The 56,447-nt window shown below is 73.0% G+C and carries 49 protein-coding genes and 2 pseudogenes (2 of these 51 only partly in view); 16 read left to right on the top strand and 35 right to left on the bottom strand.

Translation table 11 applies throughout. The features are described from left to right. The 5 genes and pseudogenes from ACE1OA_RS03485 to ACE1OA_RS03505 form a co-directional block, all read left to right on the top strand. Positions 1-209 carry the 3' portion of a sugar-binding domain-containing protein gene (locus tag ACE1OA_RS03485; protein ID WP_432752243.1) on the top strand. It extends 175 nt beyond the left edge of the window, so only the last 209 of its 384 coding nucleotides appear in the window; the start codon falls outside the window, past its left edge; it ends in the stop codon at positions 207-209. Further along, positions 191-718, top strand: a pseudogene (locus ACE1OA_RS03490) (AbfB domain-containing protein); the annotation flags it as partial. The gene ACE1OA_RS03485 and the pseudogene ACE1OA_RS03490, both read left to right, overlap by 19 nt. Before the next feature lie 130 nt (positions 719-848). Then, positions 849-1,142 (top strand): WhiB family transcriptional regulator, encoded by a 294-nt coding sequence (locus tag ACE1OA_RS03495; protein WP_356602000.1) that lies wholly within the window; start codon positions 849-851, stop codon positions 1,140-1,142. A gap of 85 nt (positions 1,143-1,227) precedes the next feature. Next, on the top strand, positions 1,228-2,100 hold the full coding sequence (locus ACE1OA_RS03500; RefSeq protein ID WP_384868066.1) for a leishmanolysin-related zinc metalloendopeptidase: 873 nt from the start codon (positions 1,228-1,230) through the stop codon (positions 2,098-2,100). Positions 2,101-2,550: 450 nt separating this feature from the next. Next, positions 2,551-5,091, top strand: a complete 2,541-nt coding sequence (locus tag ACE1OA_RS03505) for a discoidin domain-containing protein (protein WP_432752244.1) — start codon at positions 2,551-2,553, stop codon at positions 5,089-5,091. 66 nt (positions 5,092-5,157) lie between these two features. On the opposite strand, the gene ACE1OA_RS03510 is transcribed toward ACE1OA_RS03505, so the two are convergent. Both ACE1OA_RS03510 and ACE1OA_RS03515 read right to left on the bottom strand, forming a co-directional pair. After that, on the bottom strand, positions 5,158-5,838 hold the full coding sequence (locus tag ACE1OA_RS03510; RefSeq protein WP_361314776.1) for a DUF4230 domain-containing protein: 681 nt from the start codon (positions 5,836-5,838) through the stop codon (positions 5,158-5,160). A 136-nt stretch (positions 5,839-5,974) separates the two neighbouring features. Next, complete coding sequence (locus ACE1OA_RS03515) at positions 5,975-6,328, bottom strand: PRC-barrel domain containing protein (protein ID WP_356601992.1); 354 nt, start codon at positions 6,326-6,328, stop codon at positions 5,975-5,977. 224 nt (positions 6,329-6,552) lie between these two features. Between ACE1OA_RS03515 and ACE1OA_RS03520 the strand changes: the two genes are divergently transcribed. The 4 genes from ACE1OA_RS03520 (at position 6,553) to ACE1OA_RS03535 (ending at position 11,714) form a co-directional block, all read left to right on the top strand. Then, positions 6,553-7,242: a response regulator transcription factor gene (locus ACE1OA_RS03520; RefSeq protein WP_384868069.1), complete on the top strand. Its 690-nt coding sequence runs from the start codon at positions 6,553-6,555 to the stop codon at positions 7,240-7,242. Continuing rightward, on the top strand, positions 7,239-8,624 hold the full coding sequence (locus tag ACE1OA_RS03525; protein WP_384868071.1) for a HAMP domain-containing sensor histidine kinase: 1,386 nt from the start codon (positions 7,239-7,241) through the stop codon (positions 8,622-8,624). Before ACE1OA_RS03520 ends, ACE1OA_RS03525 begins: the two co-directional genes overlap by 4 nt. 130 nt (positions 8,625-8,754) lie before the next feature. Then, a complete protein-coding gene (locus tag ACE1OA_RS03530) occupies positions 8,755-10,986 on the top strand; it encodes an MMPL family transporter (RefSeq protein ID WP_432752245.1) in 2,232 nt (743 codons plus the stop codon). After that, positions 10,983-11,714, top strand: a complete 732-nt coding sequence (locus ACE1OA_RS03535) for an LmeA family phospholipid-binding protein (RefSeq protein ID WP_432752246.1) — start codon at positions 10,983-10,985, stop codon at positions 11,712-11,714. Before ACE1OA_RS03530 ends, ACE1OA_RS03535 begins: the two co-directional genes overlap by 4 nt. Positions 11,715-11,767: 53 nt before the next feature. Here the strand turns inward: ACE1OA_RS03535 and ACE1OA_RS03540 are convergent, their stop codons facing one another. After that, positions 11,768-12,622, bottom strand: coding sequence for an RNA polymerase sigma factor SigF (locus ACE1OA_RS03540; RefSeq protein ID WP_386545534.1), 855 nt, complete (start codon positions 12,620-12,622; stop codon positions 11,768-11,770). Between the two features lie 169 nt (positions 12,623-12,791). Beyond that, complete coding sequence (locus tag ACE1OA_RS03545; RefSeq protein WP_432752247.1) at positions 12,792-13,223, bottom strand: ATP-binding protein; 432 nt, start codon at positions 13,221-13,223, stop codon at positions 12,792-12,794. A gap of 207 nt (positions 13,224-13,430) precedes the next feature. Between ACE1OA_RS03545 and ACE1OA_RS03550 the strand changes: the two genes are divergently transcribed. Beyond that, entirely contained in the window at positions 13,431-13,937 is a 507-nt protein-coding gene (locus ACE1OA_RS03550) for a MarR family winged helix-turn-helix transcriptional regulator (RefSeq protein ID WP_356601980.1), read from the top strand. On the opposite strand, the gene ACE1OA_RS03555 is transcribed toward ACE1OA_RS03550, so the two are convergent. From ACE1OA_RS03555 to ACE1OA_RS03570, 4 genes are all read right to left on the bottom strand, one after another. Then, on the bottom strand, positions 13,915-15,108 hold the full coding sequence (locus ACE1OA_RS03555) for a PP2C family protein-serine/threonine phosphatase (RefSeq protein ID WP_386545539.1): 1,194 nt from the start codon (positions 15,106-15,108) through the stop codon (positions 13,915-13,917). The genes ACE1OA_RS03550 and ACE1OA_RS03555 overlap by 23 nt on opposite strands. Positions 15,109-15,187: 79 nt before the next feature. Next, positions 15,188-15,556, bottom strand: coding sequence for an STAS domain-containing protein (locus ACE1OA_RS03560; protein WP_147975885.1), 369 nt, complete (start codon positions 15,554-15,556; stop codon positions 15,188-15,190). Between the two features lie 44 nt (positions 15,557-15,600). Next, a complete protein-coding gene (locus ACE1OA_RS03565; protein WP_432752248.1) occupies positions 15,601-18,150 on the bottom strand; it encodes a SpoIIE family protein phosphatase in 2,550 nt (849 codons plus the stop codon). A gap of 79 nt (positions 18,151-18,229) precedes the next feature. Further along, complete coding sequence (locus tag ACE1OA_RS03570) at positions 18,230-22,246, bottom strand: HAMP domain-containing protein (RefSeq protein WP_386545545.1); 4,017 nt, start codon at positions 22,244-22,246, stop codon at positions 18,230-18,232. Positions 22,247-22,576: 330 nt separating this feature from the next. Between ACE1OA_RS03570 and ACE1OA_RS03575 the strand changes: the two genes are divergently transcribed. Next, complete coding sequence (locus tag ACE1OA_RS03575) at positions 22,577-22,804, top strand: DUF5133 domain-containing protein (RefSeq protein WP_356601971.1); 228 nt, start codon at positions 22,577-22,579, stop codon at positions 22,802-22,804. 105 nt (positions 22,805-22,909) lie between these two features. On the opposite strand, the gene ACE1OA_RS03580 is transcribed toward ACE1OA_RS03575, so the two are convergent. From ACE1OA_RS03580 to ACE1OA_RS03600, 5 genes are all read right to left on the bottom strand, one after another. Next, positions 22,910-24,343, bottom strand: coding sequence for a cellulose binding domain-containing protein (locus ACE1OA_RS03580; protein WP_432752249.1), 1,434 nt, complete (start codon positions 24,341-24,343; stop codon positions 22,910-22,912). A 117-nt stretch (positions 24,344-24,460) separates the two neighbouring features. Beyond that, positions 24,461-26,023 carry a beta-N-acetylhexosaminidase gene (locus ACE1OA_RS03585; RefSeq protein ID WP_356774343.1) on the bottom strand — a complete coding sequence of 521 codons (1,563 nt, stop codon included), beginning with the start codon at positions 26,021-26,023 and terminating at the stop codon, positions 24,461-24,463. 52 nt (positions 26,024-26,075) lie between these two features. Beyond that, the gene (locus tag ACE1OA_RS03590; RefSeq protein ID WP_432754030.1) at positions 26,076-26,960 is read right to left on the bottom strand and encodes a carbohydrate ABC transporter permease; all 885 of its coding nucleotides are present in this window, start codon (positions 26,958-26,960) and stop codon (positions 26,076-26,078) included. A gap of 26 nt (positions 26,961-26,986) precedes the next feature. Continuing rightward, complete coding sequence (locus ACE1OA_RS03595) at positions 26,987-27,967, bottom strand: carbohydrate ABC transporter permease (protein WP_432752250.1); 981 nt, start codon at positions 27,965-27,967, stop codon at positions 26,987-26,989. A gap of 44 nt (positions 27,968-28,011) precedes the next feature. Then, positions 28,012-29,280 carry an extracellular solute-binding protein gene (locus ACE1OA_RS03600; protein ID WP_432752251.1) on the bottom strand — a complete coding sequence of 423 codons (1,269 nt, stop codon included), beginning with the start codon at positions 29,278-29,280 and terminating at the stop codon, positions 28,012-28,014. A gap of 272 nt (positions 29,281-29,552) precedes the next feature. Between ACE1OA_RS03600 and ACE1OA_RS03605 the strand changes: the two genes are divergently transcribed. Next, positions 29,553-30,398, top strand: a complete 846-nt coding sequence (locus ACE1OA_RS03605) for a GntR family transcriptional regulator (protein ID WP_356601961.1) — start codon at positions 29,553-29,555, stop codon at positions 30,396-30,398. Between the two features lie 139 nt (positions 30,399-30,537). Here ACE1OA_RS03605 and ACE1OA_RS03610 read toward each other — a convergent pair whose 3' ends face one another. Together ACE1OA_RS03610 and ACE1OA_RS03615 are read right to left on the bottom strand one after the other, a co-directional pair. Continuing rightward, the gene (locus ACE1OA_RS03610; RefSeq protein ID WP_432752252.1) at positions 30,538-32,256 is read right to left on the bottom strand and encodes an acyl-CoA dehydrogenase family protein; all 1,719 of its coding nucleotides are present in this window, start codon (positions 32,254-32,256) and stop codon (positions 30,538-30,540) included. A gap of 63 nt (positions 32,257-32,319) precedes the next feature. After that, positions 32,320-32,934 (bottom strand): PadR family transcriptional regulator, encoded by a 615-nt coding sequence (locus tag ACE1OA_RS03615; RefSeq protein WP_356601957.1) that lies wholly within the window; start codon positions 32,932-32,934, stop codon positions 32,320-32,322. 395 nt (positions 32,935-33,329) lie between these two features. On the opposite strand from ACE1OA_RS03615, the gene ACE1OA_RS03620 reads away from it, so the two are divergent. Together ACE1OA_RS03620 and ACE1OA_RS03625 are read left to right on the top strand one after the other, a co-directional pair. Further along, complete coding sequence (locus tag ACE1OA_RS03620) at positions 33,330-34,904, top strand: pectate lyase family protein (protein WP_432752253.1); 1,575 nt, start codon at positions 33,330-33,332, stop codon at positions 34,902-34,904. Between the two features lie 171 nt (positions 34,905-35,075). Then, positions 35,076-35,915: a dienelactone hydrolase family protein gene (locus tag ACE1OA_RS03625; protein WP_386545832.1), complete on the top strand. Its 840-nt coding sequence runs from the start codon at positions 35,076-35,078 to the stop codon at positions 35,913-35,915. 89 nt (positions 35,916-36,004) lie between these two features. Here the strand turns inward: ACE1OA_RS03625 and ACE1OA_RS03630 are convergent, their stop codons facing one another. The 3 genes from ACE1OA_RS03630 to ACE1OA_RS03640 form a co-directional block, all read right to left on the bottom strand. Next, a complete protein-coding gene (locus ACE1OA_RS03630) occupies positions 36,005-38,026 on the bottom strand; it encodes a prolyl oligopeptidase family serine peptidase (protein ID WP_384868100.1) in 2,022 nt (673 codons plus the stop codon). Between the two features lie 91 nt (positions 38,027-38,117). Continuing rightward, positions 38,118-38,945 carry a DUF1206 domain-containing protein gene (locus tag ACE1OA_RS03635; protein WP_384868102.1) on the bottom strand — a complete coding sequence of 276 codons (828 nt, stop codon included), beginning with the start codon at positions 38,943-38,945 and terminating at the stop codon, positions 38,118-38,120. A 30-nt stretch (positions 38,946-38,975) separates the two neighbouring features. Further along, positions 38,976-39,137: a DUF5670 family protein gene (locus ACE1OA_RS03640; RefSeq protein WP_147981387.1), complete on the bottom strand. Its 162-nt coding sequence runs from the start codon at positions 39,135-39,137 to the stop codon at positions 38,976-38,978. A 195-nt stretch (positions 39,138-39,332) separates the two neighbouring features. Between ACE1OA_RS03640 and ACE1OA_RS03645 the strand changes: the two genes are divergently transcribed. Continuing rightward, positions 39,333-39,506 carry a CsbD family protein gene (locus ACE1OA_RS03645; protein WP_356601949.1) on the top strand — a complete coding sequence of 58 codons (174 nt, stop codon included), beginning with the start codon at positions 39,333-39,335 and terminating at the stop codon, positions 39,504-39,506. Between the two features lie 140 nt (positions 39,507-39,646). Here the strand turns inward: ACE1OA_RS03645 and hypE are convergent, their stop codons facing one another. From hypE to ACE1OA_RS03720, 15 genes are all read right to left on the bottom strand, one after another. Then, positions 39,647-40,708, bottom strand: coding sequence for a hydrogenase expression/formation protein HypE (gene hypE / locus ACE1OA_RS03650; protein WP_432752254.1), 1,062 nt, complete (start codon positions 40,706-40,708; stop codon positions 39,647-39,649). Next, positions 40,701-41,846, bottom strand: coding sequence for a hydrogenase formation protein HypD (hypD, locus tag ACE1OA_RS03655; RefSeq protein ID WP_386542797.1), 1,146 nt, complete (start codon positions 41,844-41,846; stop codon positions 40,701-40,703). Before hypD ends, hypE begins: the two co-directional genes overlap by 8 nt. Then, positions 41,843-42,118 carry a HypC/HybG/HupF family hydrogenase formation chaperone gene (locus ACE1OA_RS03660; RefSeq protein WP_356774327.1) on the bottom strand — a complete coding sequence of 92 codons (276 nt, stop codon included), beginning with the start codon at positions 42,116-42,118 and terminating at the stop codon, positions 41,843-41,845. The genes hypD and ACE1OA_RS03660 overlap by 4 nt, the downstream gene beginning before the upstream one ends. Further along, entirely contained in the window at positions 42,087-44,483 is a 2,397-nt protein-coding gene (gene hypF / locus ACE1OA_RS03665) for a carbamoyltransferase HypF (RefSeq protein ID WP_432752255.1), read from the bottom strand. Before hypF ends, ACE1OA_RS03660 begins: the two co-directional genes overlap by 32 nt. After that, complete coding sequence (gene hypB, locus ACE1OA_RS03670) at positions 44,483-45,316, bottom strand: hydrogenase nickel incorporation protein HypB (protein WP_356601941.1); 834 nt, start codon at positions 45,314-45,316, stop codon at positions 44,483-44,485. Before hypB ends, hypF begins: the two co-directional genes overlap by 1 nt. A 2-nt stretch (positions 45,317-45,318) precedes the next feature. Then, positions 45,319-45,723, bottom strand: a complete 405-nt coding sequence (locus ACE1OA_RS03675; protein WP_356774321.1) for a hydrogenase maturation nickel metallochaperone HypA — start codon at positions 45,721-45,723, stop codon at positions 45,319-45,321. A 116-nt stretch (positions 45,724-45,839) separates the two neighbouring features. Continuing rightward, positions 45,840-45,947, bottom strand: a complete 108-nt coding sequence (locus ACE1OA_RS03680) for a DUF6893 family small protein (protein WP_384868111.1) — start codon at positions 45,945-45,947, stop codon at positions 45,840-45,842. Further along, positions 45,944-46,459, bottom strand: coding sequence for a hydrogenase maturation protease (locus ACE1OA_RS03685; protein ID WP_384868188.1), 516 nt, complete (start codon positions 46,457-46,459; stop codon positions 45,944-45,946). The genes ACE1OA_RS03680 and ACE1OA_RS03685 overlap by 4 nt, the downstream gene beginning before the upstream one ends. 32 nt (positions 46,460-46,491) lie before the next feature. Continuing rightward, a complete protein-coding gene (locus ACE1OA_RS03690) occupies positions 46,492-47,934 on the bottom strand; it encodes a hypothetical protein (RefSeq protein ID WP_432752256.1) in 1,443 nt (480 codons plus the stop codon). Further along, entirely contained in the window at positions 47,931-48,626 is a 696-nt protein-coding gene (locus tag ACE1OA_RS03695; protein WP_356601933.1) for a DUF6084 family protein, read from the bottom strand. The genes ACE1OA_RS03690 and ACE1OA_RS03695 overlap by 4 nt, the downstream gene beginning before the upstream one ends. After that, positions 48,623-49,276 carry a DUF5947 family protein gene (locus ACE1OA_RS03700; RefSeq protein ID WP_361314729.1) on the bottom strand — a complete coding sequence of 218 codons (654 nt, stop codon included), beginning with the start codon at positions 49,274-49,276 and terminating at the stop codon, positions 48,623-48,625. Before ACE1OA_RS03700 ends, ACE1OA_RS03695 begins: the two co-directional genes overlap by 4 nt. Further along, the gene (locus ACE1OA_RS03705) at positions 49,273-49,797 is read right to left on the bottom strand and encodes a hypothetical protein (RefSeq protein ID WP_432752257.1); all 525 of its coding nucleotides are present in this window, start codon (positions 49,795-49,797) and stop codon (positions 49,273-49,275) included. Before ACE1OA_RS03705 ends, ACE1OA_RS03700 begins: the two co-directional genes overlap by 4 nt. Beyond that, entirely contained in the window at positions 49,794-51,578 is a 1,785-nt protein-coding gene (locus ACE1OA_RS03710; RefSeq protein WP_356601927.1) for a nickel-dependent hydrogenase large subunit, read from the bottom strand. The genes ACE1OA_RS03705 and ACE1OA_RS03710 overlap by 4 nt, the downstream gene beginning before the upstream one ends. 76 nt (positions 51,579-51,654) lie before the next feature. Beyond that, the gene (locus ACE1OA_RS03715; protein WP_356601925.1) at positions 51,655-52,713 is read right to left on the bottom strand and encodes a hydrogenase expression protein HypE; all 1,059 of its coding nucleotides are present in this window, start codon (positions 52,711-52,713) and stop codon (positions 51,655-51,657) included. A gap of 74 nt (positions 52,714-52,787) precedes the next feature. After that, a complete protein-coding gene (locus tag ACE1OA_RS03720) occupies positions 52,788-54,665 on the bottom strand; it encodes a hydrogenase maturation protein (RefSeq protein ID WP_432752258.1) in 1,878 nt (625 codons plus the stop codon). Positions 54,666-54,890: 225 nt separating this feature from the next. Between ACE1OA_RS03720 and ACE1OA_RS03725 the strand changes: the two are divergent. Then, a pseudogene (locus ACE1OA_RS03725) lies at positions 54,891-55,175 on the top strand (GNAT family N-acetyltransferase); the annotation flags it as partial. Positions 55,176-55,340: 165 nt separating this feature from the next. On the opposite strand, the gene ACE1OA_RS03730 reads toward ACE1OA_RS03725, so the two are convergent. Further along, a complete protein-coding gene (locus tag ACE1OA_RS03730) occupies positions 55,341-55,808 on the bottom strand; it encodes a hypothetical protein (RefSeq protein WP_261992528.1) in 468 nt (155 codons plus the stop codon). Between the two features lie 124 nt (positions 55,809-55,932). Next, a protein-coding gene (locus ACE1OA_RS03735) for an IclR family transcriptional regulator (RefSeq protein ID WP_432752259.1) crosses the window boundary here: on the bottom strand, positions 55,933-56,447 show its 3' portion. The gene runs 358 nt beyond the window's last position; 515 of the gene's 873 nt are visible here — the last part of the coding sequence; its start codon lies off the right edge, out of view — the gene reads right to left on this strand; its stop codon occupies positions 55,933-55,935.

Raw genomic sequence — 56,447 nt, forward strand, 5'->3', positions numbered from 1 at the left:
GGAAGATCACCCAGAACGACAGGCTCTGGTACAAGCGGACCTTCACCGTCCCCGCCGGGTGGAACGGACGACGCGTCCAGCTCAACTTCGGCGCCAGCGACTGGCGCACGACGGTGTGGGTCAACGGACAGCAGGCCGGCGCGGTGCACAGCGGCGGCTTCGACGCCTTCCGGTTCGACATCACGCCGCTGCTCAACGGCGGGCGCTGATCCAGGCGTCGCGGAACCCCGCCGGGCCGGTCACGCTGCCCGCCGGCCAGTACCGGTCCCTGCGGGTGACCACGCCCGGCTACACCGACCGGTACATGCGCCACCAGAACGGCGCCGTCGTGACCGAGTTCGTCGACGCGGGCGGCAGCGGTCTGCTCAAGAACGACGCGACGTGGAAGGTCGTCTCCGGCCTGGCCGACTCCCGGTGCTACTCCTTCGAGTCTCGCAACTACCCGGGCCAGTACCTGCGGCACCGCGACTTCCGGGTCTACAAGGAGGCGGGGGACGGATCGGCGCTCTTCCGGGCCGACGCCACCTTCTGCCCCGTCCCCGGCGCCGGCGGGGTCCGGCTCTCGGCCTACGACTTCCCCGGGCAGTACCTGCGGCACTACGAGGCGCAGTTGTGGCTCGCCACCCCCGGCGGCGCGCACACCTGGGACAACCCGGCCCTCTTCACCGAGGACACCACCTGGGCCGTCGACGCGCCCTGGGCGCCCTGGGCGCCCTGACACGATCGCACCCCGGCACGGCCGCGCCGCGAAAAAGGGCGGTGCGGACGTGCCGCGGGGAGTTTCAAGTGCCGGTGTGCGGTCAGCCGAAGAGGAGCGAACCCGTCCGCACACACACCAGGAGGCACTGATGGAAGGCTGGCGCGCATCCGCCGCATGCCGGAACGTCGATCCCGACCTCTTCTTCCCGGTGGGCAACGGAGCGCCCGCCCTGATCCAGGCCGAGGAGGCGAAGGAGATCTGCCGCCGCTGCCCGGTGCGGGAGGCGTGTCTGGACTGGGCCATGGACGACTCCCGCCAGGTGACCGGGGTCTGGGGCGGCCTGCGGGAGGACGAACGGCGCGCGCTCAAGCGGCGGTTGCGGCGCCGGGCGGTCGGCTCCGACCGGCCGGGCGGCGCGGCGGCGGGCGACCGTTCCCCCTGATTTTGGTTGCATGGTCTACCGCTGCGAACGTGTCTAGAGTGGTGGACAGGGGATGTCCCGGCTCCACGTGATGGGAGCAGTAGCCATGGGCAGGCTCACCCACCATGCCTACCAGACGTACAAGACGGTCGCCGACGGTGCCCGCGCCGCGGAACTCGCCGCGACCACCTCTCCTTTCCAGATCGAAGTGCGCTTCATCGGCGGACTGACGAGCAGCCAGAGAGACGTGTTCGCCGAGGCCGCGGACCGCTGGGCACGCGTGATCGTGGGAGACCTGGAGACCGCCGTCGTCCAGGACTTCAGCGGGACGGTCGTGGTCGACGACCTGCTGATCGACGCGGAGGGCGTGCCGATCGACGGTGTCGACAACGTCCCGAACATCCTCGGCCAGGCCGGCCCGACGCGGTTCCGCCGGAGTGACGCGGCCGCCGGGGCGGGGCTCCCCGCCACCGGCCGCATGCGCTTCGACAGCGCCGACCTGGCACAGATGGAGGAGGAGGGCACGCTCCTCGATGTGATCACCCACGAGATGGGGCACGTGCTGGGCATCGGCACCGTCTGGGCCGCCTTCGGCGTCCTGAAGGACTTCCCCGGCCCCGACCCGACCTTCGTCGGCCCCGGCGCGATGAGGGAGTTCGGCAGGCTCCGGGACACCGGCCCCCTGCCGGTTCCGGTCGCCAACGTCGGCGGTGTCGGCAGCGCGGGCGGCCACTGGCGGGAGTCCGTCTTCGACAACGAGCTGATGTCACCGAACATCGACGGCGCGCACAACCCGCTGAGCAGACTGACGGTGGCGAGCCTGGCGGACCTCGGCTACCAGGTCGATCTCGACGCCGCTCAGGACTACGCGCTGCCGGACCTCTTCGAGATCGCCCGCTCGGGCCGCGTACCGCCGCCGGCCCCGCAGTACGTCGTCCTCCCGACGATCCCGACCCGCGTCCCCGCCGACCGGCCCTGACGCGGAGCGCGGTGGCCCCGGCGGGCGGTGCGACCACCCACGCCGCGGCCGGCACGGCCGACTCCGCCACCACCGCACCCGCCGCCTCCACTTCCGACGACGACCGACGGCCGAGGACCGACGACGACCGAGGACCGACGACGACCGAGGAGACACCCCCTGCGGGGTGTCTCCTCGGTCGTCGTGACGTCCCGCCCGGGCGGACGGCGTGACGGCCCCCGAGCCACGCGACCCGTTCTCGCGCCACGGCGTCTCCGTCCGGCGCACCCCCTCAGCATGCGTCCCTATGACATGACTTGAGGGCAATCGCCCCTTTCGCGCTCCTCCCGCGCCGCCGACCCGAGACGTACCGGCGGCGCGCATTCGCGCCAATATGACCGTCGGACAAGTGATTTAATCGCTCGCCGTCTAAGTTCATGGGCGCGCCGGTTGATCCCAGGAGGTCGGATTTTGAAGTTCGGACGTACCCATGCCCGTCGCCGTGGACTTCGCCGTTCGCACCTGCTGGTCGCCGCCGGCCTCGCCGCGGTCGGAGCCGGCCTGACCCCCTGGCTCGGGATCGCGGGGCAGGCGCCCGCCGCTTCCGCGCCGAGGCCGACCCCCTTCCTCCAGCAGGCCGGGACGACGCCGCCGCACCACGGCGTCGCGCCCGCCAACGCCATGCGCCGCGCGGCTCCCGTCCTCGACCGGACCGGCTGGACCGTCACCGCGAGCGATCAGGAGACCGCCGGCCAGGACGGCCGCGCGGCCAACGTGCTGGACGGCGACGAGACCACCCTCTGGCACAGCAAGTGGAGCGGGACCGCCACCCCGTTCCCGCACAGCGTCACCATCGACATGCACCGCACGGCGGTCGTGTCCGCGATCCTCTACCGTCCCCGGTCCGACAGCGCCAACGGGCGGATCGGCGAGTACAGCATCAGCCTCAGCGCGGACGGCCAGAACTGGGGCACTCCGGTCGCCGGCGGCACCCTCGCCGACGACGGCGGCGCCAAGTCGCTCGGGTTCGCCCCGCAGGGAACCCGGTTCGTCCGCCTGACGGCGCTGTCCGAGGCCGGCGGGCGCGGCCCCTGGACGGCCGCCGCGGAGCTCAACCTGATGGGCGACCCCGGCACACCGGCCGCCACCGTCAGCCTGTCCCGGTCCGGCTGGACCGCGACCGCGAGCGACGAGGAGACGGCCGCCGAGGACGGCCGCGCCGCCAACGTGCTGGACGGCGACGACGCCACCATCTGGCACAGCAGATGGAGCGGCACCCCCGCCCCGCTGCCGCACAGCATCACCATCGACATGCACCGCACGCAGGCCGTCTCGGCCCTCACCTTCCAGCCGCGCCAGGGGAAGGCGAACGGCCGGCCGGGCGCGTTCTCCATCACCACCAGCACCGACGGTGCGAACTTCGGCACCCCGGTGTCCATGGGCACCTGGCGGGACGACGACACCGTCAAGACCGCCACCTTCACCCGGACCCGGAGCGCCCGCTACATACGTCTGACGGTGACCACCGAGGCCGGCGGACGCGGCCCCTGGACCTCGGCCTCCGAGATAGGCCTGAGCGGACCCGCCACCGCCGGCGTCCACGGTTCCTGGGGCCGGATCACCGGCTTCCCGCTGGTGCCGGTCGCCACCGCGGTGCTCCCCGGGGACAAGCTGCTGGCCTGGTCCGCGTACGCGACCGACCGCTTCGGCGGGAGCAACGGCTACACCCAGACCGCGATCCTGGACCTGAAGACCAACAGGGTCACCCAGCGCCGTATCGACCACACCGGCCACGACATGTTCTGTCCCGGCATAGCGATGCTCGCCGACGGCCGGGTGCTGGTCACCGGCGGCAGCAACGCCGAGAAGGCCAGCATCTACGACCCGGTCCTGGACGACTGGATCACCACGACCGACATGAACATCCCCCGCGGCTACCAGTCGATGACGCTGCTCTCCACCGGCGAGGCGTTCGTCCTGGGCGGCTCGTGGAGCGGAGGGGCCGGCGACAAGGCGGGCGAGGTCTGGTCGCCGGAGACCCGCACCTGGCGCAGGCTCACCGGTGTACCGGCCTCCTCCGCGCAGACGGCCGACCCGGCGGGTCCCTACCGCTCCGACAACCACATGTGGCTGCACGCCACCTCCGGCGGCAAGGTGCTGCAGCTCGGCCCGAGCAAGCAGATGAACTGGATCACGACCACCGGCGCCGGCAGCATCACCTCCGCCGGCACCCGGGCCGACAGCGGCGACGCGATGACGGGCAACGCCGTCGCGTACGACATCGGCAAGCTGCTCACGCTGGGCGGTTCCCCGGCCTACGAGAAGACCCCCGCCACCCGCCGCGCGTACACCGTGGACCTCTCGGGCGACCAGGTCCGGGCCGCGCGTACCGGCGACATGGCGCACGCCCGCGCCTTCAGCAACAGCGTCGTGCTGCCCGACGGCAAGGTGGCCGTCTTCGGCGGTCAGGGGTACCCGGTGCCGTTCAGCGACGCCACCTCGGTCCTGGCCCCCGAACTGTGGGACCCGGCGACCGGATCCTTCACCCCGCTCGCCACGATGGCCGTGCCGCGCAACTACCACAGCGTCGCGAACCTCCTGCCGGACGGACGGATCTTCTCCGGCGGCGGAGGGCTGTGCGGCGACTGCGCGACCAACCACGCCGACGGCGCGGTGTTCACCCCGCCGTACCTGCTCAACTCCGACGGCTCCCCCAAACCGCGCCCCGTCATCGCCGGCGGCGTCCCCTCCCGTGCCGCCCCCGGCGCCTCGCTGACGGTGGACACCGAGGGTTCGGTGGCGTCGTTCGTCCTGATGCGGGCCGCCGCGGCGACCCACTCGACGGACAACGACCAGCGGCGGGTCCCGCTGGTGTCGACCGCCACGGGCAGCGGCAAGCACACGGTGCGGATCCCGGCCGACACCGGTGTGGTCCTGCCGGGGAACTACCTGCTCTTCGCGCTCGACGCGCAGGGGGTGCCGAGCATCGCGAAGTTCCTGACGATCTCCTGACGCCCGCACGACGACGGACGACGGTGCCCGGCCTCCGCGAGGCCGGGCACCGTCGTCCGTGCGGGGTCAGACGTAGGTCACGGTGACCCGTTCGAAGCCCAGGGCGCGCAGCAGGCCCTGGAGCATGGACGTGGTGTTCTTCTCGGCCCGCAGCGGCAGGTCGCTCTCCTTGGCGGCGTCGCCGATGCGCTGGGCCGCGAGCACGTGCACGGCCCGCTCGTCGTTCGGGTTGTCGGAGAAGAGGTCGCCCAGCCGGTCCAGGAGTCCCCGCTGCTTGGAGACCGCGTACGACCTCTCCGGGTCGAGGGCGGGGTCGGCCAGTCGCGCGTGCGGCAGGCGCAGGGTGGCCGTGGTGCGCTCGGCGTCGACGGTGACGCTGTCCTGACCGATGCCGCCGAGGTCCACGTACGCGCCCACGGTGCCGCTCGCCACGTAGAGCGTGCGGGTGCCGCGGATCGAGTCCGGCAGGAAACGGGCGTCCTTCTCCAGGTCGACCACGACCTGGAAGTTGCCCGCGGCTCCTTCGTAGCGGTGCATGTCCTGGATCGACTTGAGCAGCGCGGGGCCGGAGCGGTCCTTCGTGTCCACGCCGAACACGTCGCCGAGGCCGGGCAGCAGGCTGAACCGCCCGAGAAGGACCACCGCCAGGGCCAGCGCGAGGAGAGCGACGGCGACGGCGGGCCAGCGGGCCGCCCGACCACGGGCCGAAGCCTTGCGCGGTGATGTCTCATCATCTTCTGCTCGCATGTACTCCGGGTGCCCGCCTTGTGAAAGTCCATGCCTCAACCAAGCCTGATCACAAGGGAGTTGACACACGAGGGGCGGAGGAGGCCGCAGTGACCTCCCCCGCCCCGTGCCCCTCGCCGGGGGCCGCGGTCCGCCGTCAGGCCTGCGGGCCGCCGTAGTGTCCGCTCAGCATCCGCCGGTACTCCAGGTCCTCCAGGTGCCGCTCGCGCACGAACTCGGGAGCGTTGCGGATCTCCTCCTTCGTGCGGTTCAGGCGCACCACCCGCTCGTCGGGGTCGATCCGGGTCACGGTCCCGGCCGGCAGCAGAACCTCCTTGCCGAAGATCCACATGCCCGTGTCGACGACGATCCAGGCGGAGCCGAGCTCGTCGGAGTGCTCGTCGACCTTGCCGATGGAGCCGTCCAGCGCCTCGACCTTGTATCCGCTCAGCATCGCGCCGGCGGCGTGGCCGGAGGTGTCGCCGTAGGCCCACAGACTCTTGTCGGTCATCCGTTCGCTTCCTTCCACGTCATGGTGCGGTCGATTCGCCCGCCGCCTTCTCCTCGGCGGCGGAGGCGCCACGGACGTTCGCGTTCCCCCGCTCCGCGATCCCATGCCCGCGGAGCCGCGCCGTCGCCGGATGTTCGGGGAACGTACGGGAGGGGCGGCAGCCCGTCGGAGGCCGGATCCGTGCGGTTAGCATCGACGAGGCTTACCGCACCTGAGAGGCAGAGATGACGGAGTCCAGGGGCCTCGTACTGATCGTCGAGGACGAGCGCCACATCTCCGATGTGCAGCGGCTCTATCTGGTCCGCGAGGGCTTCGGCGTCCACGTGGAGGCGGACGGGACGGCCGGGCTCGCGGCCGCGCGGCGGATGCGTCCGGTGGCGATCGTGCTGGACATCGGCCTGCCCGGCATCGACGGCATCACCTTCTGCCGGGCGCTGCGGGAGGCCGGCGACTGGACGCCCGTCCTCCTGGTCACCGCGCGGGACGAGGAGGCCGACCGGATCCTCGGCCTGGAACTGGGCGCGGACGACTACCTGACGAAGCCGTTCTCGCCGCGCGAGCTGGTCGCCCGTGTCAAGACCGTCCTGCGCCGGGCCGCGGGGCCGCCGGGCGGGGCGGCGCCGCAGCGCGTCGGCCGCCTCAGCCTGGATCCGGCCGCCCGCACCGTCCACCGCGACGGCGAGCCGGTCGACCTCACCGCCACCGAGTTCAACCTGCTCGCGCACCTGCTCCGGCACCTGGGCCAGGTCCTCACCCGCGACCGGCTCCTGGCGGAGGTGTGGGGGTACGCGGGCTACCGCGACACCCGGATGGTCGACGTCTTCGTCTCGCAGCTGCGTGCCAAGCTCGGTGACGCCAGCCCCATCCGTACGGTCCGCGGGGTCGGGTACCGCGCGACGGCGCCCGGCGGGTGAAGGGGTCCGGCACCGGCGCCCGCCGGGCCTCGCTCGCCCGCCGGCTCGTGCTGCTCACCACCGTGGTGGCCGCGCTCGCGGTGACACTGACCGGGATCGTCGCCTGGCAGACGGCCGCGCGGGGCGCCGAGGAGCGGGAGCGGGAGCGGCTGGCGCGTCAGGCGACGGTCCTGAGCCGGCTGCCCGCCCTGTCGGAGGCGCTGTTCCACGGCGCCCAGGTACTGGGAGGCCCGGACGGGGTGCAGCTGGCGGTCATCGCCCCCGACGGCACGGTGAGCGGCACCGCCACACCGGCCGTCGACACCGCGTCGAAGGCGTCCCTGCTGGCCGGCGAGCCGGTCGCCGGCCACGGGATCCTCGGCGGCCAGGACGTGCTGCTGGTGGGACGGCCCGGCGTCCGCGGAGGAGCGGTCGTGCTGACCGAGCCGTACGCGATCGTCACCGAGAACACGAACCGGGTCCGCCGCAACGTGCTCGTGCCCCTGGTCGTCGGCATGCTCGGGGCCGGGCTGGCCGGGGCGCTGCTGGCGCGCCGGATCGGCCGGCCGCTCGTCCGGGCCGCGGGGATCGCGCACCGGCTCGCCGCCGGCGAACGCGGCGTGCCGGCGCCGGTCGACGGCCCCCGCGAGACCGCGGAGATCGGGCGGGCCCTGAACGTCCTGGACGAGGCGCTCGCGCACAGCGAGAACCGGCAGCGGGAGTTCCTCCTCTCCGTCTCCCACGACCTGCGCACCCCGCTGACCGCGTTGCAGGGGTACGCGGAGGCGCTCGCGGACGGGCTGATCGAGCCGGAGCGGGTGCCCGAGGTCGGGGCCGTCCTCGCGGACGAGACACGGCGGCTGGACCGCTTCCTGGCGGACCTGCTGGACCTGGCCCGGCTGGAGGCGGACGACTTCCGCCTCGACATGGCGCCGTCCGACCTGGGCGCGGTCGTCGGCGAGGCCGCCGTGTTCTGGACCGGGCCCTGCGCCCGCCGGGACGTGGACCTGCGATGCGAGCGGCCGGAGCCGCCCGTCGTCGTCGAGACGGACGCCTTCCGGGTCCGGCAGCTGATCGACGGGCTGCTGCAGAACGCGCTGCGGGTGACGCCCGAGGGGGCGCCCGTGGTGCTCGCCGTCCGGGCGGCGGCGGACGGCGGGGCCCTGATCCAGGTCCGTGACGGCGGCCCCGGACTCACCGGGGACGACGTGCGCGTCGCCTTCGAGCCGGGCGTCCTGCACGCCCGCTACCGCGACACCCGGCCGGTCGGCAGCGGCCTGGGGCTGGCCGTCGCCCGCCGCCTGACCGGCCGCCTCGGCGGCTCCCTCCGGGTCGAGGGCCACGGGCCGGAGGGCGGTGCCTGCTTCACCGTCACCCTGCCGCCGACGCCCGGCGCGTCCTGAGCGCCCGGCACGGAGCGGGGCGGCCCGGCACGCCCCGGCCGCCCGCCGCACCGACCGACCTCACCGCCCGTACCTTCCCCGAACAAGGTGCCGACGGACGCCTTACCCGCGCCGGGCACCGTGAGGCGCCATGAACAGTTCATCGACCGAGACGCCCGGACTCCTGTACCGGAGCGGGCGCTGGTGCGCGCGCCGTGCCTGGCACGTGGTGACCCTCTGGGTCCTCCTCCTGCTCGCCCTCGGGGCGGCCGACCGCGCCTGGGGCGGGGCCTTCGCGGACAGCTTCTCCCTGCCGGGCACCCGTACCCAGACCGGCGCCGACCTGCTCCAGGCCCACACCGGTACGGCCGGCGGCACGGCCTCGTCCGTCGTACTGCGCTCCGAGCGGGGTGCCGTCACCGGACACCGGGCGGCGATCGAGGCGGCCGTCCGGGACCTCGAACGCCTGCCGGGCGTCCTGTCGGTGGCCGACCCGCTCACCACCCCGGGAGCGGTCTCCGCCGACGGAGCCGTCGCCGAGATCACGGTCCGCTTCCGCGACAACCCGGCGGGCTTCGACCCCTCCTACCTCGCCGGGGTCGACGGCGCCGTCCGGCCGCTGCGCGCCGACCACGTCACCGTCGAGTACGGCGCCCCGCTCGGGCAGCTCGCGACACCGCGCTCCGCCGACCGGGCGTCGGAGGCGATCGGTCTGGGCGTCGCCGTGCTCGTGCTGCTGATCGGTTTCGGCAGCGTCCTGGCCACCGCCCTGCCGCTCCTCACGGCCGTGCTCGGTCTCGCCGTCGCCCTGGCCGGACTCGGGCTGCTGGCCGGACCCGTCGACTTCGCCCAGGCGGCCCCCACCCTGGCGGCGATGATGGGCCTGGGAGTCGGCATCGACTACGCGCTCTTCCTCGCCACCCGGTACCGGGCCATGCTCCAGGCGGGCACGGAACCCGACGAGGCCGTCGGACGCGCGGTCGCCACCAGCGGCCGGGCCGTGCTCGTCGCCGCCGCCACCGTCGCCCTGGCCCTGGGCGGGCTCGGGGTGTCCGGGGTGGGGTTCATCGGCACCCTCGGCCTGGCGGCCGGGCTCGGCGTCGTGGTCGCCGCGGCCGCTTCCGTGACCCTGACCCCCGCGCTGCTGGGCCTGATCGGCCACCGCATCGACCGCCTCCACGTGCGGCGGCCGGTCGCCGAGCCCACCGGCGCGTCGGACGTGTGGCACCGCTGGGCGCTCCGGGTGAGCCGGCGCCCCTGGCTCTGGCTGAGCGCCGGCGCGCTGCTGCTCGGCCTCCTGTCGGTGCCGGTCGCCTCCCTGCGCCTGGGCCACGTCGACGCCGGGGCGCAGCCCACCGACCGGACCGACCGCCGTGCCTACGACCTGATCACGGAGGGCTTCGGCCCCGGCGCCAACGGCCCGCTCACCGTCGTCGTCCAGCTCGACAGCCGGCTGATCGCCGACGGTGCCGGACGCCGCGCGCTCGGGGCCTCGGTCCAGCGGGAGCTGAGCGACGTGCCCGGCGTCGCCTCCGTCACGCCGCCGGTGCCCAGCGGCGACGGGGTGCTGCTCGTCACCGAGGTGACCCCCGCCACCGGACCGCAGGAGGCGGCCACCACCGAACTCGTCCACACCCTGCAGGACACGACGGTTCCCCGGATGCTGGCGGGCACCGGCGCGACGGGCTACGTCACCGGAGCGACCGCCTCGGCGCAGACCTTCACCGACACGCTCGTCACGCAACTGCCCCTGATCATCGGCGTGGTGGTCGCCGGCGCGTTCCTGCTCCTGCTCGTGGTGTTCCGCAGTCCGCTGATCGCCCTGAAGGCCGCCCTGCTCAACCTGCTGTCCCTGTGCGCCGCCTACGGAGTTGTCGTCGCCGTGTTCTCCTGGGGCTGGGGCGGGGCGCTGTTCGGCGTCACCGAGAAGGTGCCCGTCGAGTCCTACGTGCCGATGATGATGTTCGCGATCGTCTTCGGGCTCTCCATGGACTACGAGGTCTTCCTGCTCTCCCGCATCCGCGAGTCGTGGCTGCGGGAGCGGGACGACCACCTGGCCGTCGTCACCGGACTCGCCGCCACGGCCCGGGTCATCAGCTGCGCCGCGCTGATCATGACGAGCGTGTTCCTGGCGTTCCTGCTCTCGTCGAACGTCGCCGTGAAGATGCTGGCGCTCGGCCTCGGCGTCAGCGTCGTCCTCGACGCCACGGTGGTCCGCCTGCTTCTGGTGCCGGCGTCCATGTACCTGCTGGGCCGCGCCAACTGGTGGATCCCGGGGCCGCTCGACCGCATCCTGCCGCGGCTCGAACCCGAGGGGCCCGCCGCGGGGCACCCGCCGGCGGCCGCCCCGGTCCTCACGACCGCCCCGGGCGGTGAGCGGTGAGGCTCCTCCCGGCGCGGCTCCGCGCGCTCCCGCGCCGCCGCCTGGTCCCGGTGCTCACGGCCGTCGTGGCGGTGCTCGCCGTCGTGGCCGCGGGCGCGGCCGAGTACACGGCCCGCGCCGTGATCCGGGACCGGATCGCGCGCGCCGCGCCCGCGCTCGGCGACGACGTGACGGTGTCCACCGCCGGCGACTGGGCTCTGTGGGGCCTGGCCCGGCGGACCATCCCGAGCCTCCGGGTCGGCAGCGACGACGCCGCGTTCGGGCCGCTCCCCCGGGTCGGCGTCCGGCTACGGCTGGACGGGGTGCGGCTGGCGGGTGAGCCCGCCGTGAGCGGCAGCCGCGCCCAGGTGACCGTGCCGACGGAGTCGCTCGCCGCCGCCCTGCGCGCCGCCGCGCCGTCGGTCCAGGTGTCCGGCGTCGCCACCGACCCGGCGCGCGGCACCGTCCTCGCCGGCGTGGGGCCCGGCGGTGCGGGACTGCTGACGCTGCGTCCCGTGCTCGCGGACGGGAAGGTCACGTTCACCGTCGAGAGCCTCACCGTGTTCGGGCGCTCCGTCCCCGTCGGCCGGCTCGGAGCGGGCGGCGGGTTCGGGGTGGACGGCCCCGGACCACGGGCGGGCACGCCGAAGGAGTACCCGCTCGGACTCCGGGCCACCTCGCTGCGGGTCCGGCCGGACGGCCTGCACGTCGACCTCGCGGGTGGGCCGAGCCGGCTGCCCGCCGCATGACGGAACGGCGGCACCGGGAACACTTCCCGGTGCCGCCGTACCGTGCCGGACGATCAGGCGCCGATCGGCCCCAGCATGCCCTCGCGCAGGCGCTGCAGGTTGCGCGAGAGGAGCCGGGAGACGTGCATCTGGGAGATGCCCAGCTCCTTGCCGATCTCGGACTGCGTCATCTCCTCGACGAACCGCAGGTGCAGGATGCGGCGGGCCCGCTCGTCGAGCTGGACGAGCAGCGGGGCCAGGGTGTGGAAGTCCTCGAAGAGTTCGAGCGCCGGGTCCTCGACGCCGATGAAGTCGGCGAGCGCGGCATCGCCGTCCTCGGCGTCGCCGCCGCCCACGACGGCGTCCAGCGAGGAGGAGTTGTAGCCGTTGGAGGCGAGCCGGGCCTCGATCACCTCGTCCTCGGAGAGGTTCATCAGGGCCGCCAGCTCCGCCACGCGGGGGGCGCGGCCGAGCCGGGAGCTCAGCTCCTCGGTCGCCTTGGCCAGCTCCACCCGGGCCTCCTGCAGCCGGCGCGGCACGTGGACCGCCCAGGAGGTGTCGCGGAAGAAGCGCTTGATCTCGCCCACGATGTACGGGACGGCGAAGCTGGTGAACTCCACCTCCCGGGAGAGGTCGAAGCGGTCGATCGCCTTGATGAGGCCGATGGTGCCGACCTGGACGATGTCCTCCATGTCGTCACCGCGGCCGCGGAAGCGACCCGCCGCGTAACGCACGAGCGACATGTTCATCTCGATCAGGGTGTTACGGGCGTACTGGTACTCGTGGGTCCCCTCCTCCAGTACCGCCAGTTCGTCGAAGAACACCTTCGACAGCTCGCGTGCGTCCGTCGGGGCGACCTTGCGGGGAGCCTCGACCAGCGGCAGGTTGCCCACCCGCGCCTCCGCACCAGCCCTCGTCTGCGTCGTCACCGTAGTCGGCACTTCGATGCCCTCCCTTGCCCCTCGACAACTGTTCCTGCCCCGTGGAGGCGTCGCCTACCCCCACTTCCCCGACCCATGCCGACGAATCTCGAACAATTTTTTTCCCCGCTTCCGCCCCGCCTCGCGAGGCGCCGCCGAAAGCGGAGGCCGGTGCGGTTCACACCAGCGCGAGGCGCGCCCTGACCCGCTTGCCCGACGGCAGCGGCTCGACGCTCACGCTCTCGCACACGGCCACGACGATCTCGACGCCGTGCTGACCGACGCGCGCCGGGTCATGGCCGCGGGGCACCGGCGACGCCTCACGCCCGTCGAACACCGAGATCTCCACGGCGTCCGTGAAGAGCTCCAGCAGGACCCGGCAGGGCCCCGGGGCGTGCCGCACCACGTTCGTGACCAGCTCACTGACCACCAGGCGGGCCAGATCGATGCGCTCGCCGGTCACGGCGTGCCCGGCCGACGACGCGGCGGACAGGAAGTCGGCGGCGAAGTCGCGTGCCGACGCGATCATGTCGTCCGTTCCGTCGTACGCGACGCTCGCCGACCGGGCAGGTCGTCGGGTCATGTTCTCCGCGGCGATCGCGTCCGTCATCGACGCCTCTCCTCCTCACACGGCTTTCTGTGTGTCGTCTCGTCCTGCGCATTTTCCCCCAGGCACGCGTTCCACACCGCCTGTATCCGAAGACGCGGACATCGGGGAAGGTACGCGGTCGGTTCTCTCCCCCGCCGCGAAGATAGGGTGGACGGGCGGGAAAGGCGACCCGTGGGCCCGGATCGACACGGAGGGAGTCCATCGGCCATGGACGAGAACCCCGACCCGTCCCGGCGGACGCCGGAGGAGACGACGCGGTCCGCCCGGGAGCTCATCGAGCTGCTCGAGGTGCTGTGGGAGCGCGGCAGGGACACCGTGTCGCCCACGCCCGTATCGGCCTCCCAGCTGCGGGTCCTGTACAGCCTGGACCGCGAGGAGGGGATCAACCTCCGCGCCCTGGGCGAACTGCTCGGCTCCGCGCCGCCGTCGGTGAGCCGGATGTGCGACCGGCTGGAGGCGCTCGGGTTCGTGCAGCGGCTGCCGAGCCCGGTGAGCCGGCGGCAGCTCGAACTGCACCTGACCGGTCCGGGCAAGGCGTATCTGCGCGACCTGCGGGTCCAGCGGGAGGAGTCCCTCCTGGGCGTCATCACCGCCATGTCGCCGACGACCCGCAAGGCGCTCCTGCGGGGGCTGACGGGATTCCAGGAGGCGTGGGAGAAGGCCGGGCACTCGCCACGGCCGGGCAGGCCGCTCAAGGACGCCCGATCGGCCTGACCTCGGCCGGTCGCCCGTGCCAGTCGAGGCAGACCACGAGGGCGTCGTCGTCCAGGGGTGTGTCGCCGTGGTGGGCGGCGAGTTCGCGCAGCAGGGCCGCGGGCACCTGGGTGGGCGGCAGGAGCCTCGTCGCCGTGAGCGCGCGGGCCAGCGCCCGCTGGCCGTAGCTCTCGCCGGCAGGCGAGTGCGCGTCGTACACACCGTCGCTGCCGAAGAGCAGCCGGTCGCCCGGCAGGACCGAGAAGCGCTCGACGACGTAGTCCGTCTCCTCGAACATGCCCAGCGGGAGCTGGGCCTCGAAGGGGACGGGCTCGACGGACCGGTCCCGCAGGCGCCACAGGCGGGGCGAGCCGGCGTCGACGACCTCGACCTCTCCCGTGTCGAGGGCGAAGCGCAGCAGCAGGACGGCGACGTGGGCGGCGCCCCGGTACCGCCCGTACACGGCCTGGTCCGCGAGGGCCGCCTGGTCGGCGAGGCCGAGCCCGGCGCGGCGGGCGTTGCGCAGGGCGTGGACGGCGAGGTTGCTCAGGAGGGCCGCCTCGATGCCCTCCCCCATGCCATTGGTGACGGTCAGCGTCAGGTGGTCGGCGGAGACCGACCAGTCGTAGTTGTCGCCGAAGATCGCGTAGGCAGGTTCCAGGTGCGCGCCGAGCTCGAACTCGGGGCGGGCGCAGGCCCGTCCGGGCAGCAGCTGCCACTGCATCTCGGCGGCGAGGGTCAGCCGGGTGGCCCGCCGGGCCAGTGCGTACAGGTCGGTGTCCCGCTCGGCGACGAGGATCTCGTGACCGAGCGCCTCGGCGATGCGCAGCAGTTCCGGCAGCAGGGGCAGGGGGTCCCGCTCGGGCGGCAGGGTCACCGTCAGGACGCCCATCCGGTCCCCGCGGACGGTGACCGGGAGGTGTACGGAGACGGCGTCGGCGTGCCGGGTGACGTGCGGCTCCTGCGAGCCGAAGGCCCGTCCCTGCGGGCTGTCGTGGACGGCCACGGGGTCGCCGGCGGCGGCGTCCGGGGTGGGGGGCACGAGTTGCAGGGAGCGCAGGCCGTAGTCGACCAGTCGCAGTTCCGCGAGCCGCGCTCCGTAGTGCTTCCGCAGGGCGTCCTGCACGACCGCCGGCAGGAGGTGCGGTGCGGCCTCGCGCAGAGCCGGTTCGACGGCGGCGATCTCGTCCACGTGCTGTTCTCTTCCTCTTCTCTGCTTACGGACCCCTGCCGCGCGGTCCCGGGTGCCGGGCCCGCGCGGCAGAGGTCGGCTATCTCGCGCCGCCGGCCGCGCTGAGCGCCTGCTCCACGTCGGCGTGGAGCGGGGTCGTCGTGGTCAGTCCGGTGATCTCCAGGATGCGCCGTACGGCGGGAGTCGGCGCGACGAGGTGGATGTCCCCCCGCGCGTCCCGCGCCGAGCGCCCCGCCCTGATCAGCACGTTCAGTCCGGAGGAGTCCATGAACTCGAGCGAGGACAGGTCGAGGACGACGTGGTGACGGCCGTGCAGGATCTGGTCGGCCAGATGCTGGTGGAGGAGGTCGGCCGTCTCGATGTCGAGCTCGCCGCCTACGGACAGCACCGCCGTGTCCGCGCCGCGAATGGCCACCTCGACGTCCAGGTTCACTGCTCGCTCGGGCATACTCCCTGCTTTCTGTGGATGGAGATCTACCGACGCCTACCCCGTCAGGAGACGCGCACGCCGATCAGGCAGGTGTCGTCGTCGGTGTCGGACCTGCTGTCGGTCAGCAGCGCGTCCAGCCGGGCTTCGAGGCCGTCCGCCGGCGCCTTCGCGGCGGCCAGGAGGTGGGCCAGGGACTCGTGCACGGAGGTGTCCCGGCGCTCGACGAGGCCGTCGGTGTACATGAGGATCGTGTCCTCGGCCTCCAGCCGGCACTCCGCCTCCTCGTACTCCGCCTCCGCGAGGGCGCCCAGGAGGAGCCCCCGGAGCATCGGGAGCGTGCTCGCCTCCTCGCCGCGCACCAGCACCGGCGGGAGGTGCCCGGCCCGGGCCCAGCGCAGGACGCGGGTCTCGGGATCGAACACGCCGCAGACGACGGTGGCCGTCACCTGCTCGGTGAGGTGGTGCGCGACGATGTTGAGCCAGGAGAGCAGCTGTCCCGGCCCCGCCCCGGTCACCGCGAGGCCGCGCAGGGCGTTGCGCAGGACGACCATGCCGGTGGCGGCCTCGATGCCGTGGCCGGCGATGTCGCCGACGCACAGCAGGATCTTCTTGGAGGGGAGTACGACGGCGTCGTACCAGTCGCCGCCGACCAGGGACTCCGTCTCGGCCGGCCGGTAGCGCACCGCGACGTCCAGGCCGGGGGCGTCGAGCGGGGCCCGGGTGGGCGGCATGATGGCGTGCTGCAACTGGAGGGCCAGGCGGTTGCGCTCGGCCGACTCCTGCTCCGTGACGGCGAGCTGGTCGCGGGTGGCCGCGAGGGCGACCTCGGTCCAGTGCTGTGCGGAGATGTCCTGGTAGGCGCCCCGCACGGCGAGGAGCGCGTCGTCGGGGTCGAGGACGGGTTCGGCGATGACCCGGATGTGCCGGGTCACGCCGTCCGGGCGGAGCAGCCGGAAGGCCGTCGAGGTCGCCCGTCTGTGGTGCAGGACGGCCTGCAGGAAACGGCCGATGGCGACGGAGTCGTCCGGATGGGCGTGGGCGGCGAGGTCCCGCAGCGAGACGGGGGTGTCCCGGGGGTCCCTGCCGTACAGGTCGAAGAGCTGGCTGTTCCAGGTGATCTCGCCGGTCAGCACGTGCTCCTCGAAGCCGCCGATGCGGCCGAGGCGCTGGGCGTGCTGGAGCAGGCTGGCGAGGCGCGCGGTCTCGTCCTCGATGCGCCAGATGAGGAGGACGCTGTCGCCGTGGCGGCTGATGCTCAGGTCGGCGACGGACGCCAGCGGCACCTGGTCCACGAGGGCCGTCACCCGGGCCCGCCGGGCGCGGAACGGCTCGCCGGTGGCGTAGACGCGCTCGACCCGTTCGAACAGCTCGCCCTCGCCGGCCGCCGCGGGGTACGCCTCCAGGAGCAGCGCGCCGTCGACGGCGCTCCTGGGGCGGCCGGCGGGGTCCTGGAAGTGCTCGTTGGCGTGCCGGATCCAGAAGTCCTTGAGGCGGCCCTCCGGATCCAGGTACGGGGTGAGGACGAGTGCGGGGTCGTAGAGCCCGCCGGCGAGGTCCACGAGCTCGGACACGCCGGTCGCGGGGCGCGGGACGACGGCGACCGGCGGGGCGGAGGCGATCTCCAGCGTGTGGCCGCACAGCTCGGCCAGTGCCTCGATCTGGCGCTCCACCGCCTGCGGCTGGGGCGGGAGCGGCCGGGGCCAGCAGATCTCCAGGACGCCGTGTATCCGGCCGCCGGTGCCGGCGGGTACGGCCACCCGGGCGCCGTCGGGGTGACGCGTGTGCCCGATCGAGGGGATGCCGGCGGCTTCGAGCGAAGGGAACCATTCGGTGCGGCGCCGGGTGAGCGCCTGGCGGGCGACCGTGGCCACACCCGGCGGGACGTAGCGCCAGCGCTCGGACTCCTCGGCTCCGAAGCCGGCGTGGCCGCAGAGCGTCAGCGAGGCGTCGGGCCCGACGGTCCAGACGGCGACGGCGGTGGCTCCCAGAGGTGCGAGGGCGTGTTCCAGGAGGGATTCGGCGACGGACTGGGTGTCGCCGGCGTTGAGCGCGGCGCTCTCGGCCGTGCGCAGGCGCACGGCGACCGACGCGTCGGGGGCGTCGTCCGTGCCGGACTCGTCGACGGCACGCCGGACGAAGTCGTCGGCGACCTCCGCGACCTGGTCGCGCGCGGCCTGGTTGACGATGTCGGCGGCCAGCTCCAGCTGCGACAGCCCGGCCTGGGCGGCGAGTTCGGCGAGCTGGCGCGCGGCCTGCGCCGGGCCGCACCGCAGGCGTTCGACGAGGACGCCCTTGGCCAGTTCGATCAGTGCGCGCCCGTCGGCCGCGGCGTGCGCCGCCTTCACCTCTCCGCGCAGCCGTTCCACCGTCGCGGCCAGCCGCCCGACGGTGTCGCCGTACGGGGCGTCGGCGGACCCCCGGCCGGGCGTCGCGCCGTCGGGCCGGCCGGGGGTCGGAGCGGGAACGGCGCGGTCCGGTACGGGGCCGTCGACGGCCCTGCCCGCGGAGGACTCGATGCCCAGGGGGCCGGGTCCGCCTGCCCGGCCGGTCGGGGCCTCGGCCCCGTCGGGGCCGACGGCGGGGGCGCCGCCGTGCTGGTGGGGTGCGCTCATGGCGCGGGACTCCTCGGATGCGACGGCCTGGGGCCGCGGACGGACGGGGCGGGGTACGGGGCGGGCGGCGCCCCGCGGGCTATCCGTCGCGCAGCCACCGCCGGATGCAGTCGATGAGGTCGTCGGCGTCGACCGGCTTGGTGACGTAGTCGCTGGCCCCGGACGCCAGGCTCTTCTCCCGGTCGCCGGGCATGGCCTTGGCGGTGACCGCGATGATCGGCAGGTCGGCGTGGGCGGGCATCTGGCGAATCGTCGCGGTCGCCGTGTACCCGTCCATCTCGGGCATCATCACGTCCATCAGGATCAGATCGATGTCCGGGTGCGCGGCGAGCGCGTCGATCCCCTTGCGGCCGTTCTCCGCGTGCAGGACCTTGATGCCGTGCAGCTCCAGGATGCCGCTGAGGGCGTACAGGTTGCGGGCGTCGTCGTCGACGACGAGGACGGTGCGGCCGTGCAGGCCGGGGTCGACGGTCCGCGGGGCGGGGACGCGCTGCTCCGCGCCGAGGAGCGGCACGACGTCGCCCGGCTGGTCGGCCGAGAGGTGCAGGGCGATCCGCTCACGCAGTTCGTCGAGGCTGGAGATGAGTTCCAGCGGGCGCTGCTCGGCCCGCTCCTGGAGGGCCCGCTCGTGGGCGGCGGCGAGCCGCCGGTTGTTGTGGGCGAGGACCGGGACGCCGCGCAGTGCCGGGTCCCCGTCGACGGCGTCCAGGAAGTTCAGTGCCTCGCCCTCGGCCATGTCGACCTCGAGGACGACGCAGTGGAAGGTCCGGGTGGCCAGGGCGGTCGCGGCCTCCTGCGGACCGACGGCCGTGATGACCTCGATGTCCTCCCGGTCCTGCGGGCTGCGCCCGGAACCGAGTTCGGCGACGGCGTTCTCGGCGACGAGGGACAGCAGGCCGCGCGGACGCTCCTCGATCACGAGGAGGCGCCGCGGCTGGCGCTCCGGCGCCGGTACGGGCGCGGCGGCGCGGGCCGGGGTGTCCGCCTCGTCCTCCGGCTCTCCGGCGGCGTCGCGGTCGAGGGGCTCGTGGGCGGACTCCTCCTGGAAGTCGGCTCGGGCCACGGGCAGGTAGAGCGTGAAGGTGCTGCCCTCGCCGGGCTCGCTCTCGGCGGTCAGGGCGCCGCCGAGCAGGTGGACGATCTCGCGGCTGATGGACAGGCCGAGCCCGGTGCCGCCGTACTTGCGGTTGGTCGTGCCGTCCGCCTGCTGGAAGGCGCCGAAGATGGCCTCCAGGTGCTGTGCGGCGATGCCGATGCCGGTGTCCTTGACCCGGAAGGCCACCACCGCGCCGCCGCGGTGGACCGTGCCGGGCAGCTCGTCGTCGGCGGCCGGCTCGATCCGCAGCTCGACGCTGCCGCGTTCGGTGAACTTGACGGCGTTGGACAGCAGGTTGCGCAGGACCTGCTTCAGGCGCGAGTCGTCGGTGAACAGGTCGACGGGCACGCCGGGCGCGGTGGAGATCGTGAAGGCGAGGCTCTGCTGAGTGGTGAGCGGCCGGAACGTCGCCTCGACGTAGTCGAGGAGCTGGCGCAGGGAGACCCGCTCCGGGTTGAGGTCCATCTTGCCGGCCTCGACCTTCGACAGGTCGAGGATGTCGTTGATCAGCTGCAGGAGGTCGGATCCGGCCGAGTGGATGATGCCGGCGTACTCGACCTGCTTGGCCGTGAGGTTGCGGGTCGGGTTCTGGGCGAGCAACTGGGCCAGGATGAGGAGGCTGTTGAGCGGGGTGCGCAGCTCGTGGCTCATGTTCGCCAGGAACTCGGACTTGTACTTCGAGGCCAGCGAGAGCTGCTGGGCACGCTCCTCCAGCTCCTGGCGGGCCTGCTCGATCTCCAGGTTCTTGGCCTCGATGTCGCGGTTCTGGGCGGCCAGCAGGGCCGCCTTGTCCTCCAGTTCGGCGTTCGAGCGCTGCAACTCGTCCTGCTGCACCTGGAGTTCCTCGGAGCGCGCCCGCAGCTCGTCGGCCAGCCGCTGGGACTCGCCGAGGAGTTCGTCGGTACGGGCGTTGGCGACGATCGTGCTGACGTTGACGCCCACGGTCTCCATCAGCTGGGCGAGGAAGTCCCGGTGCACGGAGGTGAACGGGGTGAAGGAGATCAGCTCGATGACGCCCAGGACCTGGTCCTCGACGACGATCGGCAGCACGACCAGGCTGCCGCGGGTGGTCCGCCCGAGGCCGGAGGAGATGGAGACGTAGTCGCCGGGCACGTTCTCGGCCGCGATGACCCGGCGGCTGCGGGCGGCCTGTCCGACGAGCGACTCCCCCAGCCGGAACCGGCTGTGGCCGTCGCTGTCGGCGGGGCGGCCGTAGGAGCCCACGAGGACGAGCTCGGTGCCGTCCTCCCCCTCCTGCGCGAGGTAGAAGGCGCCGTACTGGGCGGAGACGAGCGGGGTCAGCTCGTCCATGACGAGCTCGGCGACGACGGCCAGGTCGCGGTGGCCCTGCATCAGTTCGGAGATCCGGGTCAGGCTGGACTTGAGCCAGTCCTGCTCCTGGTTGGCGCGGGTCGTCTCGCGGAGCGAGCCGACCATCGAGTTGATGTTGTCCTTGAGCTCGGCGACCTCGCCCGAGGCGTCGACGGTGATCGAGCGGGTCAGGTCGCCCTCGGCGACGGCGCTGGCGACCTCGGCGATGGCGCGGACCTGCCGGGTGAGGTTGCCGGCGAGCTCGTTGACGTTCTCGGTGAGCCGCTTCCACGTGCCGGAGACGCCCTCGACCTCGGCCTGACCGCCGAGGCGGCCCTCGCTGCCGACCTCGCGCGCGACCCGGGTGACCTCGGCGGCGAAGGAGGACAGCTGGTCGACCATCGTGTTGATGGTCGTCTTCAGCTCCAGGATCTCGCCCTGGGCGTCCACGTCGATCTTCTTCGACAGGTCGCCGTTGGCGACGGCGGTGGTGACCTGCGCGATGTTGCGGACCTGGCCGGTGAGGTTGTTCGCCATGGAGTTGACGTTGTCGGTCAGGTCCTTCCAGGTGCCGGCCACGTTCGGCACCCGGGCCTGGCCGCCGAGGCGGCCCTCGGTGCCGACCTCGCGCGCGACGCGGGTCACCTCGTCGGCGAACGCCGACAGGGTGTCCACCATCGTGTTGATGGTGTCGGCGAGCGCGGCGACCTCGCCCTTCGCCTCCACGGTGATCCGGCGCGACAGGTCGCCCCGGGCGACGGCGGTGGCGACCTGGGCGATCGAGCGCACCTGGCCGGTGAGGTTCGACGCCATCACGTTGACGTTGTCGGTCAGGTCCTTCCAGGTGCCCGAGGCACCGCGGACCGTGGCCTGGCCGCCCAGGTTGCCCTCGGTGCCGACCTCACGGGCCACCCGGGTCACCTCGTCGGCGAACGCCGACAACTGGTCGACCATCGTGTTGATGGTGTTCTTCAGCTCGCGGATCTCGCCGCGGGCGTCCACGTCGACCTTCTGCGAGAGGTCGCCCTTGGCCACGGCGGTGGCGACGTGCGCGATGGAGCGGACCTGGGCGGTGAGGTTGCCGGCCATGGAGTTGACCGAGTCGGTCAGGTCGCGCCAGGTGCCGGACACGCCCTTCACGTCCGCCTGACCACCGAGGATGCCCTCCGTGCCGACGTCCCGGGCCATGCGGGTGACCTCGTCGGCGAACGCCGACAGCTGGTCGACCATCGTGTTGATGGTGTTCTTGAGTTCCAGGATCTCGCCGCGGGCGTCCACGTCGATCTTCTGGGACAGGTCGCCCTTGGCGACGGCCGTGGCGACCTGGGCGATGTCACGCACCTGCGTCGTCAGGTTGCCGGCCATCGCGTTCACCGAGTCGGTGAGGTCCGCCCAGGTGCCCGAGACCCCGGGCACCTCGGCCTGGCCGCCGAGCGTGCCCTCGGTGCCGACCTCGCGGGCCACCCGGGTCACCTCGGAGGTGAAGAGGGACAACTGGTCGACCATGCCGTTGAAGACGCTGGAGATCTCGCCCATGAGGCCGCTCGCCTCGTCGGGCAGCCGGGTGCCGAAGTCCCCGTCCCGGACGGCGGTGAGGCCGGCCAGGAGCTGTCGCAGCTCCGGCTCGCTCACGGCTGCGGCTCTCCGCCGGCGTGGCACGGCGGGACTCTCGATCGTCGTCTCGGACATGGCTCATCCTCGCTGGTTAGCCGGGCACCTGCCAAGGGGCTCGGCTGCCGACGGCCCCAGGTCCGGCCGTCACCCCTCCCGTACGTCTCCGGCCTCGCGACCGTTGCCGTACGACAATCAACAGGAGCCTACTCCCCCGTGATCGCCAGAGGGGAACGGCGGCGGATCAAGCGGCCGGAAACCTCCGGTCAGCACGCTGTTTCCCGGGGATCCGGCCGTCACGACGTGGCGGGCGTCACGTTCCCGCGCGACGGTATGCGTCCGGAAAACCGGGGTAGGCGCCGCACCGAGCCGGGCGGCCGGCGCCCAGGCGGCGAGGAGAGATCCACTGTGCTGATGGCCCATCCCGTGGTGCTGAGCAAGCTGGTCGAGGAGTACGAGGCGCTGAGCATGCTGCACGCGGAGAACGGCAGCCCCGAGGTGCGTCGGCGCGTGGAGGACCTCGCGTACACGCTGTGTGTGTCCACCGGTACCAGGGACGTCGACACGGCGCTGATCGCCGCCCGCCACCGGCTGCCGGGAGCGCGCCCCGAGGACGACTCGGTCCTGATGGCCTGAAGTGGTCCGGCCCGCGCCGGGGAGGGGCGCGGGCCGCTCCCCGGGACGTCGACGAAGGCGCCTGCCCGGCACGTGGCCCGGCAGGCGCCTTCGTCGTGCCAGGGGTCAGGAGGCCGGGACCTCGTCGACGAAGGCTGTGCCGGCACTCCGCAGTCCGGCGACCTTCGCGGCCACCTGGGCCGGCGTGAGGACCTGGTCCTTGACGTGCAGGACGTAGTCGACCTGCTGGTCGTAGGCGCGCGGGGTGGTCGAGGTCTGGCCGTTCAGGTCGATCAGCCACTGGTTGAAGTTGATCGACATGGGCCGCTCGGGCAGGTACTGGGCGCCGTGGGTGCCGAACTGCTGCCCGTCGACGTAATAGGTGATCGCGTTGTTGTCGATGGTCACGACGAGGTCGTGCCAGCCGGCGAAGCTCGTCCTGCTCTCGCTGTGCTGGTTCACGGCCTGCCAGGGGTCGGGGTTGTAGGTCTCCCACGAGGTCGTGTAGAGGATGTTGGCGGGCTCGCCCCAGCCGCCGTTGGGCAGGTACTCGAAGTCGTACTCGGCGTAGTCGTCGGCCATCGGCGCCTTGAGGTCGTTGATGGTGAAGAAGGTCTGGACGAGGTGGTCGCCGTCCGGTCCGGACACCGGCGCGTCCGAGAACCTGACCCGGGCCGCGTAGGTGCCGTTCCGGAACTTCGTCGCCTGGGTGAGGACCTCGGTGTGCCGGGTGGACTCGCCCGTCCCGGCGGTGGACGTCCGCAGGTTCATCACCTTGTTGCCGCCCTGGTCCACGAAGGTGACCTTCGAGGGGTCCCAGACGGCGCCGGGTACGCCCGGGCCGCCGGAGTTGGAGCGGACGCTCCAGCCGTGCGCCGCGACGGCGGGGTCCGTGTGCGCGGTGTAGCTGAAGTCGTCGAACAGGGTCTGCCCGCCGCCCGGCGGGTCGGTCGGGTCCGTGGGGTCGGTCGGATCCGTCGGGTCGTTGCCCTCGGGGGCGACGCCCCAGACCGTCGTGCCGTTCACCTGCGCGGTGACCTTGGTCCAGTCGGCGTACGCGGTCCGGCCCCCGCCGAAGGAGTAGTCGTCGCTCTGCTTCAGCGGCTGCCAGGTGGACTGGTAGAAGCGCAGTTGCATGTCGCCGGTGTCGGCGCCGGGCGCGAGCGTTCCCGCCCCCGGGGTGAACCCGATCTCCAGGTAGCGGTCGGCGGTGGCGGTGGGGTGGTCGAGGGTGCCGAAGGTGCCGGTGACGGAGGAGCAGCCGCGGACGGCCCACGAGCAGGCGAAGCGGTAGGCGGCGCCCGGGGAGTCCGCCTTGAAGTAGTAGCGGATCTTGACCTGGCTCAACTGGACGCCGGTGGAACCCGTGTTGCGGACCTTGAACCACGGTTCGCTCTGGTCGGCGGTGGCCCCGCCGGCGCTGGTGCGGTACTGGACGGCCAGGCCGTCGGCGGCGGCCGAGGCGGTGGTGACGGGCAGGGTGGCCAGCGCGGCGCTGCCCACGAGGGCGGTCAGGGCGAGGGCCGCGCGGGTGCGGCGGCCGAGGGGGCGAGTGCTCATCCGTGTCCTTTCGTTGGCTCCCGCTCGGTGCGGGAGGACGGGGGTGGGTGGTGCACGGCGGATCGCCGGAGGGTGGGGCCGGGGGGGCCGGGCATACGGGCGCGGCGGAGGCCGGTGTCACACGGGCGTGGGCACGGCGGCGTCCGGTGGCACGGCGTGCGGGACGCCGAGCGCGTCCAGCCGGGCGCGGTGCCCGGTGAGCCGGGCGGTGAAGTCCGGCCAGTCGGCCGTGGCCCCCCAGGCCCGCTCGGCGAGCGCGCACAGACGGGGGAAGCTCAGGTACTCGATGTGCGCGGGCGTGGTGACGAACTCGGTCCACAGCTGGCCCTGCGCGCCGAGGATCCGCTCGGCCAGGTGCGGTTCGGCGGCCGGGGGCGTGAGGTCCATGCCGTGCACGGTGCGCAGGCCGACGATCACGCCCGGCTGGGCGGCGGGTTCGCGGGGGTCGTCGCTGCGCGCGTAGTCGAGGTAGGTGGCGCGGTGGTCGGCGTAGACGACCTGGTGCCCGCGGCGGGCGGCCGCCCAGGCGTGCGCGGGTTCGCGCCAGCTCATCACCGTGCACTCCAGGGGCAGCGTGGTCCCGGTCTCGGCCCAGGCGACCGGTCGCCGGCCGGCCCGGACCACGTGCTCGGCGATGCGCGCCAGGAACCAGCCGTGCAGGGCGCGGGGGCCGGACAGACCCTCGCGCGCGGCGCGGGCGCGGGCTTCCGGGCTCTCCTCCCACTCGGTGGTGGGGCACTCGTCGCCGCCGATGTGGACGTGTGCGGAGGGGAAGAGGTCCATCACCTCGTCCAGGACCGTGCGGAAGAAGTCGAGGACGTGGTCGCCGACGCCGAGGACGTCGGTGCACACGCCCCACCGCGTCCAGACGTCGAGCCGCCGTTCGGGGCGGTTGCCCAGGGCGGGGTACGCGGCGAGGGCGGCGCGGGCGTGGCCGGGCACCCCGACCTCCGGCAGCACGGTCACCCCGCGGGCGGCGGCGTACCCGACGAGGCCGGCGAGTTCGGCCCGGGTGTACGAGCCGCCGTGCGGCCGGCCGTCGAAGCGCTCGCTGCCCGCCGGCCCGACCATCGACTCGGCCCGCCGGCCGCCGACCTCGGTGAGCCGCGGGTGGGCGGCCACCGGCATCCGCCAGCCCTGGTCGTCGGTGAGGTGGAGGTGGAGCACGTTCAGCTTGTGCAGGGCCAGGAGGTCGACGTAGCGGCGGAGGTAGGAGACCGGCTGGAAGTGGCGGGCGACGTCGAGCATGGCGCCGCGCCAGGGCCGGTGCGGCACGTCCGTGATCTCCACACCGGGCAGCTCCCAGTGGTCCGCGCCGCGGAGTCCGCCGGACAGGGCCTCGTAGGGCAGCAGTTGGCGGAGGGTCTGGACGCCGCGCAGCATGCCGGTCGGCCCGGCCGCGCGGAGCAGGACCCCGTGCGGCCCGACGGTCAGCCCGTACCCCTCCTCGCCGAGGCCGGCGAGGGTGGGGTCGACGGCGAGGACGAACGTGCCGTCCTCGGCGTGTGCGGGGCGGAGCCCGGTGAGCGGTTCGAGGTAGTCGCGCAGCAGGGCGGCGGCGGGTTCGGCACCGGGGGTGACGCGGAGCCGGGTGCCGGCGTCGAGACGGAACCGGCCGGGGCGCGGGGAGAGTTTGCCGGGGCGGGGTACCAGGGCGAGTTCGGGGCGTGGCAGGTCCACGGGACGGGTCTCCGGTGATCGGCGGGGCGCGGGACGGACGGCGGGGCGCGGCTCAGCCCTTGACTCCTCCGGACGCGAGGCCCGAGGTCACGTGGCGCTGCAGGGCGAGGAAGACGATCAGCGCGGGCAGGGCGAAGAGCGTGGAGGCGGCCATGGTGGCGCCCCAGTCGGTGCCGAAGGTCGACTGGAAGGAGGAGAGCCAGACCGGCAGGGTGCGGCTGTCCTGCTGCTTGATGATCAGGAAGTTGGCGTAGGTGAACTCGTTCCAGGCGGTGATGAACCCGAACAGGGAGGTGGCCATGAGGCCGGGCGCGAGGAGCGGGAAGGCGATCCTGCGGAACGCGCCCACCCGGGTGCAGCCGTCGACCTGCGCCGCCTCCTCGAGTTCGGGCGGGATGCCGGCGATGAAGCCGCGGAGCACCACGACGGTGAACGGCAGGGTGATCATGAAGTAGACGAGGGTCAGGGTGGGCAGCCGGTCGAGCATGCCGGTGTCGCGGGAGATGATGTAGACGGGGATGATCAGCGACTCCCACGGCGCCATCTGGGCGATGAAGACCGCCAGCATGAACTGCCGCCGGCCGCGCCACCGCAGCCGGGCCACGGCGTAGGCGGCGCCCACGGCGACGAGGAGCGCGAGGAGGACGGCGCTCAGCGTGACCAGGATGCTGTTGCGCCAGAAGAGGCCGAAGCCGTCCGCGTCGACGGCCCGCCGGAAGTGGTCGAGCGTCCACTCCCGGGGCAGCAGCCGGGGTTCGTAGGACTGGATGTCGCGGGAGGGCCGGAGCGCGGTGGCGACCATCCAGTACACGGGGAAGAGGCAGCTCACCACGGTCACGGTGGCGCCGCTCCACAGCGGGAGCCGTCGGACCGCGCGCCGGACGGCGGCCCGGCGGGAGGAGGGGTGAGGGGCGGGGTGCGGGGTCCGGGACGCCACGGGGGCTCCGGTGGTGGAAGCGGTGCTCACAGGTTCTCGCCCTCCTGACGGAACAACTGGCGGAAGTAGAGGACCAGCACGCCGCTCATCAGCAGGACCGTGAGCATCGAGGCGGCGGAGCCGAGGTCGTACCGCTGCTGGGAGAGCGCCGTCTGCACGGCGTACACCGGCAGGATGGTGGTGGCGTCGCCCGGGCCGCCGCGGGTCATCACCCAGATCTGGACGAAGGCCTTGAAGGTCCAGATGACCTCCAGGGACACCACGAGCATGAAGATCGGCCGGAGCAGGGGGAAGGTCACCGAGCGGAAGATGCGGGCGGCGCCGGCGCCGTCCATCCGCGCCGACTCGTACAGCTCGGCCGGGACGGTGGTCAGGGCCGAGTAGAGGGTGATCGCCGCGAACGGGACGGACTGCCACACGACGAGGACGACGACGATGGCGAACGCGGCGCCCTCGTGGGCGAACCAGGCGTAGCCCTCGAAGGAGTCGAGGCCGAGGCCGGTGAGGGTCTCGTTGACGATGCCGAACTCGGAGTGGAACAGCCACTGGAAGACGGTGGTGGCGGCCACCACGGGAACCGCCCAGACCAGCACCAGGGAACTGAGGACCGTCGTCCGGCCGATCCGGCCCAGCCGCTCGATCATCAGGGCGGCCAGCGTGGCGAGGACCATGATGGCGACCACGTTGACCGTCATGAACACGAACGTGCGCCGTACGACCTCCCAGAAGCGGGGGTCGGCCAGCAGGGTGCGGTAGTTGCGCAGCCCCACGAACTCGGCGTCGCCCAGGATGAGCTGGCGCAGCCGGAAGTCCTGCAGCGAGATGAGGATCGCGCGGGCGAGCGGATAGAGCAGCAGGTAGAGCATGCCCAGGACGGCCGGGGCGATGAGCAGGTAGGGCCAGGGCGATCCGCCGCTCGTACGGTGCGGGGCGGCGGTCCCGGCGGGGCGCCGTGCCGGGCGGCGGGTTGCGGAGCGGGGCGCGATCCGCTCTCGGACGGTCGACACGGCGCCTCCTCGTCTCGGACGGTCGGGGGACGGCGGGGCGGGGGTCAGGAGCCGCTGTTCAGGGTGGTGGTGATGGTCTGCGACGCCGTGGCGGCCGCGGACCTCGCGTCACGGCCGGTGAGCACGGCCGTCATGTAGTCCTTGATCGGGTTCTTGGCCTCGACGGCGGCCCACTGGGGCGTGTTGGGCGTGGCGTGGCCGTTGGCGGCGCCGACCGCCATCGCCGCGGCGCCCGGGTCGGCGGATACGGCGCCGGCCAGGGTGGTCCGGTTCGGCACGTAGCTCATGGTAAGCGCGAGCTTCTTCTGCCAGGCGTCGCCGGTGAGTTCGCGGAGGAAGGTGAGCGCCTCCTTCTGGTGCGCGGCGACGGCGGGCACGACCAGGTCGGAGCCGCCGGTGAAGACGGCGCCCGGGGTGTCCGCGGTCTTGCCGGGGATGGGGAAGAATCCGAGCTTGCCCTTGAGTTCGGGGTTGTTCTGGGTGACGACGGCGGCGCCTCCCGGGGCGGCGATGATCTGGGCGATCTGCCCCTTGGCCATCACCTCGGCCTGGAGCGGCTGGGCCTCGTCGGAGTCCTTGGGGCCCTTGCCGAGCGCCTGGAGCCGCTGGTAGAAGGCCATGGCCCGCAGGGCCTCCGGGCTGTCGAGGCCGCCCTTCCAGCCGCCGCCCTCCCGGACGGCGAGGTCGCCGCCCTCGTCCCAGACGAAGCCGGCCAGGGCGTACCAGTTCTGGCCGGGCAGGTAGATGCCCTGGGTGCCGCCCCGGTTGAGCTTCTCGGTGGCCGCGATCCACTGGTCGCGCGTCTTGATCGTGGTGGCGTCGACCCCGGCCTGCCGGAAGAGGTCGGTGCGGTACACGACCACGCGGTTGGCGGCGTAGTACGGGATGCCGTACTGCTTGCCGTCGTACGCGCCCGGCTCGGCGAGGCCCTTCAGCCAGCTGTCCCCGCCGAGCTCGGCGACCTTGTCGGTGAAGTCGGTCAGACCGCCGCTCTGGGCGTACTGGGCGACCTGGGTGTTGCCCACCTCGATGACGTCGGGCGCGTCGTTGCTGGCCAGGGCGGCGGTGACCTTCTCGCCGATGCCGTCCCACTCCTGGATCTGGATCTTCACGTCGATCTCGGGGTGGGCCTTCTCGAAGCCCGCCTCGAACTCCTTCTGGAAGGCGTCCGAGACGCTGTCCCGCATCAGCCAGACGTCGAGGACGGTCCTGCCGGCGGCGGCGTCGTCGGACGGACCGCCCGGAGAGGAGCATGCGATGAGCCCGCTGCTCAGCAGCATGGCGCCGAGCAGAGCCGGGGAGCGGTACTTCACGGTTCACCTCTGGGGCTGGGGACGGACGGCACACGGAGCACGACACACGACCAGCACGCTTGACCAGTTACCTGCCACGGGCTTACCAGTCGGTGCGGGGATGAAAATGGCATGGACCAATCGCGGCGTCAACCCTCCTGTACAGAAAGGGACTTCACCCTCATAGCTCCCACGTGACGTCGAGCAAGGGCAGGTAAGCGCACACTGGTCGCCTGACCAGCAGACCAGTTATGATGACCAGTGCCCGTGTCGCCGACGAACGAGAGACCCGCATGGAGATCGACGCCGCCGCCTCCGGTGCGGTACTCAAGCGCGAGCGCGTCCGGGACGCGATCCTCGAACTCGTCGAGGCACGCCGCCCCGGCGACGCCATCCCTTCCGAACGGGTGCTCAGCGCCGAACTGGGCGTCTCCCGGCCCACCTTGCGCGCGGCGGTCGACGAACTCGTCGTCGCGGGGCTGCTGGTGCGCGAGCACGGCCGGGGCATGTTCGTGGCCGCCGAGAAGATCACCCAGGAACTGGTCTCGGACCGGCACGCCTTCAGCCTGCCGCGGGCCGGCGGGGTGTGGACCAGTCGGCTGCTGGAGTTCCGGACCCTGCCCGCGGGCGCCCGGGTGGGCCGCAAGCTGCGGATCTCACCGGCGGCGGAGATCCGGTACGTGGCGCGGCTGCGGCTGGTCGACGGCTCGCCGATGGCCATCGAGTACCTGCACGTGCGCGCCGACCTCGTCCCCGACCTGACCAGTGACGAACTGGAGCAGGGAGACCTGTACGAGCACCTGCGCGACCGGCACGACGTGCAGGTCAGCGAGGCGGTGCAGTCGATCGAGCCGACGGTGGTGACACGCGCCGAGGCCGACCTGCTGGACGTGCCCGAACTCTCCCCCGCGCTGCTCTTCGAGCGCCTCACCACCGACACCCGCAACCGGCCGGTGGAGTACGTGCACTCGCTCTACCGGGGCGACCGCTACCGCATCGTGTCCCGCCTCGCGCTGGGCCCCCGCGCCGAGGCCCCGGCGCCGAGCGAGGGGCATCACCCCGGCATCCCGCCGGGCGACTTCACCGGCGGGGATCCCGTCACGTTCTCGACCCGCGGGGTCGTCCAGCACGGCATGTGAGTCACGGGGCGGCGGACGGCTCGGGGCGGACGGAGGTCCACCCCGCCGGAACGGTCCCCCGGTGCCCCCGTGCGCCGAGGGCCGGCCGCGGAGCCTCACCCCGCGACCGGCCCCTTGTCCGGCCCCCGTTCTCCGGTCCCTACTGGGCCATCTCGTACGCCCCCGAGAGGGCCTCGACCCGCTGCCAGACCCGCTCCGACCGCGCCTCGTCGACGACCGGGCGCCGGACCGAGCCCAGCGCCCACAGCTGCTGCTGCTCGGTCGCGGAGTCCTTGCCGTGCAGTTCGACGGCGTGCGCGGAGAAATCACGGACGAGGACGGCGAACAGTTCGTCGAGGACGTCCTCGTCGAGGCCGGTGAGGTCCGCCTGCTCCAGGACCAGCTGGCCGTGGACGACGAGCGCGAAGAGCTGGCCGACCGCGAGGAGGAGGTCGAGGTCGCGGCTCTGCTTCTCGTCGGGAGCGGCCGTGGTGACGAACTCGCAGAGCGCGTCCGCCTGTTCCCGGAACCGGGCGACGTTGGGCAGGTGGGCGAAGGTGTCGTAGGCGGTGCGCCAGTCGTGGAAACGCACCGATCCCAGACCGCGGGCCGGGCCCTGGCGGAAGAGGAACGTGTCGTCGGCCGCGTCCAGGCGGGTCGGGACGGGCTCGTAGGCGACGGGCTCCAGCAGGTGGTTGCGCATGAACTTCAGGATCAGCGCCAGGTTGACGTGGACCGTGCCCTCCAGCTTCGGCAGCCCGCGGATCTCCACGGCGGCCTGGGCGAAGTAGTTGTCCTTCTCGAACCCCTTGGCCGCGATGACGTCCCACATCAGGTCGATGACCTTCTCGCCCTCCGTGGTCACCTTCATCTTCGTCATCGGGTTGAAGAGGAGGTAGCGGCGGTCGTCGGGACCGGCGGAGCGGAAGTAGTCCACGGCCCGGTCGCTGAAGAGCTTCATGCCGACGAGGCGGACGTAGGCGTCGGTCAGCTCGCGGCGCACGTGCGGGAACGCGGTGACGGGGCGGCCGTAGAGGATGCGGTTGTGCGCGTGGGTGACGGCCTCGTACATCGCGTGCTCGCAGATGCCGATGGAGGCGGTGCACAGGTTGAACTTGCCGACGTTGACCGTGTTGAGGGCGGCGTCGAAGGCGGCGCGGCCGGTGTGCAGGACGTCCTCGGCGGCCACCGGGTAGTCCTCGAGCCGGAACTCGCTGACGTACTTCGACGAGTCGACGACGTTCTTGACCAGGTGGTACGCCGGGTGGCGGCTGTCGGCGGCGAAGAAGACGTAGCCGTCGGGGCCTTCCACGTCGGTGCGGCGGCCGAAGACGGAGACGAGTCCGGCGGCGTTGCCGTTGCCGATGTAGTACTTGGAGCCGGTGGCGCGGAAGCCGCCGTCGGCGTCGGGCTCCAGGAGCATGTCCGTGGAGTAGATGTCGGCGCCGTGGGACTTCTCGGACAGGCCGAAGGCGAACACCTGGCCCTGCGCGAGGAGTTCGGCGGCGCGGCCGCGCGCGGCGGCGTTGTCGCTCTGCCAGACCGGGCCGAGGCCGAGGATGGTGACCTGCCAGGCGTACCAGTAGTCGAGGCCGTAGAAGCCGAGGATCTCGTTGAGCGCGGCGATCCGGGCGGTGTCCCAGCGCCCGTCCTGCCCGTCTCCCTCGGACGACGGGGTCAGGAAGGTCGCGAACAGCCCTTCCTTGGCGGCGAAGGCGAGGAAGTCGCCGAGCCAGGCCCGGGTCCGGTAGTCCTCGATCAGCTGTCGCTTGCCGCGCTCCTCGAACCAGTCGACGGTGGCGCGCAGCAGCCGGCGGGTCTCCGGATCGAAGTGCGCGGGGTCGTAGGTGCGCGGGTTGAACAGCAGCGGGTCGGCCATGGTTGCCGCCTTTCGACTGGAGGAGGGAAGGGGTGGGACGTACGGGCTGAGCGGTACGGCCGGTCAGTGTCCGGGACCGAACCGGCCGAGGGTGGCGAGGACGTCGTCGAGCCAGGCGAGCATCATGCGTTCGTACGCGATGCCTCCGCGCAGGACGGCGTGCTGGAGTTCGCGCTCGGGGTCCGGCGCGACGGGGGCGGCGGGCTCGGCGTCCGGCGCGTCGCGGTCGACGTGCCCGGCGCCGGGGGCCCCGGGGACGGACCCGGGGAAGTCGCGCGCCTCGCCCGCGAGGTAGTGGGCCAGCCGGGCCGCGTGGGCCTGCTTGTGCCGTTCCACCTCGCTCATCAGGGCGGCCGGATCGTCGAAGGCGGCGCCGCGGATCTTGACCGCGAGGTCGTGCCGGACGCTCTCCGGCTCGATCGGTTCGTGCAGCCAGGAGGAGAGGGCGGCCCTGCCGAGGTCGGCGACGGAGTACTCCTTCTTGTCCGGGCGCCCCTGCTGGGGCACGTCCCGGACGTCGACCCAGCCGTCGTTCTCCATGCGCTTGAGCACGCGGTAGATCTGCTGGTGGGTGGCGGTCCAGAAGTACCCGATGGACCGCTCGAACCGGCGGGCCAGCTCGTAGCCGGAACCCGGCTTCTCCAGCAGGGACACGAGGATCGCGTGTTCGAGCGCCATGGCTCCGATCTTGCTATGCAACGAGTTGCATAGACAAGCGTCGGGACTCCGGTGAGACGCGGCTCACCCGCCGCCCGTGCCCCACGGCCCCCCACCGCATCACGTCAGGCACCCGTGTCCCCGCACACGGCGGATCGTGCGCAGAGCCTTGCCACTCCCCTCGGCGCGCCCTATCGTCGCCGCCGGAAAGCGCTTTCTCCCCAAGGGAGTTGGCCGCTCCCCTCTTCGCGAATCCATTGGGAAGAAGGGACAGAAAGCGCTTCCATCGCACGATCGGCATCGATGTCCTCGCAGCTCCACTTCCCCCGAGGCCCCACCGACCCGGTCGTCGACGAGCGGCACCACCCCTGCCGGACCGACCGGCCCGGCAGGCGACGACCCACCGGGAGACTGTGATGAAACGACGAGGCGTACGACGGCTCCAGGCGGCGCTGGCCACCATGGCCCTCGCCGCCGCCACGGGAGTGCTGCTGACGATGCCGGAGGCGTCCGCGGCGACGGGCGGCGCCACCGGCTACGCGACACAGAACGGCGGCACCATCGGCGGCGCGGGCGGTCAGACCGTGCGGGCCACCACGGGCACGGCGATCCACGCGGCCCTGTGCGGCCGGGCCAGCAGCAGCACCCCGATCACCATCGAGGTCGAGGGGACCGTCAACCACGCCAACACGGCCAAGGTGTCGGGCGGCAGCTGCAACACGGCGGACGGCGTGATCGAGCTCAAGCAGATCAGCAACGTCACCATCGTCGGCGTCGGCGGCGGGGCGGTCTTCGACCAGCTCGGCATCCACATCCGCGAGTCCAGCAACATCATCATCCAGAACGTCACCGTACGGAACGTCAAGAAGTCGGGCTCACCCACGTCCAACGGCGGTGACGCCATCGGCATGGAGAGCAACGTACGCAACGTCTGGGTCGACCACGTCACCCTGGAGGCCTCGGGCGGCGAGTCGGAGGGTTACGACGGCCTCTTCGACATGAAGGACAACACGCAGTACGTGACGCTGTCCTACAGCATCCTGCGCAACTCCGGACGCGGCGGGCTCGTCGGATCCAGCGAGACCGAGCTCTCGAACGGCTTCATCACCTACCACCACAACCTGTACGAGAACATCGACTCCCGCACCCCCCTGCTGCGGGGCGGTATCGCCCACATCTACAACAACCACTACGTGAGCCTCAACGAGTCCGGCATCAACTCCCGGGCCGGGGCGCGCGCCAAGGTGGACAACAACTACTTCGAGGACTCCAAGGACGTCCTCGGCACCTTCTACACGGACGCCGCGGGGTACTGGCAGGTCAGCGGCAACATCTTCGACAACGTGACCTGGTCGAGCCCCGGCACGGACTACAACCCGGCCGGTCCCGACCCGCAGTCGAACACCACGGTGTCCATCCCGTACGCCTACAGCCTCGACGCGGCCTCCTGCGTACCGGACGTCGTGCGCCAGACCGCGGGCTCCGGCACGGGCCTCCGGGTGTCGAACGGCACCTGCTCGCCGCAGACGCCGACTCCGACGCCGACCGGGACCACGCCGACCCCCACGAACCCGACTCCGACGCCGACGCCGACCACGCCGACCCCCGGGCCGACCCAGCCGAGTGGCACGAACCTCAGCATCGGGGCGGGCTCCGACGGCTCCAGCAAGGCGGACGGCACCAGCTACGGCAACGTGCGGGACGGCAACACCGCCACGTACTGGTCGCCGGCCGGCTCGACCGGTTACGTCTCGATCAAGTGGGGCTCCGCCACCGCGGTCTCGATGATCGCCATCCGTGAGACCTCGGGCGGGGCGGGCCGCATCGGGGCCTGGCGGGTCCTCAACGGCGACACGGGAGCGGTCCTGACCTCGGGCAACGGCGCCGGCGTCATCACCTTCCCGAAGACCTCGCTGCTCAAGATCACCTTCGAGATCACCGGCTCGACCGGAACTCCGCAGGTCGCCGAGTTCGAGACCTACGCAGGCTAGAGACGGCGCCGGCACACCGGAGCGGGTCCGCCGACACCGTCGGCGGACCCGCTTCGCGTCGCCCCGCCGCCTCCGCCGGTCCCCGCGGTGCGCGAGCCCGGGCCGCACCCATTGACCCACCGGCCCTACTTCGCGGTAACTTACCGTCGGCAGAGCAGAGGGGGCAGGCTCGTGGCAGACCACGATCTCACCGGCTTCACCCAGGGCACGTTCACCCACGACGGCGCCACCCGGCGGGTGCTGCGCCGGGGCACCGGACCCGCCGTGATCGTCCTGGCGGAGATCCCGGGCATCACGCCCAAGGTCCTGGAGTTCGCCGAGCGCGTGGCGGCGACGGGCTGCACGGCCGTCCTCCCGGTGCTCTTCGGGACGCCCGGCCGCGACCCGAACCCCGCCGCCCACGGCTGGGCGCGGACCGGCCTCACCACGGCGTCCGCGCTGTGGCGGGTCTGTGTCAGCCGGGAGTTCACGCTGCTGGCCACCGGGCGCAGTTCGCGTGTCGTGTCGTGGCTCCGGGCGCTGGCCGCGGCCGAGCACGAGCGGTGCGGCGGCCCCGGGGTCGGCGCCGTCGGCATGTGCCTGACCGGCGGGTTCGCCCTCGCCATGGCCACGGACGACCGGCTCGTGGCCCCCGTCCTGTCCCAGCCGTCGCTGCCGCTGGCCGTCACCCCGGGCCGCGCGGCCGGCATCGACATCGATCCGCGCGAGCTCGCGATCGTGCGGGGGCGCTGCGAGCGGCAGGAACTCCAGGTGCTCGGGCTGCGCTTCCGGAGCGACCGGCTCGTGCCGGAGGACCGCTTCGCCTTCCTCCGGCGGGAACTGGGCGACGCCTTCGTCGCGGTCGAGCTGGAGGACGACGCCGCGAACCCGGAGGCCGTGCTCGCACCGCACTCCGTCCTCACCGAGCACCTGATCGACGAGCCCGGTCAGCCCACCCGGCAGGCCCTGGACATGGTCCTGGACCTGTTCCGCACCCGGCTGCTCGGCGAGCAGCCGGGTGCCGTCGGCTGATCCGGGCGGACGGGCCCGCGGGCAGGCACCGGCCCCGCGCTCCGGCCGCCCCCTCGTCCCGGCACCGGCCCCGCGCTCCGGGGCCCCGATCAGGTGCCGAGGTTCCGCCACAGGAAGGTGTGCACCAGGGCGTTGTTGTGGGCGGACTGCTCGTTGTCGCCGGCGCCCGCGTGGCCGCCCCCGGTGTTCTCGTGGAACAGCACCCGGTGGCCGAGTTCGCGCAGCCGTGCCGCCGTCTTGCGGGCGTGGCCGGGGTGCACGCGGTCGTCGCGGGTGGAGGTCATCAGCAGCACCGGCGGGTAGGTCCGGTCGGCGGCGAGCCGATGGTAGGGGGACAGCGCGCCGAGGTGGGCGCGGTCCGCCTCGTCGTCCGGATCCCCGTACTCGGCGATCCAGGACGCGCCGGCGAGCAGCCGGTGGAAGCGGAGCATGTCCAGCAACGGCACCTGGGCGACGATCGCGCCGAACAGTTCCGGGTGCCGGGTGAGCATCGCGCCCATCAGCAGTCCGCCGTTGCTTCCCCCGGCGGCTCCGAGCATGGCCGGTGTGGTGATGCCGCGCGCGACGAGGTCCTCGGCGACGGCCGCGAAGTCGTCGAAGGCGCGGGTCCGGTGGGCGCCGAGCGCGGCCTGGTGCCACGCGGGTCCGTACTCGCCGCCGCCCCGGATGTTGGCGATGACATGGGTGCCGCCCCGCTCCAGCCAGCCGCGGCCCGTCACGGCCCCGTAGGAGGGGGTGAGGGAGACCTCGAACCCGCCGTAGCCGTAGAGCAGTGCGGGGCCGGGGCCGGTCGACGCGTGGTCCGGGCCGATCACGAAGTACGGCACGCGCGTCCCGTCCCGTGAGGTGGCGAAGTGCTGCGCGACGGCCAGCCCGGCGGTGTCGAAGCGGGCCGGGGCCTCCTTGAGGACCTCGCTGTCGCCGCCGACCACCCCGCGGTGGAGCGTGGACGGCTGCAGGAATCCCGACACGTCCAGGAAGTACTCGTCGGAGACGTCCGGGTCGGTGTCGACGACGCTCACGGCGGACAGCGCCGGGACGTCCGCCAGCGGCTCGCGCGTCCAGCCGCCGCCGGGGGCGGGGGTGAGCACCTCGATGTGGGTAGTGACGTCGCGCATCGTCTCCAGGATCAGGTGCCGGCGGGTCCAGGAGTGTCCGGCGAGCGCCGTCCGCGGGTCCGGGGCGAAGAGCACCTCGGCGTCCCGGCCGCCGGCCAGGAAGGCGTCGAAGCCGAACGCGAGCAGCGAGCCCGCCCGGTGTCCGAGCCAGTCGGACTTCAGGGTGACCACGAGGTGGTCGCGGTGGGCGTACGCCTCGGCGTCCTCCGGGACGTCGATCCGTACGAGCGTGCCGTCGGCGGCCAGCAGGAACTGCTCGCTGCGGAAGAAGTCCAGGGAGCGGCCGACGAAGTCCCGCTCGTAGCCGGGTGTGGGGTCGTGGGTGCCCCAGGCCGACACGTCGGCCGTCTCCGCCTCGAAGACCAGGGCGGCGTCCTCCAGCGGGGTCCCCCGCCGCCAGCGGCGCACGGTGCGGGGGTAGCCGGAGTCGGTGACCGAGTCCGGTCCGAGTTCGGCGCCGACGAAGACGGTGTCGTCGTCGATCCAGCCGATCCGGGTCTTGCCCTCGGCGACCCGGAAGCCGTCCTCGACGAAGGCCCGGGAGGCGAGGTCGAACTCGCGGACGACGACGGCGTCGCCGCCGTCGCGGGACAGGCACACCAGGGCCCGGTCGTAGGCCGGCCTGCGCACCCGGGCGCCGGCCCACATCCACTTCTCGCCCTCGGCGGCGGCCAGCGCGTCGACGTCGAGAAGGACCTCCCACTCGGGGAGGTCCTTGCGGTACTGCTCCAGCGTGGTGCGCCGCCACACACCGCGGACGTGGTCGGCGTCCCGCCAGAAGTTGTAGAGGTATGCGCCCCGGCGGGTGGTGTACGGGATGCGGTCCGAGGCGTCGAGGACCTCCCGCAGCCGTTCCTTGCGTTCGTCGAAGCCGGCGTCGGCGGCCAGTTCGGCCCGCGTCTCGGCGTTCCGCTCGGCCACCCACTCCAGCGCTTCCGCGCCCTCGACGTCTTCCAGCCACAGATACGGGTCGTCTTCGCTCACACGCCGCATTGTGCAGGTCCGGGGGCTGTCGCGGCCACCTCGTCCTCCGCCGCCGGGGTCCGGCGGCGGAGGACGAGGTGGCGTCTGCCCGGCTCCGCCGTCAGACGCGGCGCCAGCGGCTCATTCCGAAGGAGAACAGGCCGAACAGCGCGAGTCCGGCCGCGAGGGCGACGAGCAGCCACGGTCCGGCGCCGGTCTGCGCGAACGAGCGGATGGCGTCGTCCATGCCCTTCGCCTCGTCGGGGTCGAAGTCGATCGCCGCCCGCAGGGCGAAGTACCCGACGGCGGCCAGCAGGACGCCGCGCGCGACACCGCCGGCCACGCCGGTGACGTCCATGTAGCGGCGCGCGTTCTCGGACATCGCCCCGTCCAGATGCTTGCGGTACTTCCTCCGGACCGCCCGGGCGGCGATCCACAGGCCGGCGACGACGATGCCGACGGCCGCCGCGCCGACCAGCCACCGGCCGGCCGGGAGGGCCAGCAGACGCGCGGTGGCGTCCTGGCTCTGGCGGTCGGTCTCGCCGGCGCCGCTGTCCCCGGCGCCGGCGGCGAAGGCCAGGACGACGGCCGCCACGAACGCGTAGAAGACGCTCCTGACGGCGGACAGCGCCCGCTTGCCCGGCTTGTGCCCGTCCGGGCCCGCGGCTCCGAAGACCGCCTCGGTGAGCCGCCACAGGGCCATGCCGACGAGTCCGGCGCCCAGCGCCCACAGCGGGACGGCGCCGGCGGGGGTGGCCGCGATCTGCTCCAGCGCCCCGCCCCGGTCGGCCTGCTCACCCCCGCCCGTCATACCGATCCGTACGGCGAGGACGCCGATCAGCAGGTACAGCACACCTCGTGCCACGAAGCCGGAGCGGGCGCCCACTCTCACCGCGTCGCTCCGGGCCACGCTGCGCATCGAGGATCTCGGCGAATGCGCGTCAGCCATCTCTCTCCCTCCCTCGGTGCGGTCGTCGGGCTACCAGCGGTACCAGCGGCCCGAGCCGCCCTTCGGCCGGGCCACGAAGCCCAGCAGCCACACCACGAGCAGGATCACGGCGATCCACCAGAGTGCCTTCAGCGCGAATCCGGCGCCGAAGAGAATCAGTACGAGAAGCAGAACGAGAAGAAGGGGAACCATGTTTATCAACCTCCGGAGTGCCGCTTACCCTGCCTTCACACCTCCATTCCGATGGATTTTCGGGTTTCTCGTCGACAATCCCGGGAATTCGGCGCGCCGCCTCCAGAGAAAATCAGGATTTCGCGTTTACGGGGGCGCGGACAGGTCAGACGCCCTGACGTCAGGCACGATCCAACGCGCAGGGAGTGATCGACTGTGTCCGGTGAGCAGAAGATGAAGGCCAAGGGCGAACAGACCAAGGGAAAGGCCGAGGAAGCGGCCGGGCGCGTGACGGGCAACGAGCGCCTGAAGGGCAAGGGAAAGGCCGACCAGGCGAAGGGTGAGGCGCGTTCCGCCAAGGAGAAGGCGAAGGACGTCTTCAAACACTGACATCCGCCGGGAACACTCCGCCGACGTCGCGCACCCGAGGACGTCGACGATCGCCGAGAGGGCCGCTCCGGGGTACGGAGCGGCCCTCTCGGCGTGTCCGCGCCGCCGTACCCCGCGCGGGGCGTCGGCCGGGCGCCGGATCAGCAGATGCGCGGCAGCTGCTCCCCGAGCGGCAGGTCGACCACGCGGGTGCCGCCGAACCCGGTGCGCGCCACGACGAGACCCGGGTGGGACTCGACGGCCTCGCCGATGACGGCCGCGTGCCGGCCCAGCGGGTGTACGTGCAGGGCGTCGAGGACGGCGTCCGCGTGCGCCCGCGGGACGAAGGCGACCAGCTTGCCCTCGTTGGCGACGTAGAGCGGGTCGAGGCCGAGGATGGCGCAGGCGTTGGCGACGGCGGGGGGTACGGGGACCTTGGCCTCCTCGATGACCACGCCCGTGCCGGAGGCCGCCGCGATCTCGTTCAGGGAGGCCGCCAGCCCACCGCGGGTGGGGTCGCGCAGGACGTGGATGTCGGGGGTGACGGCGAGCATGGACCGCACGAGCCCGCCGAGCGGGGCGCAGTCGCTCTCGATGTCGACGCCGAACTCCAGACCCTCCCGGACGCTCATGATCGCCACTCCGTGGAGTCCGATCTCGCCGCTGACGATCACGACGTCTCCCGGCACCACGCGCTGCGGGCGCAGGTCCACCCCGTCGGGGATGAGGCCGATGCCGGCGGTGTTGAGGTAGATGCCGTCGCCGTGTCCGGCCTCGACGACCTTCGTGTCGCCGGTGGCGACCTCGACCCCCGCGGCCCGGGCGGCGGCGCCGAGGGCCTCGGCCACCCGGGCCACCGCGGAGACCTCGACCCCCTCCTCCAGGATGAACCCGCAGGACAGGTAGGCGGCCTGGGCCCCGCTCATCGCCAGGTCGTTCACCGTGCCGTTGACCGCCAGGTCGCCGATGCTGCCGCCGGGGAAGAAGAGCGGCCGGACCACGTAGGAGTCGGTGGAGAAGGCCATCCGGACGCCGCCCAGGGTGAGCGCCGCCGAGTCACCGAGCCCGGCCAGGAGCTCGCCGCCGAAGGCCGGCGCGAACAGGTGCTCCACCAGTTCGGCGGAGAGCGCGCCGCCGCCGCCGTGCCCCATGACGATGCGGGGACGGTCGCGCAGCGGAGCCGGGCACGTCCAGCCGGTGATGTCGAGTGCGGTGTCAGGCAACGGGGCTCGCCTCCCGGGACGCGGCGGTGCCGGAGGAAGCGGCCGGGGTGAGGCCGAGCCGGCGGTAGAGGTAGTACGCGGCGCAGGCCCCTTCGCTGGAGACCATCGTGGCGCCGAGCGGGGTGCGCGGGGTGCACCGGGTGCCGAACGCCTCGCACTCGTGCGGTTTGAGCAGGCCCTGGAGCACCTCGCCACTGCGGCACTCGGCGGGCTCGCGGGTGTCGATGCCGGTCACCGAGAAGCGGTGCTCGGCGTCGAACTCGCGGTACCGGGCCGACAGCCGCCAGCCGCTGTCGGGGATGACGCCGATGCCGCGCCAGGCACGGTCGGTGACCTCGAAGACGTCCTCCAGCATGGCGAGGGCCGCCGGGTTGCCCTCGGGTCGTACGGCCCGTTCGTAGGCGTTGTCGACGGTGTGCTCGCCCCGTTCGAGGAGGTGCACCGCGCGGCGTACGCCCTCCAGGATGTCGAGCGGCTCGAAGCCGGTGACCACGATCGGCACGCGGTGGCGCGCCGCCAGGTCGGGGTACTCGCCCGTCCCCATCACGCTGCACACGTGCCCGGCCGCGAGGAACCCCTGCACGCGGCAGCTCGGCGAGTTCATGATCGCCTCGATCGCCGGGGGGACCCGGACGTGGGACACGAGCAGGCTGAAGTTCGTGATGCCGAGCTTCCTCGCCTGGTACACCGTCATCGCGTTGGGCGGCGCCGTGGTCTCGAAGCCGATGCCGAAGAAGACCACCTGGCGGTCGGGGTTCTCCTGGGCGATCCGGAGCGCGTCGAGCGGGGAGTAGACGACCCGTACGTCGCCGCCCTCGCCGCGCACCTGGAAGAGGTCGCGGCCGGTGCCGGGCACGCGGAGCATGTCGCCGAAGGAGCAGAAGACCACCCCCGGGCGGGAGGCGATCTCCAGCGCCTTGTCGATGACCTCCAGCGGGGTGACGCACACGGGGCAGCCGGGACCGTGGATCAGCTCGATCTCGTCCGGCAGGATCTGGTCGATGCCGTGCCGGATGATGGTGTGCGTCTGGCCGCCGCAGACCTCCATCAGTGCCCACGGGCGGGTGACGGTCGCGTGGATGTCGTCGAGCAGCCGACGGGCGAGGGCGGGGTTCTGGAACTCGTCGATGTACTTCACTGCCGTGCCTCCGAAGCCTGCTCCCACGGGTCGCCGAACTCCTCCTGGAGCATGCCGAGTTCCTCGAAGAGCGCGAGGGTCCTGCGGGCCGACTCCTCGTCCAGGCGCTGGAGGGCGAAGCCCACGTGCACGATGGCGTACTCGCCGACCCGGAGGTCCGGGAGGTACTCGAGGCACACGTCCTTCTTCACTCCGCCGAAGTCGACGCTGGCCATGCGGGTGCCGTCTCTCTCCGTGATCTCAAGCACTCTGCCGGGTACCGCCAGGCACATGGGCCTCTCCTCGCTGTGGATGGGATGGGGTGAGGCGGGCCGCCGCCACCATGAGCTGACCGAGCGCCAACCCGCCGTCGTTCGGCGGCACGTGACGGTGCCTCAGTACGGTGAAGCCGCCCGCCCGGAGGGCCGCGGCGCAGCTGGCGGAGAGCACCGTGTTCGCGAAGACCCCGCCGGTGAGGGCCACGGTGCCGGTCCCGTGCCGGTCGCGTGCGCGGCCGCACAGGGCGACGACCAGCGCGGCCACGGCGGCGTGGAACCGGGCGGCGATCACCGGGCGCTCCGTCCCGGTGCGGACGTCGTCCGCCACGGCGGCCAGGACGGGTGCGGGGTCGGCGCGCAGCGGGCCGTCGCCGCCGGAAGCCGACAGGCCGAAGGAGTACCGGCCGTCCACGGCGGGGCCGGTTCCGTCCGCGGCCGGCGGGGCGGCCCGGAGCGCGGCGGCCTCCAGTTCGATCGCGGCCTGGGCCTCGTAGCCCGCGTGGTGGCAGATGCCCGCGAGGGAGGACACGGCGTCGAACAGGCGGCCCATGCTGGAGGTCGGCACGCAGTTCAGCTCGCGGTCCAACTGCTGCCCGAGGAGCCGGAGTTCGTCGTCGGGGCAGGCCGCAACGCAGGGCAGGTCCGGCGTCCACGCGATCCCCGCGGCACGCAGGTGGGACAGGGCCATGCGGTAGGGCCGGCGCACCGCGGCGTCGCCGCCCGGCAGCGGCACGTACGCGAGGTGGGCGAAGCGCTCGTAGCCGGCGTAGTCGGCCAGGAGGACCTCGCCGCCCCAGACGGCGCGGTCGTCGCCGTAGCCGGTGCCGTCGAAGGCGACGCCGATCACCCGGTCCTCGCCGGTCAGCCCGTGCTCGGCCATCGCGGACGCGAGGTGCGCGTGGTGGTGCTGGACGCGCGTCAGGGGGCGGCCACCGGCCCGTCGGGAGGCCAGGGCGGCGGACCGGTAGCCGGGGTGCCGGTCGGCGGCGAGGAGGGTGGGGGTCACGCCGGTGATGGACTCCAGCTGGCGTTCGGCGCGTTCGTGGGCGTCCTGGGTGGCGAGGTCGTCCATGTCGCCGATGTGCGCGGACAGCCATGCCCGGCGGCCCTCGCCCAGGCAGAGGGTGTTCTTGAGGTCGCCGCCGACGGCGAGGGTCGCGGGCACGGCGAACGGCAGGGGCAGCGGGAGCGGGGCGTAGCCGCGGGAGCGCCGCAGGACCGCGGGTTCGCCGTCGAGGACGCGGACGACCGAGTCGTCGCAGGGCACGTGGATGGGACGGTCGTGCGTCAGCCAGGCGTCGGCGAGTCCGGCCAGCCGCTCCAGGGCCTCGGCGTCGTCGGCGACGATGGGTTCGCCCGAGAGGTTCCCGCTGGTCATCACCAGCAGGCGCGGGCCGGGCGGGTCGCCGGGCAGACCGAGCAGCAGATGGTGCACGGGGGTGTAGGGGAGCATCACGCCGAGATCGGGACAGCCGGGCGCGACACCCGGGGCCCGGTCCGCGGCGTCGGCACGGCGGCGCAGCAGCACGATGGGCCGCGTCCCACCGGTGAGCAGGGCCCGCTCGTGCGGGTCGAGGTGGACGAGCGGTTCCACGTCGGCGAGGTCGCGGGCCATCAGGGCGAACGGCTTGTCCCCGCGGCCCTTGCGGCGCCGGAGCTCCGCCACGGCGTCCTCGTGGGCGGCGTCGCAGGCCAGGTGGTAGCCGCCGAGCCCCTTGACGGCGAGGATCGCCCCGGCGGCCAGCAGCCGGCGGGCCTCGGACACGGGGTCGTCGGACGCCGTCTCGCGGGGCGGGCCGCCGCCGAGGAGGAGCCTCAGCCGCGGTCCGCAGGCCGGGCAGGCGACGGGCTGGGCGTGGAACCGGCGGTCGGCCGGGTCGGCGTACTCCCGGGCGCAGTCGGGGCACATCGGGAAGCCGGCCATGGTGGTGTGGGCGCGGTCGTAGGGCAGCCCGGTGACGATGGTGAAGCGCGGTCCGCAGTGGGTGCAGGTGATGAACGGGTGCCGGTGGCGCCGGTCGCCGGGATCGGCCAGTTCCCTCAGGCAGTCGGCGCAGGTGGCCGTGTCCGGGGAGACCAGCGTCCGGCCCTCACCGGTCCGGGAGGCGACGATGCGGAAGCCCGCGTCGCCCTCGACGGGGACCTCGCGGTGGTCGACGGTGTCCACCACCGCGAGCGGCGGCGCCTCCGCGGCGAGCCGCTCGCAGAACAGCAGGACCGCGGCCGCGGCCCCCTCAACCTCGGCGACGACGCCGTCCGGGGTGTTGGTGACGTGCCCGGCGAGGCCGAGGCCGGTGGCGCGGGTGTACACGTACGGGCGGAAGCCGACGCCCTGCACCACGCCCCGGACGACGACCCGCCGCCGCTGCACCGCCTCCATCAGCGGGTCTGCGCCATGTCGTGGTCGTGGGGCCGGCCGTGATGGTCACCGTGGCCGTGGTCGTGCGGGTGTTCGTGGCTGTGGTCGTGCGCGTGGCCCTCGCCGTGGGAGTGCGCCTGCTCGTGGGTGTGTCCGTGACCGTGCTCGGGGCGCGCCATCACCGGCCGGTGCGGTGCCGCGCCCTGCGCGACGGCGAGCGCGCGGTCGAGCAGGGCGCCCACGCCGTCGTCCGCGCGGGCCGAGGTCAGGACCACCTCCACACCGGGGTTGACCCGCTGGACGTTCTCCCGGAAGGCGGCCTCGTCGAAGTCGACGGCCCGCGCGATGTCCGTCTTGGTGACCACCACCAGCTGGGCGAGCCCGAAGGCCGTCGGGTACTTGAGCGGCTTGTCCTCGCCCTCGGTCACCGACGCGAGGACCACGCGCAGGGTCTCCCCGAGGTCGTACGAGGCCGGACAGACGAGGTTGCCCACGTTCTCGACGAACAGCAGCCGGGCGTCCTCGGGCAGCCACCCGTCCAGGTACCGGCCCAGCATCGCGGCCTCGAGGTGGCACAGGCCGTCGGTGAGCACCTGCCGGACCGGCACGCCGGAACGCGCCAGCCGTGTCGCGTCGTTCTCGGTGGCCAGGTCGGCGGTCAGCGCGGCGACCGACAGACCGCGCTCGCGGGCCAGCGTCAGCTCGCGTTCCAGGAGGGCCGTCTTCCCGCTGCCCGGGCTGGAGAGCAGGTTGACGACGGCGGTGCCGCGGGCGGTGAGCGCGGCGCGCAGGGCGTCGGCCGCCGCGTCGTTCTTGGCGAGCACCGCCTGTTGCAGGTCGACGACTCGGCACATGGTCAGGCCTCCTCGGGAATCGGTTCTCGGGTGGGCGCGGCGGCGGCCGGGTCGGTGCCGTCCTCCCAGGTGACGCTGAGGATCCGTAGTTCGCGGCCGGCCAGGAGCTGCACGTCGGCGGCCGTGCCGCACGCCGTGCAGCGCAGCTCGGGCGGCATGCCCACCGGCCAGGTGTGGGCGCAGGATCCGCACCGGGCGCGCGCGGGCTCGGAACGGGTCACGAGTCGCGCGCCGTCGAGGACCGTTCCGGCGCAGGCCAGTTCGAATGAGAAGGCCAGCGCGTCGGGGACGACTCCGGCCAGCTCGCCGACCTGGAGTTCCACCTGGGTGACCGCGTTCGCGCCGCCGGCCAGGGCCGCTTCTTCCACCTGGGCCACCACGGCCATGGCGATCGACATCTCGTGCATCGGACTCCGTCCTGCCGGGGCTCATTAGACCGACAGGACGGAGACGACGCCGTCGGCCACGCCGAGAGCGGGCACCGTGCGTCCGCCATTCGGGTGTGGCCGTGGGCCGGGGTGCGTCACATCCGGCGGATGCGCAGGTAGCGCCTCACGTCGGGCAGCACCTGCAGGGCGAGGACGAGCGCGACCGCGGCCGCGGCCACGCCGCCGATGACAGCCTTCTTCATGAGCTTCTCCTCAGTTCGTGGAGGGGCCGGTGGTCCGTGCCCCCGGTGTCGTCCCGGAGCAGGTCGCGCAGCATCCCGACGGCCCGCGGCACCGCTTCGGCCACCGGCCGGCTCAGGCCGATGCCCTCCTCGACGCAGGCGGGTTCGCAGCCGACGACGTAGGTCCGCCGGGGCGGTCGGGAGCCGGTGCCGGCGCACAGCGTGCCGAGCAGGGCGAGGACCGCGTCGGGGGACATGTGGTGCCCGTCGAGCACGGCTCCGCCCGCCTCGGGCCCGGGCCCGGCGACCGTGCCGGTCCCCGGGTCGTCGACGTCGATCAGGTAGAGCGTGCCGGGCTCGCCGCCGCGCGCGGTGGCGTCGACCAGGACGAGCGTGTCGTAGCCGTCGAGCAGCTGGTACGCGAGGTGGACCCCGCGTACGCCGAAGTCGGTGACCTCGACGCCGTCGGGCAGCGGGTGCGCGGACAGGGCGCGTACGGCTTCGCCGCCGAAGCCGTCGTCGCCGAGGAACATGTTGCCGATCCCGGCGACGAGGGTCCGGCCGTTCACGGCTCCTCCAGCGGGGTGACCTCGTCGGGCTGGAAGTAGAGGAACCGGCCCTGTTCGCGCCGGATGTCGGCTCCGGGGTCGCCTTCCACCGTCACGGCGAGGTGCACTCCCCCGTCGACGTCGTGGAGGACCGCCTCGACCAGGGCGGCGCGACCCTGGAGGAACAGGTCCTGGGCGTCGGTGCGGCGCAGGCCGGGGCGGAGCAGGACGCGGCTGCCGACGCCCACCGAGACGCCCTCGACCGTGATCCGGTCGCGCAGCGGGTCGGCGGTGTCGTCCGAGGCCGGATCCCACCATGGCTTCTCGGGCCGGAACACCGCCTCCTCGTCGGGGAGTTCGGTGAACACCTCGGGCCCGGTGGGGTCCGCCGCATCCGCGGCGGCGTCCGGGCCGGTGATCTCGCGCAGCGCGCGGACGGCACCGTGCAGCCGCTCCAGGACCTCGGGGGGCATGGAGTCGGCGAGGTCGATGACGGCGGCCGCCCGGGCGTCGGTCCCCCGGGCCTCGCGCTTCTCCTGGTCGGTCAGGGCCGCCGTGCGCAGGGCGAGGATCTCGTCGATCTCGGTGGCGTCGTACATCGCGCCCGCGCTCTCCGGCGCGATGCTCGGCTGGTCCTCCAGGATGATCGGCGAGGAGAGGACGACGTCGGCGCGTCCGGGGCCGCCGGCCAGGACCGGCCAGGTGTGCTCGTTCGCACAGGCCGCGACCGCGCTCCTGGCCCACTCGGGCGGGTCGGTCATCGAGAGGAACGAGCCCGCGCCGAGCCCCAGCAGGAGGTGCGCGGCGACCAGGGAGCGGGCCAGGGCCGCGTCGCGGTCGGCGTCCGGCGTCTCCGGGGTCCACGGGCTGGTGTTCTCCACGACCGCGGTGAGCTTCGACACCCGGTAGGGGCCGGGGACTTCGGCGGCCGAGAGGGTCACGGCGCCGTCGATGCGCTCGGTGCGCCGCACCAGTCGGCCGACGCACCGGCCGGCCTCGTCGAGGACGGGCTCGATGCCCTCGCCGGCGGCCCGGTGGAAGGGGACCCGGACCCCGTCGCCCGCCAGTTCCGCGATGTCCACGGAGAGTTCCACCCGCTCCTCGGTGCCCTCGTCCCAGGGGACGAGGACCCGGTCGGCCAGGTGCAGTTCGGCGACGTCGGCGAAGGTCCCGTCGGGCAGGGCCTGTTGGACCGTGCGGCGCTGGGCGTGCAGGAAGCGGAGCTCCACGGCGAGCGTGGTGCCGCGCCTGGGCTCCATCAGGATCTCCGTGCGCTGCCGGGTGTGCTCGCCCTGGCGGGGGCCCCAGGAGGGCGGGACGAGCACGCCGAACTGCCACCGCAGCCGGTTCTTGGCCGCCGAGGCCCGGTAGGGGTAGAGCACGTATCCCTCGAACAGGACGGCGTCGGCCACCTGGCGCGCGGTGTCGAAGGGCGACAGCGGGGCCGCGGTCGTCGTCATGGCGTCCTCTCGGTGACGCGCGGGCGTCCGGTGCCCAGCCGGAACGGGGGCGGGGCCGGCTCGGCGCCGTCGGCCCGGTCGAGCAGCGCCCGTACGGTCGCCTCCCAGGAGGCCAGCGCGTGCCGGGAGCGGAAGGCGAGCAGGTCGGCCATGGTCTCGCGGGGCAGCCGGAGCCAGGCCGTACCGGGGAAGTGCTGTTCGACCATCTCGCGCCAGACGGCCACGGGCATCCGGCAGGTCGCCTCGCGGTCCCAGGGGACCGGCTCGACGCGGAAGCCGGCGTCGCCGGTGAAGGCGGTGCCGGAGAACAGCAGGAGCAGCGGTGCCTCGCCGTCCGCCAGGGCGTCGAGGTACCGGGTGGCCGCGATGTCCATGTCGTAGGTGCAGGGCACGACCAGGTCGGTCTCGGTCTCCCCGGTGAAGCTCGGCACCATGACGGACACTTGGGCGATCTGCACGGGCTTCAGGGTGCTGCTCCAGCGGGAGCGTTCGCCGAACAGGTCGGCCAGGGCATCGGCCTCGCCGTCGCCGTAGGACCGCAGGGCGGGTTCGGCGCGGATCTGGCAGCGCAGGGCGAGGGCGTGCACGCGGTCCTCGCCGGAGGCCGTGATGCGCAGCCGGAAGACCAGGGTGGGCCCGGCTGCGTAGGGGTCGGCGCGTACGCCGGTGCAGGTGAAGGCGAACTCGGTCATGACGGCCTCGCCTCCGCGGGGATCCTGGCCCGGCGTTCGACCTGGGCGAAGAACTCGTCCAGCGCTGCGCGGGCTTCGGCTCCGCCGTCGAAGCCCTGCCATGTCAGGCGCATGCGGCCGACGAGCCGGTAGCAGATGTCGATGGGGACGAGGTGGCAGGTGGTGCGGCCGTCCGGGGTGCGGTGGAGCAGCAGCGCCTCGACGTCCGGCTCCAGCAGGCCGGCGAGCCGTCCGGAGCCGAGGACGGATTCCCATACCCGGGGGTCGAGTTCGCTCTCGGTGGCCCCGGCCGGGCTCGGGTAGAGCGCGACGAGGCGGTCGAGTGCGGCGTTGCGGAAGAGGAAGGCGACCGAGACCGGGATCCGGAGGGTCTCCCAGGCCGCGGCGTCGATGCCGTGCCCGGGGTCGGCGAGGTAGCGGTCGGGTACCGCGCGGTAGCGGCCGGTCCGCGCGCCGGGGCGGTCGAACAGCAGGCCGCAGGCGGTGCACGCGCAGACGAGGGCCCGCCGCTCGGTCTCCACCAGGTGCCGGTGGCCGTCGGGGGGCACCACGACGCCGCACAGCTCGCAGGTCTCCGGCCGGGGCGGGCGCGGGCCCGCGAAGCGTCGCAGGCCGCGCGGTCCCGTCGCGGGGGCGGCGGGGCCGGTCACGGCACCCGCACCGAGGTGGGCGGGCGGACCCCGATCTGGAGCAGGGGCGGAGCCGGAGCCGGAGCGGGTTCGATCTCCACCGCGGTCACCTCGGGTACGAAGGCGGCCAGGACGTCCTCCACGCCACGGGGGTCCGCGCCCTCGCCGCCGGAGCAGCCGCAGCCGCCGCCGGTCGCCGTGGGGCGCAGCCGCAGGACCCCGGTGGCCGCGTCGAATCCGACGGCCTCCATCGGGTCGCCGGCCGCGCCGAGGGCGCGCCCGATCCGGGTGTGCACGTCCTCGGGGTGGAGTTCGTGGAGGGTGAGCAGGGAGGCCACGAGCTCGTCGGCGAGCAGCTCGGCGGGCAGTCCGTCGGCGAGGCCGCCGACGATCCGGGCGAGGCCGGCGCCGTAGAAGTCCATGAGCACGCGGACCAGTTCCTCGGCGGCGGCGCAGGCGTCGCGGTCGCCGGTGGCGGCCATCCGGTCGAGCACCTCCTCGACCCGGCGCCCCGTCAGGGTCGCGTCGGCCGTCGCGCTCATCCGCCCAGTCCGCTCAGTCCGGTGGGCACGTGCATCGTCTTCACCGTCTTGCCGCCGCCGACGTACATGTGGACGCCGCACGGCAGACAGGGGTCGAAGCTGCGCACCGCGCGCATGATGTCGATGCCCTTGAAGTTCTCCGGGGTGTTCTCCTCGAAGATCGGGGTGTTCTGCACGGCGTCCTCGTACGGGCCGGGGGTGCCGAAGGTGTCGCGGGTGCTGGCGTTCCACGGGGTCGGCGGGTACGGGTGGTAGTTGGCGATCTTGCCGTCGCGGATCACCATGTGGTGGGAGAGCACGCCCCGGACGGCCTCGGTGAAGCCGACGCCGATCGACTCGTCCGGCACGTCGAACTTCTCCCAGGTCTGGGTGCGTCCGGCGCGGACCTCGGCGAGCCCCTTCTCCGCGCAGTGCAGCGCGATGGCGGCGGCGTACGCCTGGAAGTACGTCCGGGCGCGGTTGCGCTCCAGCGCGTTGCTCCACTTCGGGATCTTCCACTCGAAGCGGGCCTCCGGCTTGGTCATCGTGCGCGGCAGGTTGATGACGACGCTGTGCCCGGTCGCCTTGACGTAGCCGACGTCGACGAGGCCGGACAGGGCCGTCGACCAGAGGCGGGCGATGGGGCCGCCGCCGGTGTCGAGGGCGAGGTGGTCCTTGCCGTCGAACCAGCGCGGCGACATCACCCAGCTGTACTTGTCGTCGAAGTTCCGCTTCTGCGGGGCGGGCAGCGTGTGCTGGTTCCACGGGTGGCGGGGGTCGACCGGGTTGCCGAGGGGGTCGTGGGTGACGAACTGCTCCTGGCCCGCCCAGTCGTCGTAGTAGGAGCTGCCGAGCAGGATGCGGATGCCGAGGTTGATCTCGGTGAGGTCGTTGGTCACCAGCTTGCCGTCGACGACGACGCCCGGGGTGACGAACATCTTCCGACCCCAGTCGGTCATGTTGGCGTAGGTGAAGTCGCAGTGCTCGGGGTCGTTGAGCGCGCCCCAGCAGCCGAGCAGCACCCGGCGGCGGCCGACCTCCTCGTACCCCGGCAGGGCCTCGTAGAAGAAGTCGAACAGGTCGTCGTGGAGGGGGACGACCTTCTTCATGAACTCGCAGTACCGCATCAGGCGGCTCATGTAGTCCGTGAAGAGCTGGACCGAGGCGATGGTGCCGGTGCCGCCCGGGTAGAGCGTGGAGGGGTGCACGTGGCGCCCCTCCATCAGGCAGAACATCTCCCGGGTGTAGCGGCTGACCTGGAGCGCCTCGCGGTAGAAATCGCCCTCGATGGGGTTGAGGGAGCGCATGATGTCGGCGATGGTGCGGTAGCCGTGGTCGCCGGCGTGCGGGGCCTCGGTGCGCTCGGCGAGCTCCAGGACGCCCGGGTTGGTCTCGCGGACCATCTTCTCGCAGTAGTCGACCCCTACCAGGTTCTCCTGGAAGATGTTGTGGTCGAACATGTACTCCGCGGACTCGCCGAGGTTGATGATCCACTCGCCGAGGTGCGGCGGCTTCACCCCGTAGGCCATGTTCTGCGCGTACACGGAGCAGGTGGCGTGGTTGTCACCGCAGATGCCGCAGATGCGGCTGGTGATGAAGTGCGCGTCGCGGGGGTCCTTGCCGCGCATGAAGACGCTGTAGCCGCGGAAGACCGACGAGGTGCTGTAGCACTCCGCGACCCGCTTCTGCTTGAAGTCGATCTTCGTGTGGATGCCGAGACTGCCCACGATGCGGGTGATCGGATCCCATGCCATCTCCACCAGGCCGCTGCCGTCGGCGGCCTTCTTCGTCTGCGGTGTCATCGTTTCTGCCGTGACCCTTCTGGTACGGGGAGGTTTGCCAGGCTCGGGGGGCCGGAGCCGGGGTGGAGCGGGAGGTTCACCAGCGCGATCGGTAGCCCGTGGTCAGCTTCTTGCCGCTGTGCCGCCACTTCGGCTCCTGGTCCACGGTGTGCACGGTCATCGACCGGAGCCTGCGGACCACGGAGCCGTAGGCACCGCTGGCCCTGCTGGACAACTTGGCGCCGGGAGGCTCGTCCATGAAGGGCATGAACTTGTCCGGGAAGCCCGGCATCGTGCAGCCGATGCAGATGCCGCCGACGTTCGGGCAGCCGCCGATGCCGTTCATCCAGCCGCGCTTGGGGACGTTGCACTTGACGACCGGGCCCCAGCAGCCGAGCTTGACCAGGCAGGTCGGGGCGTCGTAGGTCTGCGCGAACTGGCCCTGCTCGTAGTAGCCGGCACGGTCGCAGCCCTCGTGCACGGTCGCGCCGAAGAGCCAGGACGGGCGCAGCTTGTCGTCGAGCGGGATCATCGGGGCCGAACCCGCCGCCTGGTACAGGAGGTAGGTGAGGGTCTCCGAGAAGTTGTCCGGCTGGATGGGGCAGCCGGGGACGCAGACGATCGGGATGCCGGCCTTCGAGGTCCAGTCCCAGCCGAGGTAGTCGGGCACACCCATGGCACCGGTCGGGTTGCCCTCCATGGCGTGGATGCCGCCGTACGTGGCGCAGGTCCCGATGGCGACGACGGCGAGCGCCTTGGGCGCCAGGCGGTCGATCCACTCGCTGGTCGTGATGGGCTGCCCGGTCTCGGGGTTGTCGCCGAAACCGCACCAGTAGCCCTCGGGCTTGATCTTCTCGTTGGGGATCGAGCCCTCGACGACGAGCACGAACGGGTCGATCTCGCCCCGTTCCCCCTTGAAGAACCACTCGATGAAGGTGTCCGAGCCGCCGACCGGACCGCATTCGAAGTCGATCAGCGGCCAGTGCACCGCGATCTTGGGGAGTCCGGGCAGGGTGCCGGTCACGATCTCCTCGATGCTGGGCTGCATCGCGGCCGTCAGCGACACGGAGTCACCGTCACAGCTCAGCCCCGCGTTGATCCAGAGGATGTGGATCGTCGGGTCCTCGGTCGCCGTCTCCGGCGTTGCTGCGGTCATCGGATTGCCTCCTCGGGGAGGTGTTCTGGGAGGGGGTGGGCCGGGACGGTCTGCCCCGGGCCCCACCTTTCTTGCTAGCAGTCCGTCTGCCGGGGTGCCTCGTCCTGTACGGCCAGTCCAGTGACGGCGCGCGGGCCGGGAGCGGTGCGCGCCGGGCCGCCGAGGGCACCGCGGGTGAGGTGGGGCGGGGTGGCGGTGGCGGGCTCCTTGCGGACGAAGGCGCGCCGCAGCGCGTGGTACGGGGCCTCCGGGTCGTCGAAGATCCGCCGCATCCGGTCCAGCTCGGCCTCCCGGTGGGCCGCCAGCGGCCGCAGCGCCTCGTCGCGTTCGCGCTCGGCCTTCTTGCCGGCGATCCGGGTCGCGAGGGACGGGAGCGCGGCCAGGTGCGCGGCGAGCCGCGCCGTCTCGCCGGAGAACGCCTGGGGGCCGCAGGGGATGGTGCGGTCGACGAGCCCGAGGGACTGCGCGGCGGCGGCGCTCACCGGCAGGGCCTCGGCGGTGAGCCGCTCGGCGACCTCGGCGCCGACCCGGCGGGGCAGGGTGTAGGTCCAGTACTCCGAGCCGTACAGCCCCATCAGCCGGTAGTGCGGGTTCAGGACGACCCCGGTCCGGCACCAGACCTCGTCGGCCGCGAGGGCCAGCATGACCCCGCCGGCCGCCGCGTTGCCGCCGAGCGCGGCGACCACCAGGCGGTCGGTGGTGGTGAGGACGGCCTCCACCAGGTCGTCGATGGCGTTGATGTTGGCCCAGGACTCGGCGGCCGGGTCCTGGGCCGCTTCGACGACACCGAGGTGGATGCCGTTGGAGAAGAAGTCGCGGCCGCCGCCGAGGACCAGGACCGAGGTGGGCCGGGTGCAGGCGCTCCGGTAGGCGTCGAGGAGGCGCCGGCAGTGCTCGGTGCTCATCGCGCCGCCCGGGAAGGAGAACGACAGGAATCCGACCTCCCCTTCCTCGCGGTAGGCGATGTCGGACCAGCCGGGCGGGGCGGCCGGGTCCGCCGGGGCGGCGAGTTCCGGCGGCGTGGCGAGGTGGGGGCTGGTCAGGTCCGGCCGGGCGGTGGGGTCCGACGCGGTCGGGGGCGGGGTGGTGACGTCCGGCGGGTCGGTGAGGAGCGGGGCGGTGAGGTCCGGCAGCGCGGGGAGCCGGCCGGCGAGGGCCGCCGTCGCGGGCAGCTTGACCTGCCCGGGCCCGCCCGGGGCGCGGCGGGCCCGGAGTTCGGGAATCCACACGGCGCCGTCGACCGTGGCACGGCAGATCGCCCCGGCCCGGGTGGCGAGGAGCTCCCCCGGCCGGCCGCGGAGCACGGGCTCGGGGTGTCCGCCGTGCAGGAACCACACGTCGCCGAGCAGTTCGTCACGCACTCCCGGCTGCGAGTCGGCGGCGCGCAGCAGCCGCAGCACCCGTTCGGTGGAGTCCGCCCGCCAGTCGATCCGCCGGTCGTCCTGGCGCAGCGCCGCGCGGGTCCGGCTGGTGGTCTGCGGCTTCGGGACGTACGTGCCGGAGGCGAACCGGCGGACGGCGAGGTGTACGGCCGCGAGCGCCGCGTCGGCGATCTCGCCGCGGTAGAGGTCGCCCTTGGCCACCGCCGGCAGCGGGCACGCGACGCTCGCCCAGACGTCGCCGGCGTCCATCTCCGCCTCGGCCTGCAGGACCGTGACGCCCCATCGGGTCGCGTTCTCCTGGACGGCCAGGTCGAGGGAGGAGGGCCCCCGGTCGCCGATCGGTCCCGGGTGGACGATGAGGCAGGTGTGGGTGGACCACACCTCCTCGGGGACGGCGGTCCTCAGCATCGGGGCGATGACCAGGTCGGGCCGGTGCCGGTGCACGGCCTCCGTCAGGGAGACCCCGGGCAGGGCGAGTTCGACCGTGACGGCGTGCCCGTGGTCGCGCAGTTCGGCGTGGACACGCTGGGTCAGGCTGTTGAACGAACTCGCGAGGAGCAGGACGCGCACATGACCTCCCGGCGACGGGCCCGGGGCCGCGTGGGAAGGCGGCCCCGGGCCGGTCGGCAGTACGTGCCGGTGGGTTCGACCGGCCGCCTGCGATGGTCTGCCATGGGGGCGGGCGGTGCCCGAAAGCCGTACGGCCATGTCACCCGAAAGGCGCAGCGGCAGCGGCCAGTCGGCGGCAGGACGGGGCGGCGACGGCGCTGTCCGGAGCCGGCGCGCGGGACGTCGGAGCGGATGGTCCGGGACGAACTCGCCGGGTTCCCGGCCCATCTCCACATCGACCTGCTGCCGGCCTGGCAGGGGCCCGGGTACGGCCGGTCCCTCATGCGGACCCTGCTGGAGGCACTGCACCGTGAGGGCGTGGCGGCTGTCCATCTCTGCATGGCGCGGTCCAACACCGCGGCCAGGGCGTTCTACGACCGGCTGGGCTTCCGGCAGCTGGCCGTCGACGACCCCGGACCCGTCTGGTACCTGGGCCGGCCGACGGCTCCCGACGCGGCGCTCGGCGGGTGACGCTCCGGCCGGGCGATGTCCTCGAAGGGAAGCCACCTCGCGGATGGCAGGCGACGGGCCGGACGCGAACCCGTCGACGGGCCGGACGCGCGCGAACGGTGCCGCCGGCGGCCCCGCCCGCTGGTGTGGGGGTGGGCCGGGCCGCCGGGGCGCGGTGCGGCCGCGTCAGATGTCGATGACGCGGTAGGCGATGGTGTACACCCCGCCGGAGCCCTCCAGGGAGCGCCACTGGGTCTCGCCGCCGAACTCGCTGCCGGTGACGAGCGTGGAGCCCAGCTTGTCGTCCGAGCTCGTCGTGTCGTCGTCCCAGAGGGTGAGGGTGCGGGCCTGCTGCTTGCCGAGGACGAGCGCGGCGTTGCCGTTGGCGTCGGTCAGCGAACGGACGTAACCGGCGCCCATCGTCTGGTACGAGAGGCTTCCGGGCCACACCTTGACCGCGTTGCCGTTGGCGTCGGTGATCTTGATGTAGGCCTCGTCGTGGTCCCCTTCGCTGTTCTGGTGGCAGGTCAGCTCCAGGAGCTCGATCCGCACGTAGTCGATCGGCTCGGCCTGCGCGGTGCCGGCGAAGGCGCCGAGGCTGCCGAGCCCCAGCAGTGCGACGGCGGTCAGTCGAGCGGCTCGGTTCTTGCGCATGTGGTCCCCCCACACAGTCGGGTCACTGTGATGACAACTCGGACCGGATCCCGCCGTCCCGGCGGGCCGGTGTGCCGATTTCCCCCGGCACGACATCCACTGTGCCGGTCCGCCCGCCGCGGTTCTACGCGCGTTCCACTGGACGGAACGACGGCGTCGGGCGACCTGGTGCGCCGGGGACGCCCGCTCGGGCCGGCGGGGCCGTGGCGAGGGCACGTGTGACGGCCCCGCTCGCCTCGGCCACGGCCTGGACCAGGGGTTCGAGGCGGCGGCCTGCCCGGACCATCCCGGTGAGCGCAGCCACCGTCCGGCCGTCCGGCGCCCGTACCGGCAGCGCCGCGCAGCACACCCCGGCCATCACGTCCTCCCGGTCGAGCACCGCCCCGGGGCGCCGCGGTCCGCGCAGCGCCCGGCCCGCCGCGGTGTCGAGGCCGAACGCGACGCCGTCGTGCACCTGCACGATCGGCTCCACCTCGCCGGGCACGGAGCCGACGGTCAGGGCGAGGTCCTCGCGCAGGACCGAGAGCACGACTCCGGCGCCGGTCGCCGCCCGCAGCCGGTGCAGCGGCAGCCGGGCGGCGGCCCGCAGGCCCGGGTACGGTTCCCAGACCTGACCGAGCCGGTAGAGCTGCGGGCCGA

The organism is Streptomyces sp. JL2001 (assembly GCF_050917515.1).
Lineage (GTDB): Bacteria > Actinomycetota > Actinomycetes > Streptomycetales > Streptomycetaceae > Streptomyces.

Bases quoted from the DNA above. Each gene is read 5' to 3' on its own strand.
- ACE1OA_RS03640 (WP_147981387.1), bottom strand. From the start codon at position 39,137: ATGGTTCCCCTTCTTCTCGTTCTGCTTCTCGTACTGATTCTCTTCGGC.
- ACE1OA_RS03580 (WP_432752249.1), bottom strand. From the start codon at position 24,343: ATGAGCACTCGCCCCCTCGGCCGCCGCACCCGCGCGGCCCTCGCCCTG.
- ACE1OA_RS03675 (WP_356774321.1), bottom strand. From the start codon at position 45,723: ATGCACGAGATGTCGATCGCCATGGCCGTGGTGGCCCAGGTGGAAGAA.
- ACE1OA_RS03690 (WP_432752256.1), bottom strand. From the start codon at position 47,934: ATGACGACGACCGCGGCCCCGCTGTCGCCCTTCGACACCGCGCGCCAG.
- ACE1OA_RS03715 (WP_356601925.1), bottom strand. From the start codon at position 52,713: ATGACCGCAGCAACGCCGGAGACGGCGACCGAGGACCCGACGATCCAC.
- ACE1OA_RS03570 (WP_386545545.1), bottom strand. From the start codon at position 22,246: ATGTCCGAGACGACGATCGAGAGTCCCGCCGTGCCACGCCGGCGGAGA.
- ACE1OA_RS03565 (WP_432752248.1), bottom strand. From the start codon at position 18,150: ATGAGCGCACCCCACCAGCACGGCGGCGCCCCCGCCGTCGGCCCCGAC.
- hypB (WP_356601941.1), bottom strand. From the start codon at position 45,316: ATGTGCCGAGTCGTCGACCTGCAACAGGCGGTGCTCGCCAAGAACGAC.
- ACE1OA_RS03510 (WP_361314776.1), bottom strand. From the start codon at position 5,838: ATGCGAGCAGAAGATGATGAGACATCACCGCGCAAGGCTTCGGCCCGT.
- ACE1OA_RS03705 (WP_432752257.1), bottom strand. From the start codon at position 49,797: ATGAGCGCGACGGCCGACGCGACCCTGACGGGGCGCCGGGTCGAGGAG.
- ACE1OA_RS03560 (WP_147975885.1), bottom strand. From the start codon at position 15,556: ATGCCCGAGCGAGCAGTGAACCTGGACGTCGAGGTGGCCATTCGCGGC.
- ACE1OA_RS03550 (WP_356601980.1), top strand. From the start codon at position 13,431: ATGGACGAGAACCCCGACCCGTCCCGGCGGACGCCGGAGGAGACGACG.
- ACE1OA_RS03685 (WP_384868188.1), bottom strand. From the start codon at position 46,459: ATGTTCCTCGGCGACGACGGCTTCGGCGGCGAAGCCGTACGCGCCCTG.
- ACE1OA_RS03680 (WP_384868111.1), bottom strand. From the start codon at position 45,947: ATGAAGAAGGCTGTCATCGGCGGCGTGGCCGCGGCCGCGGTCGCGCTC.
- ACE1OA_RS03630 (WP_384868100.1), bottom strand. From the start codon at position 38,026: ATGCGGCGTGTGAGCGAAGACGACCCGTATCTGTGGCTGGAAGACGTC.
- ACE1OA_RS03695 (WP_356601933.1), bottom strand. From the start codon at position 48,626: ATGACCGAGTTCGCCTTCACCTGCACCGGCGTACGCGCCGACCCCTAC.
- ACE1OA_RS03530 (WP_432752245.1), top strand. From the start codon at position 8,755: ATGAACAGTTCATCGACCGAGACGCCCGGACTCCTGTACCGGAGCGGG.
- ACE1OA_RS03610 (WP_432752252.1), bottom strand. From the start codon at position 32,256: ATGGCCGACCCGCTGCTGTTCAACCCGCGCACCTACGACCCCGCGCAC.
- ACE1OA_RS03660 (WP_356774327.1), bottom strand. From the start codon at position 42,118: ATGTGCCTGGCGGTACCCGGCAGAGTGCTTGAGATCACGGAGAGAGAC.
- ACE1OA_RS03500 (WP_384868066.1), top strand. From the start codon at position 1,228: ATGGGCAGGCTCACCCACCATGCCTACCAGACGTACAAGACGGTCGCC.
- ACE1OA_RS03710 (WP_356601927.1), bottom strand. From the start codon at position 51,578: ATGACACCGCAGACGAAGAAGGCCGCCGACGGCAGCGGCCTGGTGGAG.
- ACE1OA_RS03615 (WP_356601957.1), bottom strand. From the start codon at position 32,934: ATGGCGCTCGAACACGCGATCCTCGTGTCCCTGCTGGAGAAGCCGGGT.
- ACE1OA_RS03515 (WP_356601992.1), bottom strand. From the start codon at position 6,328: ATGACCGACAAGAGTCTGTGGGCCTACGGCGACACCTCCGGCCACGCC.
- ACE1OA_RS03620 (WP_432752253.1), top strand. From the start codon at position 33,330: ATGAAACGACGAGGCGTACGACGGCTCCAGGCGGCGCTGGCCACCATG.
- ACE1OA_RS03495 (WP_356602000.1), top strand. From the start codon at position 849: ATGGAAGGCTGGCGCGCATCCGCCGCATGCCGGAACGTCGATCCCGAC.
- ACE1OA_RS03520 (WP_384868069.1), top strand. From the start codon at position 6,553: ATGACGGAGTCCAGGGGCCTCGTACTGATCGTCGAGGACGAGCGCCAC.
- ACE1OA_RS03545 (WP_432752247.1), bottom strand. From the start codon at position 13,223: ATGACGGACGCGATCGCCGCGGAGAACATGACCCGACGACCTGCCCGG.
- ACE1OA_RS03605 (WP_356601961.1), top strand. From the start codon at position 29,553: ATGGAGATCGACGCCGCCGCCTCCGGTGCGGTACTCAAGCGCGAGCGC.
- hypF (WP_432752255.1), bottom strand. From the start codon at position 44,483: ATGGAGGCGGTGCAGCGGCGGCGGGTCGTCGTCCGGGGCGTGGTGCAG.
- ACE1OA_RS03730 (WP_261992528.1), bottom strand. From the start codon at position 55,808: ATGCGCAAGAACCGAGCCGCTCGACTGACCGCCGTCGCACTGCTGGGG.
- ACE1OA_RS03635 (WP_384868102.1), bottom strand. From the start codon at position 38,945: ATGGCTGACGCGCATTCGCCGAGATCCTCGATGCGCAGCGTGGCCCGG.